We start from the raw sequence: 55,968 nt of genomic DNA, 5'->3' as shown, positions 1-55,968 counted from the left end.
GCCGATGAGGTGCTGGGCGTTGGCGAAGACCGGCTGGCCGCCCTGCACCAGGCCGCCGATGTGGTCGCCGTGGCCGTGGGTGATGAAGACGAGGTTGATGTCGGTGGGGCGGAGGCCGGCATTGGCCAGGTTCGAAAGAAGCCGCCCAGCCTGGCCCCGCCCGGTGTCCACCAGGATTTTCTGCCGTCCGGTGTCGATGACCATGGGGTTGAAGTTGTTGATGAACTGGGTGGGCTCGAGGAAGTTCTCCCTGAGGGCGGCCTCGAACTCGGCCTGGCGGCCCGGGTTGGCCCCCCAGTTGGGGAAGGCGTTGCCCGGGGGGGTCTGACCGTCGCTCAGCACAATCAGGGTGTACTCCCCCAGCCGGAAGCGGTAAAAGCCCGCGCCGTTGGGCAGGGGGGGGCTGGGCTGGGCCATGGCCCCTAGTGTACCTGCTGTAACACCGGCGGCGCCCAGCACCTTGAGGGCCTCTCGACGGGAAACCTTGCGCATAAAGACCTCCTTGCTTGATGGAATATAGCGCAAGGTAAACCATAGTGCATGCGGCCGGGGCCAATCTGGTCCTGTCTCACATTGCCGCCCGGCGGGCCGCCCCGGCCTCGAGGTGGGCGCGGCGCAGAGGCTCGGGTAGGCGGGTTTTGCAGGGCAAGGAGCGCACGAAGTCCAGGCATGCCTGCAGCCCTACACGGTGCCCGGGGGAGATGAAGAGGGGCTTCACCCCGCTGCGGCTGCGGTAGACCCAGCCCACCTGCTCTTTGGCCATCAACCGCACCGCCGCGCCGGCCATCTGGGGCAGCTCGGCCTCGGGCTGGCCGAAGAGCCGGGTCTTGGCTACCCCCAGGCTGGGCAGCTCCAGGTGCACCCCCAGATGAGCGGCGATGCCCAGGCCTCGGGGATGGGCGATGCCCTGCCCGTCCACCAGCAGGGCCTCAGGGGGCCGGGAGAGCCGGGCCAGGGCGGCCAGGTACAAAGGGGCCTCGCGGAACGAGAGAAAGCCGGGCACGTACGGGAAGAGAAGGGCTTCCTCGAGCTCCGCCGTGGCCACCTCGAGAACCTCCTCCCTGGTCCTGTCCCAGAGCACCGCCACGGCCACCGAGGGGCCCCTGGGCCTGGAGAAGCGGGGGGGGTGGGAGGCGTCCAGCGCGGCCAGGTAGCGCACCCGGCTCAGGTCCCCCTGCAGCACCACCCGTTGGGCCAGGGCTTGCTGCCACGCCCGGGCCTCTTCGAGGCTCGAGGGTAGGGGTAGGGGAGGGGGTTGCATGCGCCGGTGTGCTACAATCGCCTTTTGGTGTGGGCTCGAGCACCCTTAACCCAGGACTTAGCATCCGAGGGTAAAAAGGGCTTGGTGAGGCGCCGCCGCCGCGGGGGCACCAAAAGAAAATGGCGCACCCGACAGGACTCGAACCTGTGGCCTTTCGCTCCGGAGGCGAACGCTCTATCCACTGAGCTACGGGTGCATCAGCACCAAGAAGGGTAGCACCGGAAGAGGAGGCAGTCAAGTGTTTGGACTCAACAAGCGGGTGGTTGCGGTAATCTTTGGCATCCTAGCCCTGGCCTTTGTGGTGGGCTCGATTCTCCTCTTCACGCCCCAGGGCCAGCGCAGCACCCAGGGCAAGACCGTTCTTACTGTCAATGGCCGACCGGTGAGCGAGCTCGAGCTGGCCCGGGCCCGGCAGAACGACCCTATCTTGAGCACCAACCCCGAGGGGCTCCTCAGGAACCTGGCCGAGATCAACTTCGCCGATCGCTTCGTGATAACCACCGCGCTTTTGCAGGACACGGCCCGCATCCGGGTCTCGAGCGGGGAGCTGCGGAAGGAGCTGGACAGCATCCGGGAGCGCTTTGGCTTGCAGAAGAGAGAAGACTACGACCGCTTCCTGACGCAGGTGGGCTACACCGATGCCCAGCTGCGGAGCGAGCTGCGCGACCAGATCCGCATCAACAAGCGGGTGGAGGAGATCCAGAACCGGGCCGAGCCCACCGAGGCGGAGATGCGGCTTTACTTTGAGCTCAACCGCGAGCGCTACAGGAACGAAGAGCGCGTGCTGGCCCGCCAGATTGTGGTGGACGATAGGGCCACCGCCGAGCGGGTTTACGCCCAGGCCACCGCGCCCGGGGCCGACTTTGCCGCCATTGCCAAGGCCAACTCCAAGCTGAACGCTGAGCAAGGCGGGGCCCTGGGGGCCCAAGCGGGCAAGAGCGAGCCGGGCCCGGTGACCCGGGTGGTCTTTCCCAACGCGGTGGCCGACGCGGTGTTCAGGCTGCGCGACGGTCAGATTACCCGGCCGATTGAGGCGGGGGGGCGTTTTTACATCGTGAAGGTGGAGAAGTACCTGCCCGCCAGCGATGCGCCCTTTGAGGAGGTCAAGGACCGGGTGCGGGAGGACGCCAAGCAGGTCAAGGGACAGGGGGCGCTGGAGGCCTACCTCGAGCAGCTCCGGGCCAGGGCCAACGTGAAGGTGGCCGAAGGGGCCGAGTTCCGCCATGAAAACCCGGTGGTGGCCAAGGTGGGGGAGACCGAGATTCGCCTGGCCGAGGTAACCCAGATCCTCTTCGCCAACCCCCAGGTGCCCCAGCTTTTCCAGCAGGGCCTGGGCGAGCTGGCGGTGCAGTTCTTCCTGCCCCAGACCCTAGAGCAGCTTATCAGCCGGGAGGCCGTGGTGCAGGCTGCGCAGAAGCTGGACCAACCCTTCTTTGGCACCAAGAGCGACATCGCCACCCAGGCCCAGCAGTGGCAGACCCGCAACGTCGCTGTAACCGAAGCGGAGGTGCGCCGGTACTACGATGCCAACCTGGCCAACTTCACCATTCCCGCTTCGGCCAAGGTGCAGGCGGTGAATTTCAAAAAGGAGGACCGGGCCAAGGCTGAGGCCTTCCGGGCCGCGGCCCTAAAAGGCGGCAAGCTCGAGGACCTGGCCAAGGCCAACGGCGGCACCGTGCAGGACTTTGGGGTGGTCAACCCTGGCATCCTGCCCCCGGTGCCCAACCGGCTGGTCTTCCTGACCCGCGGCACCTTCCCCAAAGGACCTTTGGGCGAGGTGAGCGAGGTGGTGAAGCTGGAGGACGGCAGCTTCCAGGTGCTCATCGTGAACGACCGCAAGGCCGAGGTGTTGCGCCCCTTCGAGGAGGTCAAGGAGCAGGCCCGCCAGCAGGTGCTGGCCGCCCGCCGGGCCGAGGCCGCGCAGCGGTGGGTAGAGGAGGTGCGCAAGGCGGCCAAGGTGGAGAACCACCTGCAGAAGGTGCTCACCGCGCTCACCCCCAAGAAGGAGGAAAGCGGCCAGAAGGAGGAGACCAAGCCCGGCGAAGGGCAAAGCCCCTCCAACCAGACACCGGCCAACCGGTAACTCCGGGTGCCCTGATAGACTCTACTGCGGTATGGAACGTACCTTTATCATGGTCAAGCCCGACGGCGTGCGCCGGGGGCTTACCGGCGAGATTATCCAGCGCATCGAGCGCAAGGGCTTCCAGATTGTGGCCATGAAGAAGATGCGCATCCCCCGCGAGCTGGCCGAGCTGCACTACGCCGAGCACCGGGAGAAGCCCTTTTTCGAGGGCCTGGTGGCCTTTATCACCAGTGGACCGGTGGTGGCGATGGTGGTGGAAGGTCCTGGGGCTATCGCCGAGATGCGCCGCTTGATGGGGGCCACCCGGCCCTGGGAGGCCGCCCCCGGCACCATCCGGGCGGACTTTGCCACCACCGTGGACGAGAACGTGATTCACGGCTCGGACGGGCCCGAGAGCGCTGCGCGCGAGATTGGGATCTTCTTCCGGCCGGAGGAAATCCTCTAGTTCCTGCCCCTCGGGGCGGGGTTTTGCAGATTAGTTTACAATCTTTGTAATTATTTTCCCCATTATGGGGAGCTATGGACGGGCTTTCCCAACCCTGGCCTTGGTACGTGGCGGGCCCCCTCATCGGCCTCTTCGTGCCCCTTCTCCTTATCCTCGGTCGTCGGCGTTTTGGCATTTCTTCTTCCCTCAGGCACCTTTGCGCGGCCCTCGGCAGCCGGGCTCCCTTCTTCCGCTATGACTGGCGGGCCGAGCGCTGGAACCTGGCCTTTGTGCTGGGAATTTTTCTGGGTGGGTTTGGGGCTGGGGTGCTTCTGCCCAACTCAGCCCCCCTCGAGCTGAACCCCTCAGTCGTTGCTTCCCTGCAGCGGCTGGGCCTCTTTCCCGATGGGGGGCTTTGGCCGCGGGAGCTTTTTGCCCTGGAGGCTCTAAAAAATCCCAAGGTCTTTCTCTTCCTGCTTCTGGGAGGGATGCTAATCGGTTTTGGAGCCCGCTGGGCAGCGGGCTGCACCTCGGGGCACTCCATCACCGGGCTTTCGGCCCTGCAGTGGCCCTCCCTGCTGGCCACCCTGGGCTTTTTCGGCGGCGGCCTTCTGTCGGCCCACCTGCTTTTGCCCTGGTTTTTGTCGGGCTTGAGGTAAGGTATGGCGCTCCCTGTGTCTGACGAATTCCCGCTCCAGCAAAACCCTGTTGAGCAGAACCGGGCCGCGCTCTGGCCCTACCTTCTGGCGGGGGTGGCCTTTGGGTTTGTGGCCGTTCGCTCGGAGATTGTATCGTGGTACCGCATCTACGAGATGTTCCACTTCGCCTCGTTCCATATGTATGGGGTGATTGGCAGTGCGGTGCTCACCGGGGCGCTTTCGCTTTGGGTTTTGCGCCGCTGGGGTTACAGCCTGCGTCCACCTGAGCCTGGCCGCTACCGGTATGCCCTGGGGGGATTGGCGTTCGGCCTGGGCTGGGGGCTGGTGGGGGCTTGCCCGGGGCCCATCTACGCTCTTCTGGGCAGCGGGGTGGCGGGGGCTTTGGTGGTTTTCCTGGGGGCTTTGCTCGGTACCTACCTCTACGGCCTGCTGCAACGTTGGCTGCCGCACTAGGGCGTGCTCGCCTCCAGCCAGGCCAGGGCTGCTTCTACCCGGGCCTGTTCCCGCTGTACGCGTTCCACGCGGGGCAACCTGCGCAGGCGCTCTAGTTGAGCGGCCAGCTCGGCCCGGAGCAGGGGGTGTTTCTGCCTGAGGAGCAGGGGCCCGAAGGCCAGGGCCAGCTCGAGGGGCAGGCCCTCGTAGGCTGTGCAGTGCCCTTTTTCCAGGGTGAGCACGTTGTAGCGCCAGAAGCCCTCGACCATCTGCTCCCGCACCAGGGCAAACCCCGCCTGCAGGGCCCAGCGCCGCAGCGGCTCGGCGCTGTCGTTGGGCTGCAAAACCAGCCGTGGGGGAAGCCGGGTGGGGTGGCCCTGGAGGATGCGCAGGATGAGCCGGGCCCCCATCCCGCTCAGGCTGAGGGAGTGGACCTCCCCGGGGCGCAGGGCCGAAAGCCCATCCCCCAGCCGTACCTCTGCCGGCAGCCCCGCCAGGGCCCGCTGGGCGTTGGCATAGGGGCCGGGGTGTTTCTCCACCACGATAACTCGCTTTACCTGCCCCTTTTCCAGAAGATAGCGGGGCAGGCGGGCGTGATCAGCGCCGATATCGGCGTGGACGGGGCCGGTGACCTCCTGGGCCACGGCCAGCAGGCGGGGCTCGAGCCTAGTAGAGCCAGGCATAGGCGATGAGCAGGGTGAGGAGGGTGAGGGGCAGGCCGAAACGGAGGTGCTCGAGGAAGCTGAGCCGGTACCCCTCGCGCCGGGCGGCCTCGGCCACGATCAGGTTGGCCACCGAGCCCAGAAGGGTCAGGTTGCCGGCCAGGGTCGAGGCCGCGGCCAGCAGGAGCCAGGCCTGGGTGTCCCCGGGGGGAATCAGGGGGTAAAGCAGCAGCACCGCGGGCACGTTGGAGATAAGGTTGGAGAGGCCCACCGTCACTGCCATGAAGCTGAGGGGGGAGCTGGCCAGGGCGGTTACTCCTTCCAGCAGCCCCAGGGTCTTGACCGCCGCGGTGACGATGAAAAGCCCGGCGAACATCACCAAAAGCTCCCAGTCCACCCGCAGGAAGAACCGCTCAGAACGGATTCGGCGGCTCCACAGCAGGAGCCCGGCAGCGATTAGGGCCGCCTGGGCCAGAGGGTAGCCCAGCAGGAAGGCCGCCAGCAGGCCCAGGGTAACCCCCAGGCCTTTGAAAAGCAGGGCCCGGCTTCGGCGGAAGCGCAGGGAGGGTAGAGGGGGAAGTGGCTTGGTGGAGCGCACGGCGGGGTAGAGGGCGTAGAGCAGCCCCACCTGTACCAGAAGCCCCAGGAGGGCTACCGGGCTCAGGGCGGCAGCGAAGTCCAGGTAGCTGATCTTCGAGAGGCTGCCCACCACGATGTTCTGGGGGTTGCCGGTCAGGGTGGCCACGCTGCCCACGTTGGTGGCTCCGGCCAGGGCCAGCAGGTAGGGCACCGGCGGCAGGCCCAGGCTTCGGGTGAGCCCCAGCACCAAAGGGGTGAAGAGGATGGCGATGGTGTCGTTGAGGAAGAGGGCCGAGAGTACCCCGGTGCCCAAAGTGAGCCAGAAGAGCAGCCCCAAGGGGCTTCGGGATAGACGGACCAGCCGCTCCAAGAACAGCGGGAAAAACCCCGCGTAGCCCAGGTGGGCGTTGAGCACCATTACCCCGAACAAAAAGCCCAGGGTATGGGGCTCCAGGGCCTGCCAGGCGGCCTCGAAGTCGAGCACCCCCAGCGCGATGAGCAAGGCCGCCCCGGTCAGGGCGATGGCGGCCCGGTTCATGCGGTAGCCCGGCCAGTAGCCCAGCCCTAGGCCCAGGTAGGTCAGGAACAGCACCCCGTAGGCCAGGTACTCCACCCCCCCATCCTAGCCCGGTGCCCAAAGTCAGGGGAGGGCATTTTGTTTTTCCCGCCAGGATGCATACTGGGGCTAGGAGGGAGATTTGCCGAAGGCCGAGCTCATACTGCTGGTTGTTGGGGTGCTGCTGCTTTTGAGCGTGCTGGCCGCCAAGCTGGGGGGTCGGCTGGGGGTGCCGGGTCTCCTTCTTTTTCTGGCGATTGGAATGCTGGCCGGCAGCGACGGGCCAGGGGGCATCTGGTTCGATAACTACGCCCTGGCCCAGTTTGTGGGCACGGTGGCGCTGGTCTTCATACTCTACTCAGGGGGGCTTTTTACCCGCTGGTCGGCGGTGCGGCCCATTTTGGGTGCCGGGCTTTCGCTGGCCACGCTAGGGGTGTTGTTCACGATGCTGCTGACTGGGGCCTTTGCCCGCTACGTTTTGGAGCTGGGCTGGCTCGAGGCCCTGCTTTTGGGGGCCATTGTCTCCAGCACCGATGCCAGCGCGGTCTTCAGCGTTTTGCGCGAGCGGGCCGTGCGCTTGCGCAGGCATCTGAAGCCCCTGCTCGAGTTCGAGTCGGGTACCAACGACCCCATGGCCATCTTCCTTACCGTGGGCCTGACCACCCTCCTAACCCAGCCCGCTGCTTCGGGTGGGCAGGTGCTGCTTTTGTTTGTGCAGCAGATGACGCTGGGTCTGCTTTTGGGTTACCTGCTGGGCTGGGGGGCGGTGTGGCTTTTGCGCCGCTTGCGCTTGGGTTTCGACGGGCTTTACGCAGTCTTATCCATCACCCTGATGCTTTTGGTCTTCTCCATCACCGCGGTGCTGGGGGGAAGTGGTTTCCTGGCGGCGTATGTGGCTGGGGTGGTGGTGGGCAACCAGGACTTCCCCCGCAAAACCGCCCTGCTTAGCTTCCACGAGGGCATGAGCTGGCTCATGGAGATCGGCCTCTTCCTCACCCTGGGCCTTCTGGTCTTTCCCTCCCAGCTCCCTGGGGTTGCCCTGCCGGCCCTCTTGCTCTCGGTCTTTCTCATGGGGGTGGCCCGGCCGGTGGCGGTCTTCCTGAGCCTGCCCACGGCCCGCTTTGGCTGGAACGAGAAGGCCTTCATCGCCTGGGTGGGCCTGCGGGGGGCCATTCCCATCGTGCTGGCCACCTTCCCCCTTTTGGCGGGGGTAGAAGCCGCCCAGAAAATCTTCAACGTGACCTTTTTCGTGGTGCTGTTCTCGGTGCTGGTCCAGGGCACCACCCTGCCCTGGGTGGCCCGGCTCCTCAGGGTGCGGGCCGAGGACGAGGTGCCCCTGTCGCTGGCCAAGGAGGCCTAGCCTGTTTCCTCCGGTGCTTCAGCGTCTACGAAGAGGGTCTTGCTCTGGGTGTAGAGGACCTGGCCAGGTGCGGCCTTGCGCGGCCGCCAGACGTGTTTTTTGAGGGTATAGTCCACCGGCACGTTCTTTTCTCCCCGGGCCCTGGAGTGGTAGGCAGCAAGCCGGGCGGCGAAGAGCAGGTCGGGCAGGCTGGCTGGGCGCCCCTGGGTGCGCAGGATCACGTGCGAGCCCGGGATGCCCTGGGCGTGGAACCAAAGGTCTTCGCTGTGGGCCATGCGGGTTAGGAGCTCGTTCTCCTGGCTGCTGCGCCCCACCCAGACCTCAAAGCCGCCCGGGCTTTGGAGGCGCAGCCCGGCCTTGGGGCCCTTTTCCCGCATGAGGCGGTTCCCAGCCCTTAGTTCGTCGTAGCTGAGTAGTTGAATGCGCCTTAGCTCCTCCTCCAGGCGGGCAATCTCGGCTTCGGTGGGGGCGATGCGTTCCAGGGCCTTTTCCGCGTTTTTTTCCAGCCGCCGGGCCCGCTGGTAGAAGCGCTCGGCGTTTTGGATGGGGGAGAGGCCTTGCTCGAGGGGGATTTCCACCTCCTGACCCGAGAAGTCCCGCAACCGCGCCGAGGGACCGGGCTGGATTTGATGGGCGTAGGCCAAGAGCAAATCGCCCCAGCTTCGCAGCCGGCTGGCCTCCCCTAGCCGCTCCAGGGCTTTTTGGTAGTCTTCCAAACGGGCTTTTAGGGTCGTTATCTGGCGCCTTAGCGCCTCGCGCAGCGGTTTGCGCAGGGCCTCGGCCTCCTCCTGGGCCCAGCTTTCTCGCAGCTCCGCGGGGGTTTTTGGGCCGGGTTGTTCCACCAGGCTTTGGATGGCTCTGTGGAGCCCTGGTAAGTGGGCCGGCGTGAGCACCGTGTCCAGGGAGAGCCCGGCCCTGCGAGCCAGCTCGGTGCCCAGCTCCTTGCCCACCCCGTCCAGATGCCTGACCAGCTCTTCCAGGGGCCGGCCCACGAAGGGGGCCAGCTCCTCCGGCCCCAGGTGGCGGGGATCCAGCTTCTGGTACGGGGGAGGAGGGGTGTAGGGCAGGCCTGGACGCAGCTCCCGGTAGCGGTTGATCTGCCGGGTCACGGGCCGGTCTAGCCCTAGGATGCGCCCCTCCGGTGTGCATAGGAGTAGGTTGGCGTTGCGCCCGGTGAGCTCGAAGATGAGCTGGGTGGGGGGGGTTTCCACAAAGCCGCTTTCCCCTTCGAAGTGCAAAACGACCACCCGGTCCAGTTTGGGCTGCTCTAAAGCCACCAGCCGCCCCTTGCAGCGGGTCTTCAGCATGCGCTGGAAGGGGGTCCGGGCCTCACCCTCCAGGTGGCCTGGCTCTACCGTGAGCAAGGGGCTGGGGGGACGGTAGCGCAGCACCAGGTTGCCTACGCCTTCGAGCAGCACCGCCGCGCTGCTCTCGTCGGGAAAAGCCCAGCCCAGGCTGCGACAGGGCAGCTTATCCGAGAGCTCCCGGACAAGGGCATGAATGAGCAGGCCTTCCATCCTCAGGAGTCTACCAGGGGGCAAAAGCGCGTTGACTTGGCCGAACTTGGGCCAGGAGGTAGACTCTTCCTTGTGCGCCGCGGCCAGCTTATCGGGCTTTTCTACCTCAACCTGGCGACTTTGTTTTGGGGCAGCACCTTCGTGCTGGTCAAGGATAGCCTGGAAAGTCTGGTACCTGGGCAGATCAACTTCGCCCGCTTCGCCCTGGCCAGCCTCTTCTTCCTGCCCTTTTTGTGGCGCCAGGAAAGAGCCCTTTGGCGCTCAGGGGTGGAGCTCGGTGCCCTGCTCTTTTTGGCTTACTTGACCCAGACGGTGGGCCTGCAGTACACCACCGCCAGCCGCAGCGCCTTCATCACCACCCTTTACGTGGTGATGCTGCCGCTTTTTTTGGGCCTTCTAGGTCACCGCCTGCGCTGGACCGTTTGGATGGCCGCGGGGCTGGCGGTTTTGGGGGTGGGGCTGCTTTCCTACGACGGCTCGCCGCCCAACCTGGGGGACCTTTGGACGCTGGGGACGGCGCTGTGTTTCACCTTCTACATCTGGCGCATGGAACGGCATGCCCGGCGCTTCGCGGCCTTGCCCCTAACCGGGGTGCAGATGCTCACGGTGGCAGGGGGGTCTGGGCTCTGGATGCTCTTCGAGACGCCCCGGTGGGAGGCGGACGGTTTCCCCTACCTGGCCATTCTGTACCTGGGGGTGGTGGCCTCGGCGCTGTGTATCTGGTTGCAGGTCATGGGCCAGCGCAGCGTGCCTGCTCCCCAGGCAGCCATCGTCTTTACTTTGGAGCCTGTGTACGCGGCGGCCTTCGCCTACTTCATGCTGGGCGAACGCCTGGGGGCACAGGGCCTGGTTGGGGCAGCCCTGGTCGTCGCGGCCACCCTGGTCAGCCAGCTCCAGGGTGGGAAACCGCGGCCCGAGCAGATTACACCGGGGGTTTCCTGATTGCGCTGGATTTGTGCGGGTGGTGGGCGACGAGGGACTCGAACCCCCGACTTCATCCTTGTAAGGGATGCACTCTACCGGCTGAGTTAGTCGCCCATTTGGTGACCCCAAGGGGATTCGAACCCCTGTTACCGCCGTGAGAGGGCGGCGTCCTAGTCCGCTAGACGATGGGGCCGTAGCGCTCGGCAGGGCGAGGCCCTGCGAGACCGCCCACCAGAATAGCACAAACGGGCCTATTCGTAAACTAGTCTTCTAGGTAGGTGTACCCCACCAGCTCGCGCGCGTAGAGTTCCATGAAGGCTCCTTTTTCGGCCGGGGTGAGCTTCCTGGAGGAACGCACCAGCTTCTCCACCGCCTCTGCCAGCTCGCCCTCCTCGTAGCCCATCTTCTCGATTACCCGCCGGGCCTTCTCGCCCAGGATAAAACGCTCGATCCTGTACCCCTCCTCGTCCACCACCACGTGCGCCTCCCCGATGCGGCCAAAGAGGTTGTGGCTCATGCCCAGCACGTCCTGGTAGGCCCCGGTCAGGAAAACCCCCAGGTAGTAGGGCTCGCCGGGCCGGATCTCGTGCACCGGCAGGGTGTGGCGCACGTCATGGGTGTCGATGAAGCGGTCTATTCTGCCGTCAGAGTCGCAGGTGATGTCCACCAGCGTGGCTTCGCGCGTGGGCCGCTCGTTGAGGCGCGAAAGCGGCACGATGGGGAACATCTGCTTGATGGCCCAGGTATCGGGGAGGCTTTGAAAGAGGCTGAAGTTGCAGACCAGCTTGTCGGCCAGCATCTTCTGCAGGTCTTCCAGCTCGTCGGCGGGGTAGTCGAACTCCAGGGCGAAGCGCAGGGTTTTGCGGGCGATCTGGTAGAAAAGGGCCTCGGCCGTGGCCCGGTCGCGCAGGGAGATGAGCCCCAGGTCGTAGAGGCTCTGCACGGTGTCCTTGTTGCTGTAGGCATCGTGGTAGATCTCGCGGTAGTTCTTGGCCGAGATTTGACCGGCCAGCTCGAACATCTCCTGCACCACCGGGTGCGCTCCCTCGGACACCTCGATTTTTTCCTCGCCGGGGGGACGGATGGTGTCCACCACCTCCAGCACCAGCACGCTGTGGTAGGCCGTAACCGCCCGGCCCGACTCGGTGACCAGGATGGGGTGGGCCTCTCCGTGTCCGTCGCAGATTTCCTTGGTAACGTAGACCAGGTCCTCGGCGTACTCCTCCAGGGTGTAGTTGGCCGAAGCGTAGAAAGCGGTTTTAGAGCCGTCGTAGTCCACCGCCAGTCCACCCCCCAGGTTCAGGTAGCGCACCGGGGCCCCCAGCTTACGAAGCTGTACGTAGGTCTGGGCTATTTCCCGCACGGCCTGCTTGATGCGGCGGATATCGGTCACCTGGCTGCCGATGTGGGCGTGGAGCATGGCGATGGTGCCCAGCATTCCGGCCTCGGCCAGGAGGTCCACCGCCCGCACAATCTCTGGGGTGGTGAAGCCGAACTTGGCCGACTCTCCCCCCGACTCCTCCCACTGCCCCGACCCCTTGGCCTTGAGTTTGTAGCGGATGCCGAGCTGTGGTTCGACCCCAATCTCCTTAGCGATGCGGATCACCCGGCCCAGCTCGGCGAACTTCTCCAGGGTGATGACCACGTTCTTGCCCAGCTTTTTCCCCATCAGGGCCAGGCGAATGAAGTCGTCGTCCTTGAAGCCGTTGCAGGCGATGAGGGCCTCGGGGTGCAGGTCCTGAGCCAGAATCAGGGCCAGTTCGGCCTTGGAGCCGGCCTCGAGGCCGTGGGCGTAGGGTTTGCCGGCCTGGGCCACGGTCTCCACCACCATCCGGCGCTGGTTGACCTTGACCGGGAACAGCCCCTGGTAGCCCCCTTGGTACTCGTACTTCCGGATGGCCCGGCGAAAGGCCTCATTCAGGGCCACCACCCGGGCTTTCAGAATCTGGGGGAAGCGCAGCATCACCGGTAGGGGGCGGCCCTCGTCGCGCAGGTCCTGCACGATTTCGAAAAGAGAGGCGCTGGGGCCTTTGGGGCCTTCAGGGGCGACCTCGAGCTCCCCGTCCTCGCCTACGCGGAAAAACCCCGCCCCCCAGTGGGGGACGAGGTAGGTTTCTTCAGCGTCCTTGGCCGTATAGCGCTTGAGTTTCTCCAACTTGCACTCTTCCTCAGCACAGGCTACGGTGGGGATGTCGGGGGCATCTACCGTGCGCTGTCCAGAAGAGAGTGTAGGGCAAAACCCGGATGGACGCTATAGCCCCTCACTTGACAAAGAGCATCTCGCGGTAGCTGGGCAGGGGCCAGTACTTATCGCCCATGATCCGCTCCAGCGCGTCGGCCGCCTTGCGCACCTCGGCCATGGCCGGCAGCACGTTGTCCCGCATGTGGTGGGCCTTTTCGTGTATCTCATCCCCACCCAGCTCGGCGTTTTGCGCCTTGAGCTTTTCCAGCGCGTCCGAAAGGGCGTCGGTGGCCGCCACGAGCTGCTCAATGGTGCGCTTGACCGCCCGGGACTCCACCTCGATCTCCGAGAGCTCGGCCAGGTAGCTCAAAGCCCCGGGCAGTATCTGGGTCTGGGCAATCCACTCGGTGGTCTCGCCTTCGATGTTGACCTGCTTGAAGTAGATATCGTACATGATCTCCTGGCGGGCGTGGATCTCGCGCTCGTTGAGCACCCCCAGGCGGCTGAAGAGTTGAATGTTCTTTTCGTCGGTGAAGCGCTCGATGGCATCCACCGCGGTGCGCAGGTTCAGCAGGCCCCGCTTCTCGGCCTCCTTGTGCCAGGCTGCAGAGTAGTTGTCGCCGTTGAAGACGATGCGCTTGTGCTGGGCGTAGGTCTCCTTGACCACCTCCAGCACGGCCTGCTCGAGGGAGGCCTTCTTCTTCATCTTGGCCTCCACCGCCTCCACCATCTGCTCGATGGCGTCGGCCACGATGGTGTTGATGACCGTGATGGGGAAGGAGATGCTCTGGCTGCTGCCTACGGCGCGGAACTCAAACTTGTTGCCGGTGAAGGCAAAGGGCGAGGTGCGGTTGCGGTCGCCGGCGTGCTTGGGCAGGCGGGGCAGCACCGGCACCCCCAGCTCCAGCACCCCGGCGCGGCGGCTCGAGCTGGGCTGACCGTTGCCCATCCCCTCGAATATCTCGGTGAGCTGGTCGCCCAAAAAGATGGAGATGATGGCCGGCGGGGCCTCGTTGGCGCCCAGGCGGTGGTCGTTGGAGGCCGAGGCCACGCTCAGGCGCAGGAGGTCCTGGTGCATGTCCACAGCCTTGATTACGGCGGTGCAGAAGAAGAGGAACTGCAGGTTTTCGTGGGGGGTTTCCCCGGGCTCGAGCAGGTTCAGCCCGGTGTCGGTGCCCATGCTCCAGTTGCAGTGCTTACCCGAGCCGTTGACCCCAGCGAAGGGCTTTTCGTGCAGCAAGGCTACCAGGCCGTAGCGCCGGGCCGTGTTCTTGAGCACCTGCATGATGAGCTGCTGGTGGTCGGCAGCGATGTTGGAGGGCTCAAAAACCGGGGCAATCTCGTACTGGCTGGGGGCCACCTCGTTGTGGCGGGTTTTGACCGGGATGCCCAAGGCGTAGAGCTGGTTTTCCACGTCGGTCATGAAGGAGAGCACCCGGTCGGGGATGGAGCCGAAGTAGTGGTCCTCCAGCTCCTGGCCGCGCGGGGGTTTGGCCCCAAAGAGCGTGCGCCCGGTCATGACCAGGTCGGGGCGGCGGTAGTAGAACTCCTCGTCGATGAGGAAGTACTCCTGCTCCGGCCCCACGGTGGAGAAGACCTTGTTGACCTCTACCCCAAAAAGCTGCAGAGCCCGCTTGGCGCTTTTGTTCAGGGCCTCGATGGAGCGCAGCAGAGGGGTCTTGAGGTCCAAAGCCTCGCCTGTCCAGCTAGCAAAGGCGGTGGGAATGCAGAGCGTGGCCCCATTGGAGTGGCGCATGATGAAGGCCGGGGAGGTGGGGTCCCAGGCGGTGTAGCCCCGGGCCTCGAAGGTGGCCCGCAGCCCTCCTGAGGGGAACGAGGAAGCGTCGGGCTCGGCCTGAATCAGCTCCTTGCCGCTAAATGAGGCGATGACCTTGCCGCTGGAGATGGGCACGAAAAAGCTGTCGTGCTTCTCGGCGGTGTATCCGGTGAGGGGGTGGAACCAGTGGGTGTAGTGGGTGGCTCCCTTGGCCAGGGCCCACTTTTTCATGGCCAGGGCGATGGTATCGGCGATGCTGGGGTCGAGCGGGACACCCTTCTCGATGGTGGCCTGCAGGGACTGCCAGACCGGCTTGGAAACCAGCTCGCGCAGCTCGTCCAGGTCGAGCACGTCGCTGGCGAAGACCTCGCCCGCAATATCGCTCGATACCTTGCGCACCTCCTTGAACCGCCAGTTCTTGGCCGCCGAGATTACGTCAAAATCGTGGCTCACTTTGCCTCCTTCCGTGCGGGGTTGGGGCAGGTCCACTTATGTGCGCAAAGGCAATAAGTTGCCTGAGACTGGTCCCAACATCCGCGCTTACACATTACCACAAACCGGCAAAATTTAAGCAACTCGTTCCATAAACGGAATCCATATGTAGGCTTTTATGAGCACATTTTGCCGCCAAGCACGGCGTTCAGACCTGGCTTGACTTATTTTTTTTGTGCATATATGCTTATCGCGAATAAGGGGGTCCCCGCTGTGCGTCCCTCCTCGAAGGAACAGCCCCTACCTCCGGAAGGCTCCGGCGACCAGCCCTGGGTCACGGTGGAGGTGGTGATCCTGACCCTCAGGGCGGGCCACCTAGAGGTTTTGCTGGTGAAGCGCAAGGAGCATCCCTTCCTCAACTACTGGAGCCTGCCCGGTGGCTTGGTGCAGCGGCGGGAGTCGCTCGAGGAAGCCGCCGCCCGGGTCCTCAAGGAAAGGGCAGGGTTGGAGGCCCGGGTGCTCCCGCAGATGGGCAGAGCCCCGGGGCGGCACCCCATCTACCTCGAGCAGCTCTACACCTTCGGCGCCCCCGGCCGCGACCCCCGGGCCCGGGTGGTGAGCGTGGCCTACTACGCCCTGGTGGAGCAGAGCCACGTCCGGGAGATTCCCGAGGAAAGTGCTCTTTTTCGCCTTCAGCTCAAGGACGAGGCCAGCGCAGCCGAGATATACGATGCAAAGGGAAAAAAATACTCCCTGGCCTTCGATCACGCCGAGATCCTGGCGGTGGCGCTGCGGCGCATCCGGGGTAAGCTCTCCTACACCCCTATCGGTTTCGAGCTTTTACCCGAGCAATTCACCCTGCGCGAGCTGCAGGCGGTGCACGAGATTATTCTGCAAAAGAAGCTCAACAAAGCTTCCTTCCGCCGCAAGATGCTGGCCTCGGGCTTGCTCCAGCCCACCGGGGAGTTCGAGAAGGGCACCGGCTTCCGGCCGGCTGAGCTTTACCGCTTTCGGAGGGAAGCTTGAGCACAGCGGTCTTCATCGGGCGCTTTCAGCCCCCTCACCTGGCCCACCTGGAGACGATTCGGCGCGCTCTGGCCCGCCACGACCGGCTGGTGGTGGTCCTGGGCAGCGCCTACAGCTACCCCACCCCCAAAAACCCTTTTGACGTTGAGGCGCGCACCGCCATGCTGCGGGCCAGCCTAGAACCGGCTCTTGAGCCCCGGGTCCGTTTCGTGGCAGTCCCCGACGACTACTACGACGACCCCCGCTGGTTCCGGGCGGTGCGAAAAGCGGTGGAGGGGGTGGTCGGGAAGGAGGAAAAGGTTTGCATCGTTGGCTACCACAAGGACGAAAGCAGCTACTACCTCCACGGTTTTGGCGACTGGCCTTTCGAGCCGAGCGGGGTCAGGCGGGAGCTCAACGCCACCCTGGTGCGCGAGCGCTACTTCGGCGGCGACGAGGGCTGGAAGGCGATGGTGCCGGAGGGGGTGCGGGCCTACCTAGAGCGTTTTGCCCAGACCCCCGAGTTCGCCCGCCTCCAGGCCGAGTGGAGGGCTTTGAAGCACCGCCGTGCCCTCGAGCGGGCCTACCCCTACCCCATCCTTCACCTGACCGTCAGCGCCTTGGTGCGGGCCCGGGACCAAGTCCTGCTCGTCGAGCGCCAAAGTGGGCTGGGGCAGGGGGCCTGGGCCTTGCCGGAGGTCCATCTGGGGCCGAAGGAGACCCTCCTGACCGCGGCCCTGCGGGCCCTGAGGGAGAAGGCCGGGCTGGGGCTCTCCGCTGAGCGGCCCACGGCCTGGTGGGCCTTCGACTATCCAGAGCGGAGCCTGCGGGGCCGGGTGGTCTGCTACGGCTGCTACTTCGACCTGGGCTTTTCTGCGCCGCCTGGCTTGGGTGCGCCGCAGGCCTTCTGGCTGCCCTTGGCCGAGCTGGACCGCAGCCAGGCGCGCTTTTTTGAGGACCACTACCAGCAGATTTGCTGGTTTTTGGGACGGCCTCCCCAAAGGCCAACACCTGAAGAGGAGAGCGCATGAGACCCCTAAACCCCCACAACCTGATTCTCAACACCGACAGCTACAAGGCCTCCCACTTCGCCCAGTTCCCCAAGGGCATGACCCATGCCAGCTGGTACATCGAGAGCCGAGGCGGCGACTACAACTTCGTGCGCTTCTTCGGCTTGCAGGCTTTCCTGATCGAGTACCTGAGCAAGGGCGTCACCCAGGCCGATGTGGAGGAGGCCCGGGAAGTATTTACCGCTCATGGCCTCCCCTTTCCCTATGAGGGCTGGCGCTACATCGCGGAGGAGCTGGGCGGGCGTCTGCCGGTGCGCATCCGCGCGGTGCCGGAGGGGATGGTGGTGCCGGTGCACAACCCGCTGGTCATCATCGAGAGCACCGACCCCAAGGTGCCCTGGCTGCCGGGCTGGCTCGAGACCGCCCTCTTGCGCGCGGTCTGGTACCCCACCACGGTCTGCACCATCTCCTGGGCCATCCGCAATACCATCCGGGAGTACCTGGAAAAGACCGCCGACGACCCCGAGGCCGAGCTGCCCTTCAAGCTGCACGACTTTGGCGCGCGGGGGGTGAGCAGCCTGGAGAGCGCTGGGCTCGGGGGCATGGCCCACCTGGTCAACTTCCAGGGCACCGACACTGTGACCGCCCTCGTCTACGCCCGCAACTACTACGGGGCCGAGATGGCCGGCTACTCCATCCCGGCTATGGAGCACTCCACCGTGACCAGCTTTGGCCGGGAGGGGGAGGCCCAGGCCTACCGCCAGATGATCGAGACCTACGGCAAGCCAGGTGCGCTTTTCGCCATGGTCATCGACTCCTACAACCGCGAGCACGCGGTGGGCCAGATCATCGGGGAAGAGCTGCGCGAGCTGATACAGAAGTCCGGGGCCACCGCGGTGATTCGCCCCGACTCGGGCGACCCGCCCTTTGTGGTTTTGCGCACGGTGCAGACCCTCGAGGCCAAGTTCGGCGCCACCGTCAACACCAAGGGCTACAAGGTGCTGAACGGGGTGCGGGTAATCCAGGGCGACGGGGTGAACGCCGACACCATTCGCAAGGTGTTGTTCTTGCTCGAGCAGTGGGGCTACAGCGCCTCCAACGTGGCCTTCGGCATGGGCGGGGCCCTCTTGCAGCACCCCCACCGCGACACCCAGAAGTTCGCCCAGAAGCTGCACCTGGTCACGGTGAACGGCCAGACCTACGGGGTGGGCAAAAGCCCGGTGGACGACCCGGTCAAGCTCTCCAAGCGGGGCCGCCTGGACGTTATCCGCGACGAGCGCGGCATCCGCACGGTGGAGCTGCCGCTGGAGGAGACCCAGCCCCACCCCCAGAGCATCCTGCACACGGTATTCGAAAACGGCGCGATTCTAAAGCGCTACACCTTCGAGGAGGTGCGGAAAAACGCCTAGATGAAGCTCTGGCCGGGCCCCGTCCAGCCAAGGCCAAAGGCTTTGGCCAGGCTGGCCGCCAGGTCGGCGAAGGTGGGGCGGGTGCCCAGGTTCACCCCGGCCAGGCCGGGCCCCACCCCCAAAAGCATCCCGTACTCGCGGGTGTGGTCGGTGCCGCGGTAGGTGGGGTCGTTGCCGTGGTCGGAGACGATGAAGAGGTAGTCCTCAGGGCCCAGGGCCGCCAGGAACTCGGGCAGCCGGGCGTCGAAGGCGGCCAGGGCCTCGGCGTAGCCCGCGGGGTTGCGGCGGTGGCCGTACTTGGCGTCGAAATCCACCAGGTTGGTAAAGATGAGGCCGGTAAAGTCCTGCCGCATCAGTTCCAGGGTGCGCTCCATGCCCTCCTCGTTGCTGCCGGCCCTGACCTCGCGGCTAAAGCCCCGGTGGGCGTAGATGTCGGGGATTTTGCCCACCCCCACCACCTCCAACCCCCCGGCACGAATTACGTCCAGCACGTTGGGGGGGGGCTCTAAGGCAAAGTCCTTGCGCAGGTCTTCGCGCCGGTAAAACTTCCCCGGCTCGCCCTCGAAGGGGCGGGCAATCACCCGGGCGCAGGCCAGCGGCCCCACCAGCATCTCGCGGGCGGTCATGCACCAGCCGTAGAGGGTCTCCAGAGGCACCTTGCCGATGTGGGCGGCTACCTGGAAGACCGAATCCGCCGAGGTATAGACGATGGGAAAGCCGGTGCGCAGGTGTTCCTCGCCGTAGTCGCGGATGGCCTCGGTGCCCGAGTAGGGCCGGTTGAGGAGGTAGCCCCCTACCCCGATGCGCCGGCAGTACTCGGCCAGGAAGTCCTGGGGGAAGCCTTCGGGAAAGACCTGGAAGGGGTGTTGTAGGTGGATGCCCACAAACTCCCAGTGGCCGGTGGAGGTGTCCTTACCGGGGTTCACCTCCACCATGCGGCCAAAGGCACCCAGGGGCTCGGCGGCTTGGGGCAGGGTGTGCACGCCCGGCACGTGGCCCAGGCCCAGCGAGGCCAGGTGGGGCAGCTCGAGGCCGGTTTTGAGCACGGTGTGGTCGAGGGTGTCGGCCCCTTCATCGCCGAACTGCGCGGCGTCGGGCAGGTAGCCCAGCCCCACCGAGTCCAGCACAACGACGGTGACCTTCATACCCCAGAGCATACCCAAGCCCATCCCCTGCGGCTAAGGCCAGGGCAAGGGGATGAAGGTCCTGCACATCCCGACTACAGACTTCTGGCTAAGATGGGTAGGGTTGAGGTGCGGCATGGCGGTGACATCCCCCCCTATTCCCAGGCCCTCTTTGCGAAGGCAGCTTGTACACCTGGCTGAGGCTTTGCTCAGGCCCCTGTATTGGTGGTACGAGAGGCGCATCAAAGCCGAGGTTTGCCGAGGGCAGGTGCCGCGCCACCTAGGGCTGATATTGGACGGCAACCGCCGTTTTGCCCGGGAGCTGGGGCTGCCCGGGCATATGGGCCACGAATTCGGGGTGCAGAAAGCCTATGAGGTGCTGGAGTGGTGCTTGGAGCTGGGCATCCCCACCGTGACCATCTGGGTGTTTTCTACCGATAACTTCAGCCGCAGCCCCGCCGAAGTAGAGACCCTGATGGGGCTTTTTGTGCGGGAAGCAGAGCGCATGGCCCAGGACCCTCGCATCCACGCCCATCGGGTGCGGGTGCGGGTGATTGGCCGTCACGACCGCTTTCCGCCCAAGGTGCTGGAGGCGCTGGAGCGGCTCGAGCGCTCCACCGCCCACCACAGCGGCATGCTTTTGCAGATTGCCATGGGCTACGGCGGCCGGGAGGAGATTGTGGATGCGGTCAAGCGGCTTTTGAAGGAGGCTGCGGAGACCGGAAAGTCCCCCGAGGAGCTGGCCGCCGAGCTGGACATAGGGCACATCTCCGAACGGCTTTACACCGCTGGGGTGCCCGACCCAGACTTCATCATCCGCACCTCGGGGGAAATCAGGCTCTCGGGCTTTCTGCTCTGGCAGTCGGCCTACAGCGAGTACTACTTCTTCGATGCTTTCTGGCCCGCTTTCCGCAAGGTGGACTTTTTGCGCGCGGTGCGGGATTACCAGAAGCGCGAACGGCGCTTTGGCCGGTAGCTAGAGCTCCAGCCAGACCTGGCCGTCCTCGAGCCTGGCTCGGTAGACCTTGGCCGGGCGGGGGGCCGGCAGGGTGGCCTTGCCGGTGCGCAGGCTGAAGCGGGCCCCGTGGCGGCTGCACTGGATGCTCTCGGCCCCTGGGGTGAGGTCCAGGGGCCCGTCCGAAAGGGGGTTTTTGTCGTGGGTGCAGACGTCGGCAATGGCGAAGACCTCGCTGCCGGTGTAAAGCAGGAGCACAGGGGCCTTCTCACCTTCCAGCCGTACCACCAGCCGGCCGTTTTGGAAGTCCTCGAGCTTGGCGACAGGCTTCCACATAACCTTAGGCTTCTACACCCTGACCTTTTCCTCGATGATGCTCTCGATGTAGGCCCGCAGGGGCTCGATGGGGATGCGGGTCAGCACATCGGCCATGTGGCCCTTGACCAGAATTTGCTGGGCCATGGGGCGGGGCAGGCCGCGGCTCATCAGGTAGAAGAGCTCCTCTGGGGCCACCGGGGCGGTGGAGGAGCCGTGCGAGCACTTCACATCGTTGGCCCCGATCTCAAGCTGCGGCACGCTGTCGCTGCGGGCGTCCTCGGAAAGCAGTAGGTTGCGGTTGGTTTGGTAGGCGTCGGTCTTCTGGGCCCCCTGCTCCACCTTGATGAGCCCTGCGTACACGGTGTGGCTTTGGTCCTTGGCCGCGCCTTTGTAGAGCACATCGGAGTAGGCGTGATCGGCCACGTGGTGCTGCAGGGTGTAGTGGTCCACGTGCTGGCGCCCGGTGGTGAAGTAAAGCCCCAGCATTTCCGAGCTGGAGCCTGGCCCTAGCATCTCTGACTGCACCTCAGCCCGGCTCAGGGAGGCCCCCATGTTCACCACCAGGTCGTTCAGCGCCCCATCCCGCTCCAAAAGGGCCCGCTGGCGGTGGAAGTGGTAGAAGCCCTGGCCCAGAAGCTGGATGTGGGCGTGGCGCACCTTGGCCCCTGGGCTCACCACGATCTCGGTGGCCGAGGTGTTGACCGATGGGGCGACCTGGGTGGGGGAGAGGTACTCCTCTATGTAAACCGCCTGGCTGTTCACATCCCCCACGATCAGGGTGCGCGAACCCGAGAGTTGGCCGCCTTCCAGGTACTTAAAGACCCCAATCGGCTTGCTGAACTCCACGTTTTTGGGGATGTACAAAAAGACCCCGTGGGTGAAGAGGGCCGCGTTCAGAGCGGGAATCTTGGAGTTCTCGGGGCGCTTGGCCTGGGGGCCCACCAGGTCCTTCCAGTTCACGGTTCTGAAGAGGTACTTCTCCACCAGCTCGGGGTGCTGCTGCAGGGCCTGGTGCAGGCTGGTAAAGACCACCCCTTGGGCCCGGTAGGCTTCGGGAAGTTCCACGTGCACCAGGTCGGCCCCTACGAAGACCGCGTACCCGGCCAGCTCGGCCTGGGCGATGCGGGCCTGTACCGCCTCGGGGATGGGGCGGGCCTGCTGGGTGGGTAGCTCCAGCGGCAGGCTCTCGAAGGGCACCCCGCCGATGTCGGTGTACTTCCACTCCTCGGTGCGGGTGGTGGGGTAGGGCAGCTTGGCAAAGGTGGCCCAGGCCTCCAGGCGCTTGGCCAACAACCACTCGGGCTCTCCCAAGGCCTTGGAGACCTGCAGCACCAAATCGCGGGATAGGGTGGAGGTCAGCTCCATCTTAGCCCACCGACCCTTCCATCTCGAGCTCAATCAGCTTGTTAAGCTCCACCGCGTACTCCAGGGGCAGCTCCTTGGCCACCGGCTCGATAAAGCCCCGCACGATCAGGGCCGCCGCCTCGTCCTCGGGCAGGCCCCGGCTTTGCAGGTAGAAGATTTGCTCGTCGTTGAGGCGGCTCACGGTGGCCTCATGGCCCACGGTGGCGGTGTCGTCCTCGATTTCCATGTAGGGGTAGGTGTCGGTGCGCGACTCTTCGTTAATCAGAAGCGCATCGCACTCCACGTTCACCTTGACGTGCTTGGCCCCTTCGTACACCTTGATGAGCCCCCGGTAGCTGCTGCGGCCCGAGCCTTTGGAGATGGACTTGGAGACGATGGAGCCGCCGGTGTGGGAGGCGGCAAAGATGAGCTTGCCCCCGGCGTCCTGGTGCTGGCCGGTGTTGGCAAAGGCGATGGAGAGGATGTCCGAGCGGGCCCCCTCCTCCACCAGGTAGCTGGAGGGGTACTTCATGGTCACCTTAGAGCCCAGGTTGCCGTCCAGCCACATGTGGTAGGCGTCCTTCTTCACGATGGCCCGCTGGGTGACCAGGTTGTACATGTTGTGGGGCCAGTTCTGGATGGTGGTGTAGCGGCTCTTGGCCCCCTCTTTCACGATGATCTCGATTACCCCAGAGTGGAAGGAGTCGGTGGTGTAGACGGGGGCGGTGCAGCCCTCGATGTAGTGCACCTCGGCCCCCTCGTCCACGATGATGAGGGTGCGCTCGAACTGGCCCAGCTCGGCGGTGTTCACCCGGAAGTAGGCCTGAAGAGGGAGCTCCACCTTGACCCCCTTGGGCACATACACAAAGCTCCCCCCCGACCAGACTGCCGAGTTGAGGGCGGCGTACTTGTTGTCCTCCGGGGGGACCACGGTGGCGAAGTACTCGCGGAAGAGGTCCTCGTAGCGCTTCAGGCCTTCCTCGATGGAGACAAAGATGACCCCCAGGCGCTTCAGCTCTTCCCGCACCTGGTGGTAGACCATCTCCGAGTCGTACTGCGCGCCCACCCCGGCCAGCACCTTGCGCTCGGCTTCGGGAATGCCAAGCCGCTCGTAGGTGCGGCGGATTTCCTCGGGCACCTCATCCCAGCTCTGGGCGTCGCGCTTCTCGGTGGGCTTGGCATAGAAGTAGATTTCGTCCATGTTGAGCCCCGAGAGGTCGGCCCCCCAGGTGGGCACCGGTTTAGCCTGGTAGATTTCCAGCGCCCTGAGGCGGAAGTCGAGCATCCAGGCGGGCTCCTCCTTGTGGTAGCTGATGGCCTCCACCACCCGCCGCGAGAGGCCCTTCTCAGCCTTCCAGACCGGCTTCACCTCGTCCACGAAGCCGTACTTGTATTCGTTGCCGATGTCTTCAACCGCGATGTTCTCGGGCATACTTCCCTCCATGCCTAACCGGTTATGGCCAGCTCTTTGACCCAGTCGTAGCCCTCGGCCTCGAGCTTCATTGCCAGCTCAGGCCCGCCCGAGGTTACGATGCGGCCGTCCAGCATCACATGCACTGCGTCGGGCACGATGTAGTTGAGGATGCGCTGGTAGTGGGTGATGAGCAGCGCGCCGAAGTTAGGGCCCCGCATGGCGTTGACCCCCTTGGCCACCAGCTTCAAAGCGTCGATGTCCAGCCCCGAGTCGGTCTCGTCCAGGATGGCGTAGGTGGGCTCCAGCACCATCATGTGCATGATCTCGTTGCGCTTCTTCTCGCCCCCCGAGAAGCCGTCGTTGAGGTAGCGGGTGAGGATGCTCTCGTCCCACTCCAGGGTTTCCAGGGCCTTTTGCAGCTTGGCGTAGAACTCCGAGACGCTCACCTCCTCGCCCCGCTTGGCCTGCAGCGCCAGCCGCAGGAAGTTGGCGTTGGAGACCCCGGGCACCTCCACCGGGTACTGGAAGGCCAGGAAGAGCCCCTTGCGGGCGCGCTCGTCGGGGCCAAGCTCCAGGATGCTCTCGCCGTCTACCAGGATATCGCCCTGGGTCACCTCGTAGCCCGGGTCGCCGGCGATCACCTTGCCCAGGGTGCTCTTTCCGGCCCCGTTGGGGCCCATAACGGCGTGAATCTGGCCCTTGGGCACCACCAGGTTGACCCCTTTTAGAATGGCTTCACCGTCTACGATGCGGGCGTGCAGATTGCGGATTTCGAGTTGGTTGGCCATGTTTCCCCTCTGGATAGCGAGCGGTATTTACTGCGAATCACTCGCAATAAGAGCATAGGGCCTGGGCCCCGTAAAGTAAAGTGTTTTAGTCGGGATTCTGGAGTTTGGTAGCTAGCCAATGCGCCGTTCCAGACCGGCAGTCTGCACGATGTTGGCGGCAATCTCCTCGATGGAAGCGCTGGTGGTGTCGAAGTAGCGGATGCCGAGGTGCCTGAAAAGCAGCTCGGCCCGCCGCACCTCGTACTCGCACTGCTCCAGCGAGGCGTAGCGGCTACCAGGTTTGCGCTGGGTGCGCACCTGGTGCAGCCGCTGGGGATGGATGGTGAGACCGTAGACCTTGTCCTGGTAGGGCTGGATGGCCTTGGGCAGCGCCTCCCGCTCAAAATCCTCCTCTGCCAGGGGGTAGTTGGAGGCCCGGATGCCGTACTGCATCCCCAAAAACAAGCAGGTGGGGGTCTTACCGGCCCGGCTCACCCCGACCAGGATGACGTCGGCCATCTGGTAGTAGCGCTCGCCCAGGCCGTCGTCGGTGGAGAGGGCGAAGTCCACCGCCTCGATGCGGGTGAAGTAGTTGCGGTCGCTGATGCTGTGGAGCCGCCCCACCCTGCCGGTGGGGGGCCGGCCCAGCTCGCGCTCCAGCTCGCCCAAGTAGGTGCGAAAGAGATCGAAGTGCAGCGCTGGGGCGGTCTTGAGCTGGTCGTTGAGGGTGGGGTTGGCCAGGGTGGAGAAGACGATGGGCCGTACCCCTTCTCGCTGGTGGGTGGCGTTGATCTCGTAAAGGAGCTCGTAGACCTCTTCTTCGCTGTTGGTGAAGGGGCGCATAACGTAGCGGAACGAGACCCCCTCGAACTGGGCCAGAAGGCTCCGGGCCACCGACTCGGCTGTGAGGCCGGTGTGGTCGGAGACGATGAAGACGGTGCGCTGCATGGCAAACAGTGTAGTTTATGGGTGTAACTTGCTCTACACCAAAGTGGGGGTTATATATACATCAGCCGCGCCCCCTCCAACCCTTGGGTACATTCCCCTACCATCGGGAGTACCGAGGTGGACCATGCCCTATATTCGCTGGTTTGAGACGCTCAGTATGAAAGACCTAGAGGTGGTGGGGGGCAAGAACGCCTCCCTAGGCGAGATGATGGCCCACCTTTCCCGGGCCGGGGTGCGGGTGCCGGGGGGGTTTGCCACCACGGCCGAGGCCTTCCGCGACTTCCTCAGGCACAACCAGCTCGAGGAGCGCATTAACCAGGCCCTGCGAAAGCTGAATGTGGACGATGTGGCCGAGCTGGCCCGCGTAGGGGCCGAGATTCGCGGCTGGGTGGAAAACGCCGAGCTACCCAAAGCCCTAGAGGTAGCCATCGTAGACGCCTACATCCGCCTCGAGTCCGCCGCAAAAGGCGGGCTTTCTGTTGCGGTGCGCTCCAGCGCCACTGCCGAGGACCTGCCCGAGGCCAGCTTTGCCGGTCAGCAGGAGACCTTCCTGAATGTAAAGGGCATCGAGAACGTGCTTTTGCACATCAAAAAGGTCTTCGCCTCACTCTACAACGACCGGGCGATTGCCTACCGCGTCCACCACGGGTTTGCCCACGAGGAGGTGGCGCTTTCGGCTGGGGTGCAGCGCATGGTGCGCAGCGATTTGGGGGCCAGCGGGGTGGCCTTTACCCTGGATACCGAGTCGGGCTTCCGCGACGCCATCTTCATCACCGCCACCTACGGCCTGGGGGAGCTTCTGGTGCAGGGAGCGGTGAACCCGGACGAGTTCTACGTCTACAAGCCGGGCCTTCTGGAGGGGCGCAACACCATTTTGCAGCGCACACTGGGGAGCAAGATGCAGAAGATGGTCTACGCCGAGGGCCAGGGGGTAGAGGCGGTGCCCACCACGCCGGAGGAGCGGGGCCGCTTCGCGCTGAGCGATGCGGAGGTGCTCGAGCTGGCCCGCCAGGCCCTCCTGATTGAGCAGCACTATGGCCGGCCCATGGACATCGAGTGGGCCAAGGACGGGCTGGACGGCCAGATCTACATCCTGCAGGCCCGCCCCGAGACGGTGCAAAGCCGCAGCAGCCGGGTCATCGAGCGCTTTGAGATGAAGGAGCGGGGCGAGGTGCTGGTCACGGGCCGGGCGGTGGGGCAGCGGATTGGGGCCGGGCGGGTGCGGGTGATTCAGCACCCCCGCGAGATGCACCGGGTGGAGCCGGGCGACGTGCTGGTGGCCGATATGACCGACCCCGACTGGGAGCCGGTGATGAAGCGGGCCGCGGCCATCGTGACCAACCGGGGAGGCCGCACCTGCCACGCGGCCATCGTGGCCCGGGAGCTGGGCATTCCCGCGGTGGTGGGGGCAGCCGGGGCCACCGAGGTTTTGGAGGACGGCCAGGTGGTCACGGTCTCCTGCGCCGAGGGGGATGTGGGCCGGGTGTACGCCGGCACGCCGCGCTTCGAGGTGCGGCGCATTGAGCTCGACAAGATGCCCCCTATTCCCACCAAGATCATGATGAACGTGGCCTCGCCGGAGCGGGCCTTCAGCTTCGCCAACCTGCCCCACGCCGGGGTGGGGCTGGCCAGGCTCGAGTTCATCATCAACAACACCATCGGCATTCACCCCCAGGCCCTTTTGGACTTCGAGCAGCTTCCCGAAGACCTCAAAGCCGAGATTGCCCGGCGCACCGCGGGCTACAAAAGCCCGGTGGACTTCTACCGCGAGAAGCTGGCCGAGGGCATCTCCATGATTGCTGCGGCCTTCGCCCCCCATCCGGTGATTGTGCGCTTCTCGGACTTCAAGTCCAACGAGTACGCCCACCTCCTGGGGGGTAGCCGCTACGAGCCCAGGGAGGAAAACCCCATGATCGGCTTCCGCGGGGCCTCGCGCTACCGCTCGGCGGCCTTCGCCCAGGCCTTTGCCCTGGAGTGCCAGGCCATCCGCCAGGTGCGGGAGGAGAAGGGCCTCAGGAACGTCTGGGTGATGGTGCCCTTCGTGCGCACGGTGGGCGAGGCCAAGGCGGTGCTGGAGATTCTGAAGGCCAACGGCCTCGAGCGGGGCCAGGACGACCTCAGGATTGTGATGATGTGCGAGGTGCCCTCCAACGCCATTCTGGCCGAGCAGTTTCTGGAGCTTTTCGACGGCTTCTCCATCGGCTCCAACGACCTGACCCAGCTCACCTTGGCCCTAGACCGCGACTCGGGGCTGGTGGCCGAGCTCTTCAACGAGCAGGACGAGGCGGTGAAGTTCCTGCTCGAGCGGGCCATCAGCACAGCCAAAAGGATGGGCAAGTACATCGGCATCTGCGGCCAAGGGCCCTCCGACCACCCCGAGCTTGCCCTTTGGTTGGTGGAGCAGGGCATCGAGAGCATCTCGCTCAACCCGGATAGCGTGCTGGAGACCTGGCTCTTTTTGGCCGAACGGAGCCCGGCCAGGATGGGCAACTAGCCCACCCTGGCCGCCCCGCGCACCCCCTCTGGCTCCACCAGCCGGTAGGCGTGGCCCAGGCGCTCGAGCTCGGCGATGAACTCCCGGGGCGCCCCGGTGTCGGTGATAAGCAGGCCCACCTCGCCCAGGGTGGCAAAGCTGGCCAGGGTGGCCCGGCCTAGCTTGGTGCTGTCCACCAGGGCAAAAGCGGCGTCGGCGGCCTTGAGCATGGCCTGCTTGGTGGCGGCCTCGTAGGGGTTGGGGGTGGTGTAACCCCGACTTAGCGAGACCCCGGTGGCGCACATGAAGGCTTTGTCAGCGTGGTAGGTCTCGAGGGTGCGCACCGCGGCCGGTCCGATCAGGGCCATGCTGTGGTGGCGCACCTGCCCGCCGGTGAGGAGAAGCTCCCATCGGGTCTCTGTCAACTCGCTGGCAATAGGCACCGAGTTGGTGATGATGTAGAGCGAGCGGAAGCGGCTTTTCATGAGCCGCACCAGGGTCAGGGTGGTGCTGCCAGCGTCTAGGATTAGGGTATCCCCCTCCTCGATGTATTCCAGCGCGGCCTTGGCGATGGCCTGCTTCTCGGCCTGCTGGAGGTGGATTTTCTCCCGAAAGGAGGGGTTAAAGAGGCTCTTGTGGGCGTAGGTGGCCCCCCCATGGGTGCGGTGTAGCAAACCCCGGGCCTCGAGCTCGCTCAAGTCCTTTCGGATGGTGACCTGGCTCACGCCAAAGGTGGCCGCCAGGTCCTCCACCAGCACCGATCCCTTCTGCTCCAACAGCTCTATGATCCTGCTCCTTCGCTCCTCGCCCCGCAAGGTTTCCACCCCTTTATCTTTGCACAGGCTTCCCAACGGGAAGCTTTATGGGCCTACCCGCCCAGTCCTGGCGCATCCAGGCCCAGCGGGGGTCGTCTACCGGCGGGGTGGCGCGGGCTTCCAGGCGGGCTTCGCCGGCCATGTAGTTGAGGTAGTAGACGTTGGAGCCAGGGGGAGCGGCCACGGGGTGGTAGCCCTTGGGCACCAGCACCAGGTCGCCGTCCTGAACCAGCAAAAGTTCGTCCAGGCCGTCCTCGGGGCTGTAGTTGCGGTGGATGGCGAAGCCGTGGGCCGGCTGGATTCTGTAGTAGTAGGTTTCTTCCAGATACAAAGAGCCCAGCCGACCGTCGTGGCGGTGGGGCGGCCAGCCCGACCAGAAGCCCGAGGGGGTGTAGACCTCGTACAGAATAAGCCGCTCAGCGGGCAGCTCAGGGCCCAGGATGTGGTTCACCTGCCGCAGGGCATTCCCCCCGCCCCGCATCTCTACCCGCATCTCCTGGGGTTGGAAGAGGCGCAGGGGGAAGAGGCCTTCGGCCGGCGCCCCTCCCAGGGCCAGTTCGGCGTGGCTTTGGGCCTGAAGGCGGTAGGCCGTGCCGGGCGGCAGGTAAAGCACCTGGGGCAGTTCGCGGAAGACATCGCTGCGGCAAAGCTCGAATACCTGGCCTTCGGCCTCCACCTCTACCCGGCCCGCCAGGGGCACCAGAGCCATCTCCTCTCCTTCGGTCTGGCCCTGCTCCACCTCGCCCGGTTCCAGGGCCAGAACCCGAAAGCGCAGATACCGCCACCCCCCTTGGGGCTCCATCGCCACCCGCACCCGTCCCGGCTGGGGTTTGAACAGGTTCATGCCACCTCCTCCAGCCGCACCACCCGGTTCTCTCTCAGGCTTTGGGTGGCGGCCAGGGCAATGCGCAGCGACTCGAGGGCGTCCTTTGGCCCCGGGCTGGGGGGACGGCCTTCCAAGAGGGCCTGGAAAAAGGCCTGGAGCTCCAGCCGGTAGGCCTCCTTGAAGCGGTCCATGAAGAAGTGGTAGTGGTCGGCCTGCACCCCCTGGCCGTAGCGCCATAGGGGGGTTTTGGGGGTGGCGTCCATTACCAGCTTGCCCCTAGCCCCAAACACCTCGGTGCGCACGTCGTAGCCATAGACCGCCCGGCGGGAGTTCTGGATGACCCCCAGCGCACCATTGGCAAAGCGCAGGGAAAGGTTGGTGGTGTCCACATCGCCAATCTCGCCGATCCTGGGGTCTACCCGCACCTCGCCCCAGGCGTGCACAGCCACCACCTCGCCCACCAGGTAGCGGGCGCAGTCGATGTCGTGGATGGCCTGGTCCACGAAGAGGCCCCCCGAGGCCTTGAGATAGTCCAAAGGCGGGGGGGCAGGGTCGCGCATGACCGCGATGAACTGCTCCACCGGGCCGATTTCCCCGGCCTCGATCCGGCGCTTGGCCTCGAGGTAGGCCGGGTCGTAGCGGCGTTGGAAGCCAATCTGAAAGGGCACGCCTTTTTCCTCTACCAGCCCCATCACCCGCCGGGTCTCGGCCAGGTCCAGGGCCACCGGCTTCTCGCAAAAGATGGCCTTGCCGGCCTGCGCTGCGGCCTCGATGTAGCGGGCGTGGGTATTGGTAGGGGTGGCGATCACCACCGCTTCTACGCCGGGGTGCTGAATGGCTTCCAGCGGCTCTAGGTAGGCTTTTTCTGCTCGTGTCAGGCTGCGAGCGGCCTCGGCGGCCTCCCAGTTGGGGTCGGCCACTGCCAGTACGCGGGCCTCGGGCAGGGCGAGCAGGGTGCGGGCGTGCTCCAGGCCCATGCGGCCTGCACCCAAGAGGGCAACGCCAAACGATTTCATGTTTCCTCCCAGATCAGATAGGATAGGCCCGGCTGTGGGCCAGCTTGTTTTCTAGATAAGCGGAGTGTAGTTCCCAGGCTTTACAAAGAGGATCAAAGGCCCCCGGTAATCCACCTGGCGCAAAGCCCCCAGCAAGGCAGCAAAATCGGTGTGCCCGTGGCCCAAGCCCAGCCGGTTGGAGTCGGCCAGGTGGAAGAGCCCCAGGTGGGGGCCCACTTCGAGGATGGCCGCAGCCGGACTGGGCTCCTCAATGTTCATATGGGGGGCCACCCGGCCCATGGCCCCGTGGCAGGACACCTTGGGCCCTCCTAGCTCGGCGGCAAAGTCCAGCAGGCGCCGGTAGTAGTCCAGCGCTACCCCTCGCACCGCAGGCTCGGGGTGGGCCAGATCCACGTTGGCCGGGGTGAGCGAGTAGACGGCCAGGTCTTCCTGAATCAAAAGGTTTCGCACTGCGGTTGTGGTCAGGTTTTCTAAATCGCCTAGCAGCTCTACCCCACTAAACCCCAGCCGCCGAACCCGCGCCAAAATTTCGGGCAGGGGCAAAGGGCCCAGAGTCCAGGTACACACGCCCAGAGCATGCATCAAAAACCTCCTCGAGCCTCTACAAAGGCCAGTACCTCGTCCAGGTACGGGGTGAAGTCGGCGCAACCGATGCGCCCCACCACAATGGCCCCGCAGGCGTTGCCTAAGCGGGCACATTGGTACCAGTCCCAACCCTGCAGGTAGCCGTAGATGAAGCCAGCAGCAAAAGCGTCCCCTGCGCCCAGGATGCTCACCACCTCCACCGGAAAGCCGGAGGCGACCACCACTTCCCCGCTGGGTAGATAGACCGCCGAGCCTTGGGCCCCCCGCTTCACCACCAGGGCCTTCAACCCCCGGGCCAGCAGGGCCTCTATGTTGGCCGCAAGGTTGCCCCGGATTTCCGGCGCGGTAATTTGGGAGTGGCGGATGACCACGTCCTCGGGGCGGCGCAGCATGGCTGCGTTGACCTCTTCCTCGGTGCCGATAGCGATGTCCACCAATGGCAGCAGGGCTCGCAGGGCCAGGCCGTAGGCGCGGGGGTCGGGCCAGGCGTCGGCGCGGAAGTCGAGGTCGAGGAAGACCGTGAGGCCCAGGGCCCTGGCCTCTTCGGCGGCGTAGAAGATGGCGCTGCGGCTCGGCTCCTTGGCCAGGGCAGCCCCCGAAAGCTGCACGGCCCGGGTCTGGGCCAGGGGCAAGGCCGCCACATCGTCGATGGAAAGCTGAATATCCGCAGCGTTCTCGCGGTAAAAGGTGATAGGAAAGCGGTCCGGGGGCTCGATGCCCAGCAGCACCGCCGGGGTGCGGGTGCCGGGCTTGACCGGAATAAAGCGGGTCTCCACCCCCTCCCGCCTGAGCCGCTCCAGGACGAACTCGCCCACCGGGTCGGGGCCTACGGCGGTGAGCAGGGCGGTGCGCAGGCCTAGCCGCCTTGCCCCCACCGCGATGTTCAGCGGGCTTCCGCCCAGGTAGGCCCCAAAGGTGCGAATCTGGGGAAAGGCTGCCCCCAGGTCTTGGGAGTAGAGGTCGATGGAGCAGCGGCCAATGGTGATGAGGTCGTAGGTGGGGTTCATGGGGTTCTAGTAGCCGGTCACCCTGCGCAGGTAGGCCCGGTTGCGCTCGGCGCTCGCCTTGGGGGCCCCCATGCCGGGCAGCACATCTTGTTCCACGGTAATCCAGCCGTCGTAGCCCAGGGCCAGGAGCTTCCGGGTTACCGTGCCAAAGTCGATCTGGCCTGCTCCCAGTTCGCAGAACACTCCTCTGCCCACTGCTTCCTTGTAGTTCCAGCCCTTTGTGCGGGCTTCCTGGGCCACGCCGGGGTGGCAGTCCTTGTAGTGCACGTACCAGATGCGCTTTTGAAAGCGCTCCAGGGCCTCCAGTACTGCTTCGGGGCGGTTTTCCCCGCTACCGTAAAGGAAGTGCCCGGTGTCGAAGACCAGGCCCAAAAGGCTGGGGTCGGTGTGCTCGAGCAGGGCCTCAATCTCCCAGGGCGCTTCCACATAGCCCGCGCAGTGGTGGTGGAAGACCGTGCGCAGGCCGGTCTCGTCCCGCACCGCCTTGGCGATACGCTCGGCCCCCAAAGCAAAGGTCTTCCACTCCGAAGCCGAGAGACCCATCTCGGGCCTGACCCGGCCTGCGTGTTGGAAGCGCAACGGGTCGCGGCTGTGCTCGTCGGCCAGCACCAACAGGGGTTGCCACCCGTCGCCCACCTCGGCCACGCTTTTGAGCAGGCGGGCGGTGCGCAGAACCCGGGCCTCCCCCGGGCCGTGCTCGGCGGGGTCTTTGAGATAAACCCCCTCGTAGGCCCCCAGGAGGGTGAGGCCGCGCTGCTGCAGCTCCTGCCGTAGCTCTGTTGGGTTGGTGGGCATGTAGCCCCAGTCGCCCAGCTCGGTGCCGCGGTAGCCGGCCTCGACCAGCTCGTCGAGCATCTGGCGGTAGCCGATGCCCTGCCCAAACCCTTCGATGGTGCCCCAGCTACAGGGGGCGTTGCCAAAACGGATTGCCATGGTGCGCCTACCTCAGAAATACCGTCGTTGCTTCGCTAGGTGGGCCTCATACTCCCGGCGTGCCTGCTTTACTGCTGGCTGGTTCGAGATCTCCGCCACCGGCACATCCCACCAGCCCTCGAAGCTGGGAACCCGGTCGTCTACGCTCACCGGCACCACCACCACCCGCACCCCCTGGGCCCTTCGGGCCTCTTTCAGGGCTTTCTCCAGCTCGGCGTAGTTCTGCGGCTGCCAGACCAAAGCCCCCATCGCCTCGGCGTGCTTGGCGAAGTCCACCTGCACAGGGGGGCCGTCGGTGCGGCCCGTTTTGGGGTTTCGCCGGCGCAGCTCGTTGTTGAAGGAGGGCGAGCCCAACGACATTTGCAGGCCGCGGATGGAGCCAAAGGCCCGGTTATCCACCAGCACAACCGTGAAGGAAAGCCCTTCGGCCACCGCGGTCACAATCTCCGAGTTCATCATCAGATAGCTCCCGTCCCCTACGAAGACCACCACCTCGCGCCCGGGTTCGGCCAGGGCTACCCCCACCCCTGCCGCAATCTCGTAGCCCATGCAGGAGAAGCCGTACTCGAGGTGGTAGCCCTTGGGGTCTTCGGGCCGCCAAAGCTTGAGCAAATCGCCCGGCAAGCTACCTGCCGCACAGATAACCGTGGCCTTGCCGCCGTACACCTCGTTCACCAGGCCTATCACCTCGGCCTGGGCCATCGGGTTCTTTCCCGGCTTGGGGGTGCGGTAGGCGGTCACGGTCTCGTCCCACTCGCGCTTGAGCCGGGCCACCTCGGCGCGGTAGGCAGCTGGGCTGCCCTGGTGCCTTTTGAGCGCTTCCAGCAGGGCTTCCAGCCCCCGGCGGGCATCGGCCACCAGCATCACCCCGTTGGCCTTGGCCGCGTCGAAGGGGGCCACGTTGAGGCCAATAAAGCGCACCCCGGGGTGCTGGAAGGCGGTCTTGGAGGCGGTGGTGAAGTCGGCGAGCCGGGTGCCCACCGCCAGCACCACGTCGGCCTCGCGGGCCAGCCGGTTGGCCGCCGTGCCCCCGTTGGCCCCGATGGGCCCCACGCACCAAGGGTGGTTCCAGGGCAAAGCGCCTTTGCCCCCCTGGGTCTCGCAGACCGGGAGGCCCAGGGTCTCGGCCAAAGCGGCCAGGGCTTCGGATGCCTCGGCGTAGAGGGTGCCCCCACCGCTCACGATCAGGGGCCTTCTGGCCTGCTTGAGGAGCGCTACCGCCTCGGCTAGGGCCTCGGGTTCGGGTACCGGGCGGCGCACCCGCCAAACCCGCTGGGCGAAGAAGGCTTCGGGCCAGTCGTAGGCTTCGGTCTGCACGTCTTCGGGCAGGGCGATGGTGACGGCCCCGGTTTCGGCGGGGTCGGTAAGGACGCGCATGGCCTCGGGCAGGGCCGAGAGAAGCTGGGAGGGCCGGGTGATGCGGGTGAAGAAGCGCGAGAGGGGCCTAAAGGCGTCGTTAACACTGACGTCGTGTTCGGTGGGGTGCTCGAGCTGCTGCAGAACCGGGTCGGGCAGCCGGTTGGCGAAGTAGTCGGAGGGCAAAAGCAGCACCGGCAGCCGGTTGACCGTAGCGGTGGCCGCGGCGGTGAGCATGTTGGTGGAACCCGGCCCCACCGAGGCGGTGCAGGCGAAGGTAGAAAGCCGGTTCTTGTGCTTGGCGTAGGCGATGGCCGCATGAACCATGGCCTGCTCGTTCTGGGGCCGGTAGGTGGGTAGGCCCACCTCGTCGCCGTACTCCTCCAAAGCCTGCCCCAGCCCGGCCACGTTGCCGTGTCCGAAGATGGCCCAGACCCCGGCAATAAGCCGCTCCTTCCGGCCATCGCGCTCGGTGTACTGGGCGGCCAGGAACCTCACCAGGGCCTGGGCTACGGTTAGTCGTTGCGTGCGCAAGTCACACCTCCTTGGTCACAATTCGCCGTACTCGCTCACCCTTACCACCTGGCCGGTCTCCAGGGCGTGCTGCGCCGCCTTGGCCAGCCGCAGCGAGTACCAGGCGTCGCGTACGCTCGGGTAAAGGGGCCGGCCCGCGTGCAGGTTGCGGGCGAAGGCCACCATTTGGGCGGCGTAGGCCTCGGCGAAGCGCTCCTCGAAGTTGCGCGGGCGCTCGAAGTGGCCGCCCTGTAGGTCGTAGCGCCAAAGGTTGGGGCGCAGATCCTGCTCGATGTGGAGGCGGCCCTTCTCGCCCAGCACCTCGCAGCGGATGTCGTAGCCGTAGGCGGTGCGCAGGGCCACCTCGAGCGTCCCCACCGCCCCATTCTCGAAGCGCAAAGTGGCCACCGCGGTGTCGAAGAGGCCGTGCTGGGCCAGGTGGGGCTCGGCCAGGGCCCCTCCGATGGCGTAGACCTCGCTCACCTCGCCCAAAAGAAAGCGGGCCGAGTCCAGGTCGTGGATGCCCATGTCCACCAAAAGGCCGCCGCTGGTTTTGAGAAACTCGAGCCCGGGCGGGTGGGGGTCGCGCCCCACCAGCCGGATGCCCTCGAGCCTTCCCAGCGCGCCCGCCTCGATTAGCTCCTTAGCCCGCACATAGGCCGGGTCGTAGCGGCGCTGGAAGCCCACCTGGCAGGGCACCCCGCTTTTTTCCACCGCCTCTACCGCCCGCCGCCCGGCCTCCAGGCTCAGGGCGATGGGCTTCTCCACAAAGATGGCCTTGCCCGCCTGTGCGGCGGCCTCCACCATCTCGGCGTGGGTGGGGGTAGGGGTGGTGATGATGACCGCGTCGATGTCGGGCTTGAAGGCATCCTCGAGGGCGGTGCTGGCCTCGGCCCCCACCTCGGCGGCCACCCGAAGGGCGTTCTGGGCCACGGTATCCACCACCCGCACCACCCGGCACTCAAAGCGCCCGGCCAGGATGCGGGCGTGGGCCAGGCCCATGCGGCCTGCGCCAATCATGGCCATGCGGAGGGGCTTCATGGGGTTCTCTTGAGCAGCATTTCCCCGTTGCTCGTAGGGCAAGTCCCTCCACCATGCGCACTGCTTGCACAAAAGTAGCCGGGGTCTGGATCAGGCCCAAAGCTAAGTTCGTTCCTGGAGACTTGGCTCATGGCCTGGGTTCTTGGGGTTGGCGTTCGCTTTTGGGTCGTTGTCATAGGGCTGCGTTAGTTGGGTTTGTGTAGCTCTTCGGCCACCAGGTGTTCCATTTGGGCCGCTGCGGTGGGGTCTTTTTTGGCGATGAGCTCGAGTTCCACCGAAAGGGCCTCCAGCTCTTCCCCTCCGGCCATCATCTGCAGGAGCTGCTCCCGGGTGGTCTCGGCCTTCTTGAAGGTGCCGTAGCTTCTGCCCCGGTTGAGCACGGTAAAGGTATCCCCCACCGCCCAGGCGTGGTGCACGTTGTGGGTGATGAAAATCACCCCTAGGCCCCTCAGCTTGGCCTGCACGATGTACTTCAAAACCACCGCCGACTCCTTCACCCCCAAAGCCGAGGTGGGCTCGTCCAGGATGAGCACCTTGGCCCCAAAATAGACCGCCCTGGCAATCGCCACCGACTGCCGCTCACCCCCAGAAAGGGTGCCCACCGGCTGTTCGGGGTCGCGGATCTCGATGCCGATCTTGCGCAGCTCCTCCCGTGCCACCCGTGCGGCCAAGGCCGCATCGTAGAGGGTCAGGGGGCCCAGCTTTTTCTTGGGCTCCCGGCCCAGGAAGAAGTTCCGGCTGATGCTCATCAGGGGCAGCATGGCCAGGTCCTGGTAGACGGTGGCAATACCCCGCTCGAGGGCATCGCGCGGCGAACGAAAGACCACCGGCTCCCCTTCCAGCAGAATCTGCCCTTCGGAGGGGGGGTGCACCCCGGAGAGGGTCTTGATCAGGGTGCTCTTGCCGGCGCCGTTGTCCCCCAGCAAGCAGTGCACCTCTCCGGCGTAGACCTTCATGTCGATGTCCTTGAGCGCCACCACCGGCCCGAAGTATTTGCTCACCCTGCGCAGTTCGATTAGGGGGGTCATGCTCACCTCCGCACCTGCAAAGAGAGCCGGCGCAGGTAGTTGTTCAGGATGACGGCGCCCAGGATCATGCCCCCCACCATCACCTTGAACCAGTCCAGGTCTATGTTGGTGTACACGATGCCCTGCTGCACGATGGCCAGAATCAAAGCCCCAATGCCCGCCCCAATTACCGAGCCATAGCCTCCGGTGAGCAGGCAGCCCCCAATCACCGCTGCGGCGATGGCCTCGAGCTCCTTGCCCTGCCCCTGGAGCACGTTGGCCGAGCCCAGCCCCATGACCTGGATAGTGGCCAGCAGGGTGGCTGCAGCGGCGGTGAGCATGAAGAGGGTAATCTTGACCCGCCGCACCGGCACCCCCACGTTCCGGGCTGCGTTGGCATCGCCTCCGGCTCCAAAAATCCAGTTGCCAAAAGGGGTGCGCAGCAGCACGAAGCTGAGCACCGCCGTCGTTCCCAGCCACCACCAGACCGCTGCCGGCAACCCCAGAAGCGAGCCGGTGAAGAGCTGGGCGAAGGGGTCGGCGGCGATTTTCTCGTTGAGCCCGGAGACGATGGTCAGTTTGGTGATGAGCTTGGTAAAGCCGATGTTGGCCCCCGCCAGGATGAACATCATGGCCAGGGTCACGATGAAGCTGGGCAGGCCCGTGCGCATAACCAGGTAGCCGTTCAGGTAGCCGACGAGAAGGGCGAAACCCAGGGTTACAAGAAAAGCCAAGGAAAGGGGCAGATTGCCATAGCTAGGGTGGGCCAGGAGGGCTAGGCTGATAGCAGCCACCCCGATCATAGAGCCCACCGAGAGGTCGAACTCCCCAGCAATCATCAGCAGCGCCACCGCCGAGGCCAGGATGCCGAGCTGGGCGGCGACCTCGAGGTAGTTGCGTGTGCCGTCCCAAGAGAGAAAGCCGCTGCCTCCTGCCGCCAGGGCAAAAAACGCGAACACCACCACCAGCCCAGCGATAGAGCCTAGCTCTGGGCGGAGCAAAAGCCGCTGCCAACGGCTCAGAGATCGTTCGTGCTGTACCTTAACCGCCATCGTTTGCCTCGAGGAGGGACTCCCGGACTTACCCCGGGAGTCCCGCGGGTTGGAGGTCTAGGAGGTTTTAGCGGATGCCTCGTTTGGAGAGCTCTATCACCTGGGCAGCGTTCTCGGGGGTCACAAAGCCCGGTCCGGTCATAATCACCTTATTGGCCGGTAGTAACCCATACTTAACGTAGTTGTTCAGAATAATGATGGGCAGATAGCCCTGCAGCCACTGCTGCTGGTCGATGGCGAAGGCCATCTTCCTCTGCGAAAGCGCGGTCAGAACCGCCGGGGAGAGGTCGAAGGTACCAAAGGTAACCTTCTTGCCTTCCAGGGCCTGGAGCACCGGTTCGGCCGTAGTGGGGCCCAGGGTTAGCACCCCGTCGATGGTAGGGTCTCTTTGCAAGGCAGCCGCCACCGCATTGCGAATGCCAGTGGGGTCGCCGATTTTGACCGGAATCACGTTGGGCCTAATCCCCAGCCCATCGAAGAAGCCCTTGCAGCGCAGGTCAAGGGCCACGTTGCCCACCTCATGGTTCACGCAGATGGCGTTCTTGACACCGGCAGCCTTCATGCGCTGGCCCGCCCCCAGCCCGGCCTCGTATTCGGTCTGGCCCACGTGCACCAGCACCCCCAGGCTTTCGGCCACGTCCGAGCCGGAGTTCATGGAGACCACCGGGATACCGGCCCGCACAGCGGCGCGGATAGAACGCTCCAACGCTTTTCCGTCGGGAATCGAGACCACAATACCGCTGGGCCTCGAGGCCACCGCGGCATCAATGAGCTGGGCCATCCGCACCATGTCAAAGGTCTCGGGAGCACGGTATTCCACCCGGGCCCCGGTCTCCCTGGCCGCAGCCTCCACCCCGTTCTTTACCACAGACCAGAAGGGATCAGCGGCCTGTCCGTGGGAAACCACTACGATCCGCACTTGCTGGGCTAGGGCCAGACCCATACCCAGCGCCAACAGCATCGCCAGCCAGAGCTTTCTCATTGCGAAACCTCCCCTGCCGAGGGCTTGCCCCACTCCCGCGAAGGGGTGACCGGTGCTTCCTCGGCCTTGACCCTGGTTATCAGGTCACGGTCATTCTATGCGCGAGAAGTTTCGTTTGTCAAGTTTTTGTTTTCTAAACTCGGGGAAAAACGAAATTTATGCTTTCGTTTTGCTCAAGACTCCGGCTTGGCCTCCCGCCCCATCAGGCGGGAGAGCTCCTCTAGGGGGTTGGCCCCCAGATAGATGACCCGGTAGACCGCCTCGGTGATGGGCAGGTCGGCCCCGGTGGCCTGGTCCCAGGCGTGTAGAGCCTTCACGGTGTAGATGCCCTCCACCACCGACCTTTGCGCCTCGAGCTGGGCCAGGGTCTCCCCCCTGGCGATGCGCTCCCCAGCCCTGCGGTTGCGCGAGAGGGGGCTGTGGGCGGTGGCAATCAGGTCCCCCAGGCCCGAAAGACCCATGAAGGTGGCCTCCTGTGCACCCCATGCCACCCCAAAACGGACGATTTCCCGCAACCCCCGGGTAATTAGGGCGGCCTTGGCGTTGTCGCCCAGCCCCAGCCCATCCACCATCCCGGCGGCCAGGGCAATCACGTTCTTAAGGGCCCCCCCCAGCTCCACCCCGATCAGGTCCGAGGAGGTGTAGACGCGGAAGCTGGGGCCGCTGAAGACCTGCTGCACCGCCTGGGCCAGCGAGGGGTCGTGCGAGGCCACCACCGCCGCGGCGGGAAGGAAGCGGGCCACCTCCTCGGCCAGGTTAGGGCCCGAGAGCGCCGCCAGTCGCTTTACCCCTGTGGCCGCCTCGATGACCTGGGTCATCCGCAGCAGGTGATGCTCGCCGTAGTGGAGCCCCTTCACCACCGATAAATAGGCCGGGGCTGGGGGCAGGGCTTCCAGGGTAGCGCGCAAGGCCCTGGAGGGCACCGCCACCACCGCAAACTGGGCCTGGGCCAGGGCCTCCTCGGCCTCGGCGGTGGGGTAGAGGGTTTTGGGGAAGGGAACCCCGGGCAGGTACTCGCGGTTTTGCCGCTCCTCCTGCATGGCGCGGGCGTGCTCCTTTCGGCGGGTCCATAGGTAGACAGGGGTTCCCTTCGAGGCAGCCAGCAGGGCCAGCGCGGTGCCCCAGGCGCCGGCCCCTAGCACCGCGATGGGACTGGCGTCGGGGTGGGCCTGGGGGTGGGGTTGGGGAAGGGGGGTGGGGTAGGGCATGCGACCGCCTCAACTTACCCAATCCCAGGCCCAGCCGGCTAGGGGCGCATCAGCACCAGGATGGAGAAGGCCTCGTACCAAGCCCCCAAAAGCAGGAAGAAAGCCCCCAGGTAGACCGTGAGGGCCAAAGCCCGCAGGCCGGCCCGGTAGCCCTCACCCCGCAGGGTTTTGAGCATCAGCACCATACCGCCAAAGGTGGCCAGGATGTAGGCCTGAAGCTCTATCACGATGGTGGGCAGGTGGAGCAGGTAGTTGACGAGAGGCAGGGCCACCGGGCTCAGGGCGAAGCCCAGCACGAAGTAGCGCGCCGCGTTGATGAGGAGGGCGGGGATGCCCAGTAGCAGCCCGGGGACCGCGGTGGTGAGCAGGAGGCCATTGGTGAGGTTCCAGTAGAAGATTACGGCGGCCAGGCCCAGCACCCCGCTGCCCAGGGCCTTTCCAAGGCCGATCTGCTCCAGGGCGCCCCCCACCAGCTCCTGGGTTAGCCGGACCAGCTGGGGATTGGCGTAGGCCACCAGCCCCCCCAAAGCAAAGAGGCCGTAGAGGCCCAGGTTGGTGCCCACATAAAGGCCCCAGTGCCGCCGCACCACCGCCCAGCCCTCGGCCCACCAGCGGGCCAGGCTGTTGTTGCCCCGCAGCGCCAGGAGCCAGCCCAGCGATAAAGCGGCCAGGAGGGCCCCCGCCAGGGGGCTTCGCAGCCAGCCGGGAAGAAGACCCCCTTCGGGGCTGAAGCCAATCCGGGTTACCTCGCCGTTGCGGAGGACAACCCGCACCTCGCCCCCACGCCCGCCCGCGGTGGCGGGGAAGCGGACCAGGCTGCCTTGCGGGGTGGTTTCCTCCAGGGGTTCGTCCAGGTTCACCGCCAGGTCCCCAGGGGGCTCGGGGAAGGCCAGACTGCGCTCCAGGAACTGGATGAGCTCCTCGGGCGACTGGGCAGAGGGGTTCACCCGGTATTTTCCTGCCCGCCAGTCTTCCACCGCTTGGCGGGCAAGCTCCACGTTGGGCTGGGCTAGGGCCAGCCCCAGGAGGCTTACCGCCAGGGCGCACCACCGGATGACTCGAGCCAGGCTTCGCATCCCTTCTAGCCTACCTAAACTTCTTCTAGCGGAATACCCCTTTGGCAAAGCGGGCAGGAGGCGGGGGCGTAGGTGGGGAAGTCGAGCTCGAGAAGAGCCCGGAAGGGCACCCCGAACTCCGCCCGGCCCCCGCTGCGGTCCACAATGGCCCCCACCGCCACGCAGCGGGCCCCCTTGGCCTCGGCTGCCCGGATGGCCTGCTGCACCGAAGCGCCGGTGGTGACCACGTCCTCCACGGCCAGGAAGCGCTCGCCGGGGTGGATGGTGAGCCCCTCGCGCACCCGCATGCCCCCCATCCCGTCCTTCTCGGCAAACAACGCCCGCGCCCCCAGGGCCTTGGCGGTCACGAAGGCGAGCACCACCCCGCCCATGGCCGGGCCCACCACGAAGTCCACCGACAGTTCCTCGAAAAGACCGGCCAGGGCCTGGCCCACCGCCTCGGCGTAGAGGGGGTGTTGCAGCAGGGTGGTGCTTTGCAGGAACCTGGGCGAGTGCCGCCCTGAGCGCAGCAGGAAGTGACCCTCCAGTAAGGCCCCGGTCTTGCGGTAAAGCTCGAGCACGTCCACGGCCCTCATCCTAAAGCCGATGGATGCTTTTCACATGGGCCCCGTTGTGGAGCAAGGCGGTGAACAGCTCCCACAGATGGCCTGCCAGCTCGGGCTCGGTGGTGAGCTGTTCGAAGCGGAGGCAGGCTGCGTCGCCCGAGCCCAGCACGAAGGTGGGGGTTTCGCGCACCCCTAGTTCCCGCGCGCTTTCCAGATCGAAGGCGAGCTCCTGGCGCCGGACCTCTTCCTCCTCCAGGTCGGCCATGAACCGCTCCAGCTCCAGCCCTGCCCGAATGGCTGCCTCCACCAGGGTTTCCCCGTCGAGGGGGGCTTTTTCCTGGTGGTAGAGGCGAAAGAGGACCAGGGCGAAGCGTAGGTGGGCAGCCTTCCCCTGCTGACGGGCGGCATGGGAGGCCAGAAAGGCCTGCAGGGCCCCCGAGGCTTCCATCGAGTGGCGGAAGTGGCGCAGGGTCAGTTCCAGGCCAAGCCACCTTGCGGCATAGGCCAGCTCGAGCCCCCGCCACGCGTAGGGGCAGAGGTAGTCCAGGTAGATCTCGACCTGTTCCACCCTAGGCCCCGTGGTACTCGTAGCTGTAGGGACCCTCCAGCCCCAGCATCAGGTCCAGGTTCTGTACCGCAGCCCCCGAGGCCCCCTTGCCCAGGTTGTCGAAGCGGGCCACCAGCAGGGCCTGCTCCTGGGCAGGGTTCTCGAAGACGAAGAGCTCGAGCAGGTTGGTGCCGTTGAGGGCCTGGGGGTCGAGCACGGGGTGGTGCTGGCCGCAGGTCTCCAGGGGCATCACCCGGATGAAGCGCTGGTTCTTGTAGCGCTCTGCTAAAGCCTCGTGCAGCTCTGCCCCGCGCACCTTCTTAGGCAGGGCCCAAAGGTGCAGCGGGATAAAGTCCAGCATGCCCTGGCGGAAGCGGGCCACGCTGGGGGTGAAGATGGGGGGGCGCTTTAGGCCAGAGTACAGGGTCATCTCAGGGAGGTGCTTGTGGGCAAGCTCCAGGCCGTAGGCCCGGTAGTCGCCGGCCAGACGGTGTTCCCCCCGGCCCTCCATGGCCTCGATGAGCTGCCGGCCACCGCCCGAGTAGCCCGAGATGGCGTGGACCGAGATGGGGTGGTCGCGCGGCAGCAGGCCTGCATCCAACAGGGGACGCAGCAGGGCGATGACCCCGGTAGGGTAACAGCCGGGGTTGGCCACGAAGCGGGCCTGGCGGATGCGCCCGGGCTGGTCTGGGGCCAGCTCGGGAAATCCGTAGACCCAGCCCTCCGCCACCCGGTGGGCCGAGCTGGCGTCCAGGATGCGGGTCTCGGGGTTTTCCACCATCCGCACTGCAGCCCTGGCCTCCTCGTCGGGTAAGCAAAGGATGGCCACGTCGGCCTGGTTCAGAAGGCGCCTGCGCTCGGCGGGGTCCTTGCGCAGGGCTGGGGCTATGGAGATGAGTTCCAGGTCGGTGCGCCCCTCCAGCCGCCCGCGAATTTGCAGCCCGGTGGTGCCGGCTTCCCCATCGATGAAAACCTTGGGCTTCGGCATGGCTCCCCCTAGCCCAGCAGATGGTAGAGCAGGGCCTTCTGGGCGTGCAGGCGGTTTTCCGCCTGGTCAAAAACCCGCGACTTCCGGTGCAAAGTGGCCTCCTCCACCACCTCTTCCCCGTAGTGGGCCGGCAGGCAGTGGAGGAAGATGCCATCGGGGTCGATTCGCTCGAGCATGGCCGGGGTGACCTGGAAGCCGGCGAAGTCCTTGACCTTGCGCCTTTGGCTGGCCTCGGCCTCCTGCCCCATGGAGACCCAGACGTCGGTGTAGAGCACCTGCGCGCCCTCCACTGCGGCCTGGGGGTCGTGGGTTAGGGTTACGTCGGCCCCGAGCTTGAGGGCCTCCATGTAGATCACCGCGTTGGGTTCGTAGCCGCGCGGGGTGGCGATGGTGAGCTTGACCCCCGAGAGCACCGCGCACTGGATGTGGGCGTTGGCCATGTTGTTGCCGTCGCCGATGTAGGTCACCCGCAGGCCTTTGGTGCTGCCGAAGTGCTCCTCTATAGTCTGGTAGTCGGCCAAGAGCTGCACCGGGTGCAAAAGGTCCGACAGCCCGTTGATGACCGGTTTAGAGGAGTAGCGGGCCAGCTCCTCCAGGGTGGAGTGGAGGTAGACCCGGGCCATGATGGCGTCCACCCAGCGCTCGAGGTTGAGCGCGATGTCCCGCACGGGCTCGCGGGTGCCCAGGCCAATCTCGGCGTTGGTCAGGTTGATGGCGTGTCCCCCGAGCTGGTTCATGGCCACCTCAAAGGTGGTGCGGGTGCGCAAGGAGGGCTTCTCGAAGATCATGGCCAGGGTTTTTCCCTCCAGCGGGCGCAGGCCCCGGAAGGCCCCCCGCTTCATGGCGTGGGCGGTGTCCAGCACGGCCCGGTACTCAGCAGGAGAAAGGTCAAGGTTGGAAAGAAAGTCGCGGCCCTTGGCCACAGGTTCTGGGATTTTTACCACGGGTCGCCTCCCTGCGGTGCATAAACAAGCACCGGTAGGGCTTGATTATACGCGAGTCTTCTTCGTGCAAAAAGCTAAAGAAATGCTAAACTTTGGGGGCTGGGGCTTGTACTAGCATTGGGCCAGGGCAGTCGGGTCCCATGCCGCTGTCTTTTCTGGCCGCGCCTAAAGTGCCCTTTACCGGAGTCCCATGCGCCCGTTCGATTAGCCCTGCATAGTGGTGGGACGATGCGGAGTCTGGTATTGGCCTTTGTGTTGGCGCTGGCACCCCTGCCCAATCTGCCTAGCATTCCCTCGGGAAGTGAGATTCGGGTGGTATCCCCTGACCTTCTGACGGTATATGTGGTCTGGCAGGTGGAGCAGCGCAACCTGGTTCTGCAGAGCAAGGTGGCTGCGCCGGCCAACCGCGAGGTCCGGGTGCTCTTCCGGGTGGATGGGGGTTATCGCCCTCCGTACAATGGGATTACGACCCCCAACGGGGATGTGGTCCTCCTGCTCCAAGGAGAGCGCGTCAGCCTGAGCGAGCTTCTGACCCGCATCTATCGTTTGAACCTGCCTGAGGGGCGGGTTTTGCCGGAGGTCCGATGAAACGCATTCTGCTCATAGAGGACGACCCTGAGATCGCCCACCTGCTGCAGCTCGAGCTGGGCGAGGCCGGCTTTGCGGTGGACTGGGCCCCAGGGGGGATGCCGGGTCTGGTCCGCCTGCGCGAGGCGGTGCCCGACCTGGTAATCCTCGACCTGGGCCTGCCCGACCTGGACGGGGGCGAGGTGGCCCGGCGCATCCGGGCGGGCTATGAGGTGCCCATCATCGTGCTCACCGCAGCCGACGCGGTGGAGCGCAAGGTGAGCCTGCTTTCAGACGGAGCCGATGACTACATCGTCAAGCCCTTCCACCCGGCCGAGCTTCTGGCCCGCATCCAGGTGCAGCTCCGCCACCGCGAAGGGGGGGAGCAGGTGAGCGTCGGGGGGTTGGAGGTCCACATCTCCAAGCGCCAGGTTTTCTTCGAGGGGCAGGAGATCCGGCTTTCGCCCAAGGAGTTCGAGCTGCTCTCGCTGCTGGCCAGCCGGGCGGGCAAGGTCTTCAGCCGCCAGGAGATCGAGGAGCATCTGTGGGGGCGGCAGCTCGAGCGCGACTCCAACGTGGTAGACGTGCACATCGCCAACCTCAGGGCCAAGCTGCGCGAGGCCGGTGCTTACGGCTACCTGCGTACCGTGCGAGGGGTGGGCTACGCCCTGCGCCAGCGGGACGCGGAATGAGCCTGGGCCCCACAGGTAGCGCATGTCCTTCCGTGCTCGCCTCATCCTGGCCTATGCAGTCCTTTGGGTGCTGATTCTGGCCCTTACCCTGGGCATCGCGGTATACAGCGTAAACTTTGGGCTATACGGCCAGGTCGAGCGCACGCTTCTGCGCTACGTGAGCGAGGTGGCCGAGCTTTACGCCTCGGGCCGGGCGGGGGAGATCAGCCTGCCCCGCTCGGGGCCGGTGGTGGTTAGCTTTTACACCCTGGAAGGGGAGCTCCTTGTGGCCCCCTCCCCCGAGTTCGACCAGCGGGTGCCCAAGCCCTACATCCGCGCCGCCAGCACCACCCCCAAGCCCTACTACGCCCCTTACTTCATGGCCGCCTACCAGGCCATCCCCGGGGCGGTGGTGGTGGTAAGCCAGGATACCCGCTACATCGAGGCCATCTCGGCCACGGTGCGCACGGCGTTGGTCCAGGGCATGGCCTTTTTGCTGCCGGTGGGGGCCCTCTTGATTGTGCTGGCGGCACAGCTCTCGCTCATCCCTCTGCACCGCGCGGCCTCGGAGGTGGAGCGCCGGGGACCCAGGAACCTCGAGCCCATCTACTACGCCGGTCCCAAGGACGACCTGGGGGTGATGGTAGAGAAGGTCAACGACCTCCTGCGCGAGCTGAAGGAGGCCCAGGAGAGGGAGCGGGCCTTCTTGGCCGAGGTCTCCCACGAGCTGCGCACGCCCCTGACCTCGCTGAATGGCTACCTCGAGCGGCTTTCGCGCAACCCCCAGGACAGCGAGATGCTCGAGCGGGCCCGCAAGATTGCGGCCCATACCGCGCGCATGGTGCAGGACCTGCTGGCTTTGGCCCGCGGCGAGGCCGAACGCACCGTCAATCCCCACATCATCCACCTGGGCGAGCTGCTGCGCCAGGCGGTGGGGGAGTACCCTGGGGTGCGGCTCAGGATGCCCCCCCGCTTTCCTGAGGTGCTGGGTGACCCCGACCGGTTGCTGCAGCTCGCGCGCAACCTGATCGCCAACGCGGTGCGGGCCGCGGGCAGCCCGGAGAAGGTGGAGGTGCGGGTTTGGACGGTGAAGGAGCCCACCGACAACCCCCCTGACCCCTACGAGTCGGCCGATGAGGCCCGCACCACCTCCACCCCCGAGACCCGCCTGCCCAAGCAGCCTTGGGCGGCCTTTGCGGTCATCGACCAGGGGCCGGGGATTCCTCCTGAGCTGATGCCCCGCCTCTTCACCCGCTTTGCCCGGGGGCCCGAGGGGGGCACGGGGCTGGGGCTGGCCATCGCCAAACAGATTGCCGAGGCCCACGGGGGCGAGATCCGCGTGGCCAGCCGCCCCGGTGAGACCCGCTTCACGGTGTTCCTGCCGCTTTTGCCGGAGGAGGAGTGAGGCCATTTGTTTTTTGGCGAAGGCTTTCGTATGCTTGCGCTATGCCCTCCCTCGAGGCCACCCTGCGCCACCAGGAGATCCTCAAGGCCCTGCGGCAGGAGGGCCGGGTGGTGGTGGGGCATCTGGCCCAGCGCTTTGGCGTCTCAGCGGTTACGGTACGCACCGATTTGGAGTACCTAGAGCGCCAGGGGCTGCTGCGCCGCACCCGAGGGGGGGCGGTGCCGGCCGAGGCCAAGCGCTTTGAGCTGCCGCTGGAGGAGACCCGGCAGGTGCACGCGCGGGAGAAGGAGAGCATAGGCCGCTACGCTGCCGGCCTGGTGCGCGACGGCGAGACCATAATCCTGGACGTGGGCAGCACCACCACCGAGCTGGCCCGGGCCCTCTCGCCGGGGCTCAGGAATGTGGTGGTTATCACCAGCGCTCTCAATATCGCCCTTCTGCTCGAGGCCCACCCTGGCCTTACGGTGATTGTCACGGGGGGCACCCTGAGGCCGCTGCAGCACTCGCTGGTGAACCCCTACGGCACCCTTCTGCTCAAGGAGATCAACGCCGACAAAGCCTTCATCGGTTGCAACGGGGTGCACCCCGAGAAGGGCTTCACCAACACCAACCTGCAGGAGGCCGAGATCAAGCGGGCCATGATAGAGGCAGCCCGCGAGACCATTGTGCTGGCCGACCACAGCAAGCTGATGCAGGTGGCCGCGGCCCGCATCGCCCCTTTGGGGGCGGCCTCGATGCTGGTCACCGACCGCAGGGCCAAGGACGAGGACCTGGTGCGCCTGCGCGAGGCGGGGCTCGAGGTGGCGGTGGCCCCCAGGGAAAGCGAAAGTAAAAGAAAAAAATAGCAACTATTGACAAGTCAAAAGAAACCCCCTTAGACTGCCTTTGAACCTTTGACCGGGAAACCAAAGCCGGTACGTTGGCCGCGCGCCACCCCGGAACGAGGTTTTTTAGGGAGGAAGGCATGAGGCGAATACTGGTTTTAGGTACGGCCCTGGCCTTTTCGCTGGCCGCGGCCCAGCCGCTGCAGGGGAACCCCAACCTGCGGGGGGAGATTACGGTCTGGAGCTGGGATATTGCAGCCAAGGCCCTGGAGGCCAACATCCCCGGTTTTAACCGGCTTTTCCCCAACGTCAAGGTTACGGTGCTGGACCTGGGCAACCAGGCGGTGTACGACCGGGGCCTGGCCGGTTGCGCGGCGGGTGGGGGTGATTTGCCCGATGTGTACTCGGTGGAGAACAACGAGGCCGAGGTCTTCTGGGCCCGCTTCCCCAACTGCTTCACCGACCTCAACACCCTGCAGCCCGCGGCTTCCACCCTGCGCAGCCTTTTCCCGGCCTTCAAATGGACCGAACTCACCGTGGGCAACCGGATCTACGCCATCCCCTGGGACTCGGGCCCGGTGGTGATGTTCTACCGTCGGGACATCTACAGCCAGGCCGGGGTGAACCCCAACACCATCCGCACCTGGGACGACTTTATCGCCGCTGGGCGGAGGATTGGGGCTGCCACCAACAACCGGGTCAAGGTGGGGGTGATTGCCAACGGCCAGGACGACGAGTGGTTCCGCATGCTGGCCAACCAGAACGGCTGCTTCTACTTCAACAATGAGGGCACCGCGGTTACGGTAAACCAGCCGGGCTGCGTGACCGCGTTGGAGACGGTCAAGCGGCTCATTGACGCCGGAATCGTGCTGCAGGGAGGCTGGAACGAGCAGATTCAGGCCATCAAGGCTGGCACCGTGGCCACCAGCATGTTCGGGGCCTGGTATGAGGGCACCATCCGCTCCAACGCCCCCGAGCAGAGCGGCAGGTGGGGGGTCTACCCCATGCCGGCCTCCCGCCCCGGAGGGGTGCGGGCCGCCAACCTGGGCGGTTCGGCCCTGGCCATCCCGGCCTCGTCGCGCAACAAGGAGGCGGCCTGGGCCTTTGTGCGCTACGCCCTGGCCACCACCGAGGGGCAGATCACCATGCTGAGGCAGTACGGCCTGGTGCCCTCGCTGCTCGCAGCCACCCGCGACCCCTACGTGCAGCAGCCCCAGCCCTACTGGGGGAACCAGCGCATCTGGCAGGTAGTCCTGGGCACCTTGGGCAGCGTGCCCGCGGCCCGCGGTACGCAGTTCTTCCAGGAGGCCCGCGCCATCATGGTTAAGGTCCAGGCCGACTACGTGGCCGGGCGCTTCCCCAATGCCAAGGCCGCCCTTGACGCGGCGGCCCAGCAGATCTCGCAGGCCACGGGTCTGCCCATCGCCCGATAGCCCCACGCCGCTGGGGGTGAGGACCGCCTCACCCCCTTTTTTGGAGCCCGCGTGAAGCCCGGAGCCACCCCCTACCTGTTCTTGCTGCCCTACCTGGTCATCTTCGCCCTGTTCTGGGCCTGGCCCATTCTGGACTCGCTGTTGCTTTCCTTCCAGAACACCCGGGTCTATCCCCCAGTGTGGGACCCAGGTGTTAACTGGGGCCGCATCCTGCGGGACGCGGCCTTCTGGGATGCCCTGCGCAACACGCTGCTCATCCTGGTTATCCAGGTGCCGCTGATGCTGGCCCTGGCTACCATGCTGGCGCTGGCGCTCAATTCGCAGCTTCTCAGGGCTCGAGGCTTCTTTCGCTTCGCCTTCTTTGCCCCGGTGGTGGTGGGGGCAGTGGCCTACTCGGCGGTCTTTCGTCTTCTCTTCAACCCAAACGGGGCGGTGAACGCGGCGCTGGGGCTCGAGTTCAACTGGCTTTTTGACCCGGTGGGGGCGATGGTGGTCATCATCGTGGCCCTGACCTGGCGCTGGACCGGCTACAACGCCATCATCATCCTGGCCGGGTTGCAGAACATCCCCAAAGAGCTCTACGAGGCCGCCGAGATAGACGGGGCCAGCCCCTGGCAGCAGTTTTGGCGGATTACCCTGCCCAGCCTGCGGCCGGTGCTCCTGTTTTGCCTGGTGCTCTCCATCATCGGCACGCTACAGCTTTTTACCGAGCCCTGGCTCATCACCAACGGCGGCCCCGGTACGGCCACCACCACCCTGGGAGTTTATCTTTACCGCCAGGGCTTTCAGAACATCAACTTCGGCTACGCTTCAGCCATCGCCTATGTTATCACCCTGCTGGCGCTGGTCTTCTCCCTTATTCAGCTCAGGATGTTCGGGAGGGAGCCATGAAGCGGCGCTTTTGGCAGGGCCTGGCCTTGCACCTCTTCCTCACTCCGCTGGCCCTTTTGTGGTTGGCCCCTTTGTGGCTGATGCTGGTCTTTTCCACCCACCCCGAGACCGCCATCTTCAGTACCCCCACCCCCTTGCTCCCGGGCGACCGTTTCTGGGCCAACCTGCAGAACCTGCAGGCCGACACCAATTTTTTGCGCGCCCTTTTCAACAGCGTGGCGGTCTCGAGCCTCTACACCCTGCTCTCGCTGGTGCTCACCAGCCTGGCGGGCTACGCCTTTGCCCGCTTTCAGTTCTTCGGGAAGGGCCTGCTTTTCTCGCTGGTCATCGCCACCCTCACCATCCCCTACTTCGCGGTGGTGATCCCGCAGTTCATCCTGGTCGCCCGCGAGGCCAAGACCCTGCTGGCGCTTTTCATAGGCATGGGGGTGTTTGGGGGGGTGGCCGTGCTGTTGGCCTGGCTGCGCTTTTCCCCTGGGCTTAGCCGCTGGCTTTGGCTGGGCTATCTTACAGCGGCTTTAGCCTATTTGTTCTGGGGAGTGCCGGCGCTGCGTGAGGCCCTGAGCTTCGACTTCCGTCTGACCAATACCTACTGGGCGGTCATCCTGCCCGCTTTGGCCAACAGCCTGGGGGTTTTTTTCATGCGGCAGAACTTCTTAAGCCTACCCCAAAGCCTCCTGGAGGCAGCCCGGATTGACGGGGCCAGCGAGCTGCGCATCTTTTTCCGCATTGCCCTGCCGCTGGTGCTCCCGGCCATGGCCGCTCTGGCCATCATCCTCTTCCTTTCTGCCTGGAACGACTATCTCTGGCCTTTGCTGGTGCTCTCGGACAAAAACATGCAGACCGCCCCGGTGGCCCTGGGCTCGCTCATCGGCCTGACCCGGGTTTCCTGGGGCGGCATCATGGTGGGCGCGGTGCTGACCACTCTTCCCTTCCTCATCCTCTTTCTCTTCCTGCAGCGCTACTTCATCGCGGGCATCACCGCGGGCGGGGTGAAGGACTGAGCCTGCCTGGAGTCTTGTATGCTGGGCGTTTGCTACTATCCCGAACACTGGCCCCGAGAGCGCTGGGCCGAGGACGCCGCGCGGATGCGGGAGCTGGGTCTTCGCTATGTTCGCATCGGCGAGTTCGCCTGGAGCCGCATAGAGCCCGAGCCCGAACGGCTCGAGTGGGCCTGGCTGGACGAGGCCATCGAGACCCTGGGCCAGGCCGGCCTCAAAGTGGTGCTGGGCACCCCTACCGCCACCCCGCCTAAATGGCTGGTGGACCGGTACCCCGAGGTCCTGGGCTACGATATCTATGGCCGCCCCCGCAGGTTTGGCTCGCGCCGCCACTACACCTTCAGCAGCCGTGCCTACCGCGAGCAGGCCCGCCGCATCGTGACCCTCTTGGCCCAGCGCTACGGCCAGAACCCCTACGTAGCCGGCTGGCAGACCGACAACGAGTACGGCTGCCACGACACCACCCGCAGCTATGGTCCTGAGGACCTGCGCGCTTTCCGCCTCTGGCTAGAGGAGCGCTACGGCCAGATCGAGGTCCTGAACGAGGCCTGGGGCAACGTCTTCTGGAGCATGGTCTACCGCTCTTTCGACGAGGTTGAGCTGCCCAACCAGACCGTGACCGAGGCCAACCCCGCCCACTGGCTGGACTTTTACCGCTTCAGCTCCGACCAGGTGGTGGCCTTCAACCGGATGCAGGTGGAAATTCTGCGGGCTCATGCCCCCGGGCGCTTTATCCTGCACAACTTCATGGGCTACACCCCGGACTTCGACCACTTCAAGCTGGCCAAGGACCTCGACATTGCGGGCTGGGATAGCTATCCGCTGGGCTTTACCGACATGGACGTGCTGCCTTGCAGCGAGGAGGAGAAGCGCCGCTACGCCCGCACCGGCCATCCCGACATGGCCGCCTTCCACCACGACCTCTACCGTGGGGTGAAGCCCCGTTGGTGGGTGGTGGAACAGCAGCCGGGTCCGGTGAACTGGGCCCACCACAACCCCTCCCCGGCCCCCGGCATGGTGCGGCTTTGGACGTGGGAGGCCTTTGCCCACGGGGCTGAGGTGGTGAGCTACTTCCGCTGGCGCCAGTTCCCCAAGGCCCAGGAGCAGTTCCATGCCGGGCTAAACCGGCCCGACTTTCTGCCGGATGTGGGCTTTTTCGAGGTGCAGAGGCTGGCCCGGGAGCTGGCCGCCCTACCCCCCCTACCCCCCTCCGACCCGGCCCCGGTGGCCCTGGTTTTCGATTACGAGGCCGACTGGGTCTACCGCATCCAGCCCCAGGGCCAGGGCTTTGTGTACCGCGATCTGGTCTGGCGCTTCTACCAGGCTTTGCGCCGCTTGGGGCTGGACGTGGACTTTGTGCCGCCCGGGGCCAGCCTCAGGGCCTACAAGCTGGTGGTGGTGCCCAGCCTGCCCATTTTGCGCGAGGAGGCCCTGGCTGCCTTCCAGGAGGCCCCGGGCGTCCTGGTCTTTGGCCCCCGCACCGGCTCCAAGACCGAGTCCTTGGGTATATCCCCGGGTCTGCCCCCTGGACCCCTCCAGGCCCTGCTGCCCATCCGGGTCACCCGGGTGGAGAGCCTGCGGCCCGGGCTTTGGGAGCGGGTGGAGTGGGCTGGAAGGGACTGGCAGGCGGGGGTTTGGCGGGAATGGATAGAAAGCCCTCTTTTGCCGGAGGCCCGCTTTGCCGACGGGCGGGGGGCCCTCTATCACCACCAGCGCTACGGCTACCTGGCCTTCTGGCCGGAGCTGGATTTCCTCCAAAGCTACCTGGGCCAGCTGGCCGGACAGCTAGGGCTGCCGGTCCACCCCCTGCCCGAGGGGCTCCGCCTGCGGCGGCGGGGTGGGGTGGTCTTCGCCTTCAACTATAGCGACCGGCCCCAGCCCGTCCCGGCTCCCCGGGGGGCTCGCTTCCTCCTGGGCGGGCCGGTGGTGGCCCCCTATGATATAAGCGTTTTCGAGGGGTGAGGCCATGGAGCTGGGGGGGCTCGAGTTTTCGGTGCAGGCCGAGCGGGTGGAGGAAACCCTGGGGGGCTACCTGCTGCACGGGCGGAGCGTGCAGGTAGGGCACCCTTTTGGCCGTTCGATGTTTTTCAAGCACGGCTGGCAGAGCTGGAGCGAGGCGGCCTGGGTGAGCCTGCGGGAGAGTCCCAAGCCCATCCTGCCGCCTGAGCGCCGTCCCCAGTGCGACGATCCAGCCTATGCCCTTTCCCCGGTCCATGGGGGGAGCGGCCTGGGGGGGGTGGAGGGCTACGAGGGGCAGATGCTCTTTTTGGGAGCCCTGCGCCCAGGGGCCCGGGTGGAGGCCGACCGGCTTTTCCTGAAGGGCCAGGCCGAACACGATACCCCCTGGTTCCTGGCCTATGGAGCCCCGCAGGAGGTGCTGGGCCGCTACGCCGAGCTTTTGGCCACCACCCTGGGGGTGCGGCCGCAGGGTGCTGCCCCCAGGGTCTGGTGTAGCTGGTATGGCCACTACAGGGATATCTCCGAGGAGCGGCTTTTGCAGGTCCTGGCGGGGTTGCAGGGGCTGCCCTTCGAGGTTTTTCAGATAGACGACGGCTGGCAGCAAAACATCGGCGACTGGGAGCCCAACGCCAATTTCCCCTCCGGGATGAGCTTTCTGGCTCTCAGGGCCCAGGCCCAGGGCCTCATCCCTGGGCTTTGGCTGGCCCCCTTTATTGCCCGGCCCAGCTCCAGGCTCTTCCAGGCGCACCCCGACTGGTTTTTGCGCGACGAGCAGGGCGAGCTGGTGCTGGCGGGGAACAACTGGGGGGGCTACTATGCCCTGGATGTGACCCTGCCTGCTGTGCAGGACTGGCTTTATAGGCTAATCCAGACGGTGCGGGGCTGGGGGTTCCGATACCTCAAGCTCGACTTCCTGTTTGCCGCAGCCCTGCCGGGGAAGCGGCACCTCGAGCTTTCCCGGGAGGAGGCTTATCGAGAGGCTTTGCGCCTTATCCGCGAGGCGGCGGGCGAGGAGGTCTATCTGCTGGCCTGCGGTGCGCCCATCCTGGCCTCAATCGGGCTGGTGGATGGGCTGCGCATAGGGCCGGATGTAGCCCCTTACTGGGACAACGAGGACCGCAGGGTTTTCCTGCACGACCCCACCGGCCCCAGCGCCTACAACGCGCTGCGCACCAGCCTGCACCGGCTTTGGCTCAGGCCCCTGGTGCATACCGACCCCGATGTGGTCTTTTTCCGCAGCCGCTACAACCTGCTCACCCCGGCCCAGCGGGCTGTGCTGCAGGACCTGGCCTTGGTGGCTGGGTTCAAGGCCACCTCGGACCCGCCCGAGTGGCTGGATGGCGAGGAGCGGGAGGCGCTGCGGGCCTGGCTTCTGTATAGCCCGGCGGTCGAGCAAACCGGGCCTTACACCTTTAGCATCGACGGGCGCGAGGTGGACTTTTCGCGCTGGCTATAGCGGATGGGAGTATGACCCAGGTGAGTCTGCACAAGCGCGTCTACCGCAAAAAAGATGGTCGGATGCTCTACCTATACGGCCTAAAGCCCCACACCCTGCCTGCTTTGGAGGAGGGCGAGCTGGCCCAGGAGGCCCGCTCGCACGCCCGCTGGCATCCCTTGCGGCAGGAGTGGGTGGTTTTCGCCGCCAGCCGGCAGGGGCGCACCTTTTTGCCGCCCAAGGAGTTCGACCCCCTGGCTCCGAGCCGGCCCGGGGGCTTTCCCACCGAGATTCCCTTTGAGGACTTCGAGATTGCGGTGTTCCAGAACCGCTGGCCGGCCCTTTCCCCCAAGGCTGGGGAGCCCCCCCAGGACCTGCCCGTTCCCGTCCGCGATGCCAGGGGGGAGTGTGAGGTGGTGGTCTACACCCCTGAGGACACCGGCAGCCTGGCTACCCTGAGCTCTGAGCGGCGGGTGCTTCTGGTGGAGGTCTGGGCCGACCGCTATCGGGAGCTTTACGCCCGGGAGGCCATCCAGTTCGTCATGCCCTTTGAGAACCGGGGGGAGGCGGTGGGGGTGACGCTGCACCATCCCCACGGCCAGATCTACGCCTACCCCTGGATACCCCCCATCCTGCAACGGGAGCTCGAGGCCTTCCGGCAGGCCCCGGTTCTGCTCGAGCTCCTGCCCCACCTGGGGCCCTACACGGTCTGCGAGGACGAGCACACCCTGGCCTGCGTGCCGCCCTTTGCTCGCTACCCCTACGAGGTCTGGGTTTTTCCAAAGGCCTTCCGCCCGGGCCCCTGGGCCTTTACCCCAGCCGAGGTGCGGAGCCTGGCTTGGGCCCTGGGCCAGGTGGTGGGTAAGCTGGATGGGCTCTTCCAGCGGCCCATGCCCTACGTGATGGCCCTGCACGCAGCCCCCAAAGCGGCCGAGGGTTTCTTTCACTTCCACGTGGAGTTCTACCCCGCCTTGCGCACCGCTGATAAGCTCAAGTACCTGGCCGGCACCGAGGTGGCCGCCGGCACCTTCGCCATGGACGCCCTGCCCGAGGAGACCGCCCAGGCGCTAAGGGCGGTTCCCGTTGGCTGAGCGTGCGTTCCAGAGCTTGCGGGTGGTGATGATCTGGCCCGCGTGGTGCAGGGCGTGGGCGCCGATGTGGTCGAGTACGTAGATGGCCCGTACGCTGTGGGGGCCCACCTGTACCCGCCGCTCTAGGTCTTCGCTGCCGAGCCGCCGCAGGCCGATCCTGACCTGCTCCATCTGCTCGGCAAAGACCTGCAGCACCTCAGCAGGGGGCTCGCCGGTGGGGGCCAGCTCCTCGGGAGGGCGCTTTCGCAGGGCCGGGGGGATTTCCTGGCCTGTGCCCCGCAGGAAAAGCCGGTAGGAGGAGCCCCCAATATGCCGTATGAGGCCCCCAATGGGGTTGGCCTCTGGGGCCGGCACCCACCAGAAGCCCTCTGCGGGGAGGTCGCTGGCCCACTTCTGTACGATCTCCTCGACCTCCTCCAGGTTTCTCATCCAAACCGAGACCAGGCCGTGCACGCCCTCGATGTCGCCGCGCAGAAAAGGGGGGACTTCCACCATGCTTCTGATTGTAGCCTAGAGGCTGGTAAGAACCTATTCGAAACGAAGAAGGACAGTTATGTTTATAACATGAAGCGTAGACCGTACCCCTCGGATGTGAGCGATGAGGAGTGGGCCTTCGTGATGCCCTACCTGACCCT

52 protein-coding genes and 3 tRNA genes (1 of these 55 only partly in view) are annotated in these 55,968 nt (G+C 65.6%); 21 read left to right on the top strand and 34 right to left on the bottom strand.

Annotation, left to right across the window (positions count from 1 at the left end):
• The 3 genes from DV704_RS07160 to DV704_RS07150 all read right to left on the bottom strand — a co-directional run.
• On the bottom strand, positions 1-492 hold the 5' portion of the coding sequence (locus DV704_RS07160; RefSeq protein ID WP_114798894.1) for an MBL fold metallo-hydrolase. Its footprint begins 417 nt before the window's first position; only the first 492 of its 909 coding nucleotides appear in the window; it begins with the start codon at positions 490-492; its stop codon lies off the left edge, out of view.
• Between the two features lie 76 nt (positions 493-568).
• On the bottom strand, positions 569-1,261 hold the full coding sequence (locus tag DV704_RS07155) for an endonuclease V (RefSeq protein ID WP_114798893.1): 693 nt from the start codon (positions 1,259-1,261) through the stop codon (positions 569-571).
• A 120-nt stretch (positions 1,262-1,381) separates the two neighbouring features.
• A tRNA-Arg gene (locus DV704_RS07150) sits at positions 1,382-1,457 on the bottom strand.
• A gap of 42 nt (positions 1,458-1,499) precedes the next feature.
• Here DV704_RS07150 and DV704_RS07145 point away from each other — a divergent pair.
• The 4 genes from DV704_RS07145 to DV704_RS07130 all read left to right on the top strand — a co-directional run bounded on the left by DV704_RS07145 (position 1,500) and on the right by DV704_RS07130 (position 4,880).
• Entirely contained in the window at positions 1,500-3,344 is a 1,845-nt protein-coding gene (locus tag DV704_RS07145; protein ID WP_114798892.1) for a peptidylprolyl isomerase, read from the top strand.
• A 31-nt stretch (positions 3,345-3,375) separates the two neighbouring features.
• On the top strand, positions 3,376-3,789 hold the full coding sequence (gene ndk / locus DV704_RS07140) for a nucleoside-diphosphate kinase (RefSeq protein WP_114798891.1): 414 nt from the start codon (positions 3,376-3,378) through the stop codon (positions 3,787-3,789).
• 74 nt (positions 3,790-3,863) lie between these two features.
• The gene (locus DV704_RS07135; RefSeq protein ID WP_114798890.1) at positions 3,864-4,427 is read left to right on the top strand and encodes a YeeE/YedE family protein; all 564 of its coding nucleotides are present in this window, start codon (positions 3,864-3,866) and stop codon (positions 4,425-4,427) included.
• A 15-nt stretch (positions 4,428-4,442) separates the two neighbouring features.
• Positions 4,443-4,880, top strand: a complete 438-nt coding sequence (locus DV704_RS07130) for a DUF6691 family protein (protein ID WP_233498283.1) — start codon at positions 4,443-4,445, stop codon at positions 4,878-4,880.
• Here DV704_RS07130 and DV704_RS07125 read toward each other — a convergent pair.
• Complete coding sequence (locus DV704_RS07125; RefSeq protein WP_114798888.1) at positions 4,877-5,542, bottom strand: tRNA (adenine(22)-N(1))-methyltransferase TrmK; 666 nt, start codon at positions 5,540-5,542, stop codon at positions 4,877-4,879. The genes DV704_RS07130 and DV704_RS07125 overlap by 4 nt on opposite strands.
• Positions 5,526-6,713 carry an anion transporter gene (locus tag DV704_RS07120; RefSeq protein ID WP_114798887.1) on the bottom strand — a complete coding sequence of 396 codons (1,188 nt, stop codon included), beginning with the start codon at positions 6,711-6,713 and terminating at the stop codon, positions 5,526-5,528. The genes DV704_RS07125 and DV704_RS07120 overlap by 17 nt, the downstream gene beginning before the upstream one ends.
• 85 nt (positions 6,714-6,798) lie before the next feature.
• On the opposite strand from DV704_RS07120, the gene DV704_RS07115 reads away from it, so the two are divergent.
• Positions 6,799-8,016, top strand: coding sequence for a potassium/proton antiporter (locus DV704_RS07115; RefSeq protein ID WP_114798886.1), 1,218 nt, complete (start codon positions 6,799-6,801; stop codon positions 8,014-8,016).
• On the opposite strand, the gene DV704_RS07110 is transcribed toward DV704_RS07115, so the two are convergent.
• The gene (locus DV704_RS07110; RefSeq protein ID WP_114798885.1) at positions 8,013-9,533 is read right to left on the bottom strand and encodes an NFACT family protein; all 1,521 of its coding nucleotides are present in this window, start codon (positions 9,531-9,533) and stop codon (positions 8,013-8,015) included. The two genes, DV704_RS07115 and DV704_RS07110, sit on opposite strands and share 4 nt — an antisense overlap.
• Positions 9,534-9,605: 72 nt before the next feature.
• On the opposite strand from DV704_RS07110, the gene DV704_RS07105 reads away from it, so the two are divergent.
• Positions 9,606-10,475: a DMT family transporter gene (locus DV704_RS07105; protein ID WP_114798884.1), complete on the top strand. Its 870-nt coding sequence runs from the start codon at positions 9,606-9,608 to the stop codon at positions 10,473-10,475.
• A 20-nt stretch (positions 10,476-10,495) separates the two neighbouring features.
• Here the strand turns inward: DV704_RS07105 and DV704_RS07100 are convergent.
• The 4 genes from DV704_RS07100 to DV704_RS07085 form a co-directional block, all read right to left on the bottom strand.
• Positions 10,496-10,571, bottom strand: a tRNA-Val gene (locus DV704_RS07100).
• A gap of 3 nt (positions 10,572-10,574) precedes the next feature.
• Positions 10,575-10,650, bottom strand: a tRNA-Glu gene (locus tag DV704_RS07095).
• Positions 10,651-10,719: 69 nt separating this feature from the next.
• Positions 10,720-12,612: a biosynthetic arginine decarboxylase gene (gene speA, locus DV704_RS07090; protein ID WP_114798883.1), complete on the bottom strand. Its 1,893-nt coding sequence runs from the start codon at positions 12,610-12,612 to the stop codon at positions 10,720-10,722.
• A 106-nt stretch (positions 12,613-12,718) separates the two neighbouring features.
• Complete coding sequence (locus DV704_RS07085) at positions 12,719-14,869, bottom strand: glutamine synthetase III (protein WP_114798975.1); 2,151 nt, start codon at positions 14,867-14,869, stop codon at positions 12,719-12,721.
• A 252-nt stretch (positions 14,870-15,121) separates the two neighbouring features.
• On the opposite strand from DV704_RS07085, the gene DV704_RS07080 reads away from it, so the two are divergent.
• Genes DV704_RS07080 through DV704_RS07070 form a run of 3 tightly spaced genes read left to right on the top strand, consistent with a single transcriptional unit; the run spans position 15,122 to position 18,272 of the window.
• Entirely contained in the window at positions 15,122-15,874 is a 753-nt protein-coding gene (locus DV704_RS07080; RefSeq protein ID WP_233498282.1) for an NUDIX domain-containing protein, read from the top strand.
• Positions 15,871-16,884 carry an adenylyltransferase/cytidyltransferase family protein gene (locus DV704_RS07075; protein WP_114798881.1) on the top strand — a complete coding sequence of 338 codons (1,014 nt, stop codon included), beginning with the start codon at positions 15,871-15,873 and terminating at the stop codon, positions 16,882-16,884. The genes DV704_RS07080 and DV704_RS07075 overlap by 4 nt, the downstream gene beginning before the upstream one ends.
• Positions 16,881-18,272 (top strand): nicotinate phosphoribosyltransferase, encoded by a 1,392-nt coding sequence (locus DV704_RS07070; RefSeq protein WP_114798880.1) that lies wholly within the window; start codon positions 16,881-16,883, stop codon positions 18,270-18,272. The genes DV704_RS07075 and DV704_RS07070 overlap by 4 nt, the downstream gene beginning before the upstream one ends.
• Here the strand turns inward: DV704_RS07070 and DV704_RS07065 are convergent.
• On the bottom strand, positions 18,269-19,417 hold the full coding sequence (locus tag DV704_RS07065) for a phosphopentomutase (protein WP_114798879.1): 1,149 nt from the start codon (positions 19,415-19,417) through the stop codon (positions 18,269-18,271). The two genes, DV704_RS07070 and DV704_RS07065, sit on opposite strands and share 4 nt — an antisense overlap.
• Before the next feature lie 115 nt (positions 19,418-19,532).
• Here DV704_RS07065 and DV704_RS07060 point away from each other — a divergent pair, with 115 nt between their 5' ends.
• Positions 19,533-20,372: an isoprenyl transferase gene (locus tag DV704_RS07060; protein WP_114798878.1), complete on the top strand. Its 840-nt coding sequence runs from the start codon at positions 19,533-19,535 to the stop codon at positions 20,370-20,372.
• On the opposite strand, the gene DV704_RS07055 is transcribed toward DV704_RS07060, so the two are convergent.
• The 5 genes from DV704_RS07055 to DV704_RS07035 all read right to left on the bottom strand — a co-directional run bounded on the left by DV704_RS07055 (position 20,373) and on the right by DV704_RS07035 (position 25,142).
• Positions 20,373-20,687, bottom strand: a complete 315-nt coding sequence (locus tag DV704_RS07055) for a Rieske (2Fe-2S) protein (RefSeq protein WP_114798877.1) — start codon at positions 20,685-20,687, stop codon at positions 20,373-20,375.
• A gap of 12 nt (positions 20,688-20,699) precedes the next feature.
• Positions 20,700-22,034 (bottom strand): Fe-S cluster assembly protein SufD, encoded by a 1,335-nt coding sequence (sufD, locus tag DV704_RS07050; RefSeq protein WP_114798876.1) that lies wholly within the window; start codon positions 22,032-22,034, stop codon positions 20,700-20,702.
• 1 nt (position 22,035) lies between these two features.
• Positions 22,036-23,445 (bottom strand): Fe-S cluster assembly protein SufB, encoded by a 1,410-nt coding sequence (gene sufB, locus DV704_RS07045; RefSeq protein WP_114798974.1) that lies wholly within the window; start codon positions 23,443-23,445, stop codon positions 22,036-22,038.
• A gap of 14 nt (positions 23,446-23,459) precedes the next feature.
• Entirely contained in the window at positions 23,460-24,215 is a 756-nt protein-coding gene (gene sufC, locus DV704_RS07040; RefSeq protein WP_114798875.1) for a Fe-S cluster assembly ATPase SufC, read from the bottom strand.
• Between the two features lie 111 nt (positions 24,216-24,326).
• Positions 24,327-25,142 (bottom strand): pyruvate, water dikinase regulatory protein, encoded by an 816-nt coding sequence (locus DV704_RS07035; RefSeq protein WP_114798874.1) that lies wholly within the window; start codon positions 25,140-25,142, stop codon positions 24,327-24,329.
• A gap of 124 nt (positions 25,143-25,266) precedes the next feature.
• Here DV704_RS07035 and ppsA point away from each other — a divergent pair, with 124 nt between their 5' ends.
• Complete coding sequence (gene ppsA, locus DV704_RS07030) at positions 25,267-27,636, top strand: phosphoenolpyruvate synthase (protein WP_114798873.1); 2,370 nt, start codon at positions 25,267-25,269, stop codon at positions 27,634-27,636.
• On the opposite strand, the gene DV704_RS07025 is transcribed toward ppsA, so the two are convergent.
• The 17 genes from DV704_RS07025 to argF all read right to left on the bottom strand — a co-directional run bounded on the left by DV704_RS07025 (position 27,633) and on the right by argF (position 44,035).
• On the bottom strand, positions 27,633-28,439 hold the full coding sequence (locus DV704_RS07025) for a DeoR/GlpR family DNA-binding transcription regulator (RefSeq protein ID WP_233498281.1): 807 nt from the start codon (positions 28,437-28,439) through the stop codon (positions 27,633-27,635). The two genes, ppsA and DV704_RS07025, sit on opposite strands and share 4 nt — an antisense overlap.
• A 4-nt stretch (positions 28,440-28,443) precedes the next feature.
• A complete protein-coding gene (gene iolB / locus DV704_RS07020; RefSeq protein WP_114798872.1) occupies positions 28,444-29,274 on the bottom strand; it encodes a 5-deoxy-glucuronate isomerase in 831 nt (276 codons plus the stop codon).
• Positions 29,271-30,272 (bottom strand): inositol 2-dehydrogenase, encoded by a 1,002-nt coding sequence (iolG, locus tag DV704_RS07015; protein ID WP_114798871.1) that lies wholly within the window; start codon positions 30,270-30,272, stop codon positions 29,271-29,273. Before iolG (DV704_RS07015) ends, iolB begins: the two co-directional genes overlap by 4 nt.
• 51 nt (positions 30,273-30,323) lie before the next feature.
• Positions 30,324-30,854, bottom strand: coding sequence for a sugar phosphate isomerase/epimerase (locus DV704_RS07010; protein ID WP_158539612.1), 531 nt, complete (start codon positions 30,852-30,854; stop codon positions 30,324-30,326).
• Positions 30,854-31,864, bottom strand: coding sequence for a 5-dehydro-2-deoxygluconokinase (iolC, locus tag DV704_RS07005; RefSeq protein ID WP_114798869.1), 1,011 nt, complete (start codon positions 31,862-31,864; stop codon positions 30,854-30,856). The genes DV704_RS07010 and iolC overlap by 1 nt, the downstream gene beginning before the upstream one ends.
• A gap of 6 nt (positions 31,865-31,870) precedes the next feature.
• A complete protein-coding gene (locus DV704_RS07000) occupies positions 31,871-32,797 on the bottom strand; it encodes a TIM barrel protein (RefSeq protein ID WP_114798868.1) in 927 nt (308 codons plus the stop codon).
• Positions 32,798-32,809: 12 nt separating this feature from the next.
• Positions 32,810-34,687 (bottom strand): 3D-(3,5/4)-trihydroxycyclohexane-1,2-dione acylhydrolase (decyclizing), encoded by a 1,878-nt coding sequence (iolD, locus tag DV704_RS06995; RefSeq protein ID WP_114798867.1) that lies wholly within the window; start codon positions 34,685-34,687, stop codon positions 32,810-32,812.
• A 15-nt stretch (positions 34,688-34,702) separates the two neighbouring features.
• Entirely contained in the window at positions 34,703-35,707 is a 1,005-nt protein-coding gene (gene iolG, locus DV704_RS06990) for an inositol 2-dehydrogenase (protein ID WP_233498280.1), read from the bottom strand.
• Positions 35,708-35,892: 185 nt separating this feature from the next.
• Entirely contained in the window at positions 35,893-36,735 is an 843-nt protein-coding gene (locus DV704_RS06985) for an ATP-binding cassette domain-containing protein (RefSeq protein WP_114798866.1), read from the bottom strand.
• A 2-nt stretch (positions 36,736-36,737) separates the two neighbouring features.
• Positions 36,738-37,766, bottom strand: coding sequence for an ABC transporter permease (locus tag DV704_RS06980; RefSeq protein WP_114798865.1), 1,029 nt, complete (start codon positions 37,764-37,766; stop codon positions 36,738-36,740).
• A gap of 67 nt (positions 37,767-37,833) precedes the next feature.
• Positions 37,834-38,748: a sugar ABC transporter substrate-binding protein gene (locus DV704_RS06975; protein WP_114798864.1), complete on the bottom strand. Its 915-nt coding sequence runs from the start codon at positions 38,746-38,748 to the stop codon at positions 37,834-37,836.
• A 173-nt stretch (positions 38,749-38,921) separates the two neighbouring features.
• Positions 38,922-39,956, bottom strand: coding sequence for an NAD(P)H-dependent glycerol-3-phosphate dehydrogenase (locus tag DV704_RS06970; RefSeq protein WP_114798863.1), 1,035 nt, complete (start codon positions 39,954-39,956; stop codon positions 38,922-38,924).
• Between the two features lie 38 nt (positions 39,957-39,994).
• On the bottom strand, positions 39,995-41,032 hold the full coding sequence (locus tag DV704_RS06965; RefSeq protein WP_114798862.1) for a stage II sporulation protein M: 1,038 nt from the start codon (positions 41,030-41,032) through the stop codon (positions 39,995-39,997).
• Between the two features lie 14 nt (positions 41,033-41,046).
• Positions 41,047-41,598: an orotate phosphoribosyltransferase gene (gene pyrE / locus DV704_RS06960; RefSeq protein ID WP_114798861.1), complete on the bottom strand. Its 552-nt coding sequence runs from the start codon at positions 41,596-41,598 to the stop codon at positions 41,047-41,049.
• Between the two features lie 10 nt (positions 41,599-41,608).
• Positions 41,609-42,145 (bottom strand): DsbA family protein, encoded by a 537-nt coding sequence (locus DV704_RS06955; RefSeq protein ID WP_114798860.1) that lies wholly within the window; start codon positions 42,143-42,145, stop codon positions 41,609-41,611.
• A 1-nt stretch (position 42,146) separates the two neighbouring features.
• Positions 42,147-43,112 (bottom strand): N-acetyl-gamma-glutamyl-phosphate reductase, encoded by a 966-nt coding sequence (gene argC / locus DV704_RS06950; RefSeq protein ID WP_114798859.1) that lies wholly within the window; start codon positions 43,110-43,112, stop codon positions 42,147-42,149.
• Positions 43,113-43,120: 8 nt separating this feature from the next.
• A complete protein-coding gene (argF, locus tag DV704_RS06945; protein WP_233498279.1) occupies positions 43,121-44,035 on the bottom strand; it encodes an ornithine carbamoyltransferase in 915 nt (304 codons plus the stop codon).
• 249 nt (positions 44,036-44,284) lie between these two features.
• Here argF and DV704_RS06940 point away from each other — a divergent pair, with 249 nt between their 5' ends.
• The 10 genes from DV704_RS06940 to galT all read left to right on the top strand — a co-directional run bounded on the left by DV704_RS06940 (position 44,285) and on the right by galT (position 55,333).
• Complete coding sequence (locus DV704_RS06940; protein WP_114798857.1) at positions 44,285-44,644, top strand: hypothetical protein; 360 nt, start codon at positions 44,285-44,287, stop codon at positions 44,642-44,644.
• Entirely contained in the window at positions 44,641-45,315 is a 675-nt protein-coding gene (locus DV704_RS06935; protein WP_114798856.1) for a response regulator transcription factor, read from the top strand. Before DV704_RS06940 ends, DV704_RS06935 begins: the two co-directional genes overlap by 4 nt.
• A gap of 22 nt (positions 45,316-45,337) precedes the next feature.
• Positions 45,338-46,699: a sensor histidine kinase KdpD gene (locus DV704_RS06930; protein WP_114798855.1), complete on the top strand. Its 1,362-nt coding sequence runs from the start codon at positions 45,338-45,340 to the stop codon at positions 46,697-46,699.
• A gap of 41 nt (positions 46,700-46,740) precedes the next feature.
• A complete protein-coding gene (locus tag DV704_RS06925; RefSeq protein WP_114798854.1) occupies positions 46,741-47,544 on the top strand; it encodes a DeoR/GlpR family DNA-binding transcription regulator in 804 nt (267 codons plus the stop codon).
• A gap of 119 nt (positions 47,545-47,663) precedes the next feature.
• Complete coding sequence (locus DV704_RS06920) at positions 47,664-48,956, top strand: ABC transporter substrate-binding protein (RefSeq protein WP_114798853.1); 1,293 nt, start codon at positions 47,664-47,666, stop codon at positions 48,954-48,956.
• Between the two features lie 51 nt (positions 48,957-49,007).
• On the top strand, positions 49,008-49,847 hold the full coding sequence (locus tag DV704_RS06915) for a carbohydrate ABC transporter permease (protein WP_114798852.1): 840 nt from the start codon (positions 49,008-49,010) through the stop codon (positions 49,845-49,847).
• A complete protein-coding gene (locus DV704_RS06910) occupies positions 49,844-50,851 on the top strand; it encodes a carbohydrate ABC transporter permease (protein WP_114798851.1) in 1,008 nt (335 codons plus the stop codon). The genes DV704_RS06915 and DV704_RS06910 overlap by 4 nt, the downstream gene beginning before the upstream one ends.
• Positions 50,852-50,869: 18 nt before the next feature.
• On the top strand, positions 50,870-52,810 hold the full coding sequence (locus DV704_RS06905) for a beta-galactosidase (RefSeq protein ID WP_114798850.1): 1,941 nt from the start codon (positions 50,870-50,872) through the stop codon (positions 52,808-52,810).
• 4 nt (positions 52,811-52,814) lie between these two features.
• The gene (locus DV704_RS12455; RefSeq protein ID WP_114798849.1) at positions 52,815-54,263 is read left to right on the top strand and encodes a glycoside hydrolase family 36 protein; all 1,449 of its coding nucleotides are present in this window, start codon (positions 52,815-52,817) and stop codon (positions 54,261-54,263) included.
• An 11-nt stretch (positions 54,264-54,274) separates the two neighbouring features.
• Positions 54,275-55,333, top strand: coding sequence for a galactose-1-phosphate uridylyltransferase (gene galT / locus DV704_RS06895; protein ID WP_199489953.1), 1,059 nt, complete (start codon positions 54,275-54,277; stop codon positions 55,331-55,333).
• On the opposite strand, the gene DV704_RS06890 is transcribed toward galT, so the two are convergent.
• Positions 55,310-55,828: a DinB family protein gene (locus tag DV704_RS06890; protein ID WP_233498278.1), complete on the bottom strand. Its 519-nt coding sequence runs from the start codon at positions 55,826-55,828 to the stop codon at positions 55,310-55,312. The two genes, galT and DV704_RS06890, sit on opposite strands and share 24 nt — an antisense overlap.
• Between the last annotated feature and the right edge of the window lie 140 nt (positions 55,829-55,968).

The sequence above is a fragment of the Meiothermus sp. QL-1 genome, assembly GCF_003351145.1.
In the GTDB taxonomy this organism is placed as follows: Bacteria; Deinococcota; Deinococci; order Deinococcales; family Thermaceae; genus Meiothermus.
The sequence above is the reverse complement of the archived record's forward strand: the minus strand, read 5'-3'. Positions and strand labels throughout refer to the sequence as shown.

Coding starts and splice junctions, on each gene's coding strand:
- DV704_RS07155 (WP_114798893.1), bottom strand. CDS start 1,261: ATGCAACCCCCTCCCCTACCCCTACCCTCGAGCCTCGAAGAGGCCCGG.
- ndk (WP_114798891.1), top strand. CDS start 3,376: ATGGAACGTACCTTTATCATGGTCAAGCCCGACGGCGTGCGCCGGGGG.
- DV704_RS07135 (WP_114798890.1), top strand. CDS start 3,864: ATGGACGGGCTTTCCCAACCCTGGCCTTGGTACGTGGCGGGCCCCCTC.
- DV704_RS07125 (WP_114798888.1), bottom strand. CDS start 5,542: ATGCCTGGCTCTACTAGGCTCGAGCCCCGCCTGCTGGCCGTGGCCCAG.
- DV704_RS07110 (WP_114798885.1), bottom strand. CDS start 9,533: ATGGAAGGCCTGCTCATTCATGCCCTTGTCCGGGAGCTCTCGGATAAG.
- DV704_RS07070 (WP_114798880.1), top strand. CDS start 16,881: ATGAGACCCCTAAACCCCCACAACCTGATTCTCAACACCGACAGCTAC.
- DV704_RS07065 (WP_114798879.1), bottom strand. CDS start 19,417: ATGAAGGTCACCGTCGTTGTGCTGGACTCGGTGGGGCTGGGCTACCTG.
- DV704_RS07060 (WP_114798878.1), top strand. CDS start 19,533: ATGGCGGTGACATCCCCCCCTATTCCCAGGCCCTCTTTGCGAAGGCAG.
- DV704_RS07055 (WP_114798877.1), bottom strand. CDS start 20,687: ATGTGGAAGCCTGTCGCCAAGCTCGAGGACTTCCAAAACGGCCGGCTG.
- sufD (WP_114798876.1), bottom strand. CDS start 22,034: ATGGAGCTGACCTCCACCCTATCCCGCGATTTGGTGCTGCAGGTCTCC.
- sufB (WP_114798974.1), bottom strand. CDS start 23,445: ATGCCCGAGAACATCGCGGTTGAAGACATCGGCAACGAATACAAGTAC.
- sufC (WP_114798875.1), bottom strand. CDS start 24,215: ATGGCCAACCAACTCGAAATCCGCAATCTGCACGCCCGCATCGTAGAC.
- DV704_RS07035 (WP_114798874.1), bottom strand. CDS start 25,142: ATGCAGCGCACCGTCTTCATCGTCTCCGACCACACCGGCCTCACAGCC.
- ppsA (WP_114798873.1), top strand. CDS start 25,267: ATGCCCTATATTCGCTGGTTTGAGACGCTCAGTATGAAAGACCTAGAG.
- iolB (WP_114798872.1), bottom strand. CDS start 29,274: ATGAACCTGTTCAAACCCCAGCCGGGACGGGTGCGGGTGGCGATGGAG.
- iolG (WP_114798871.1), bottom strand. CDS start 30,272: ATGAAATCGTTTGGCGTTGCCCTCTTGGGTGCAGGCCGCATGGGCCTG.
- DV704_RS07010 (WP_158539612.1), bottom strand. CDS start 30,854: ATGCATGCTCTGGGCGTGTGTACCTGGACTCTGGGCCCTTTGCCCCTG.
- iolC (WP_114798869.1), bottom strand. CDS start 31,864: ATGAACCCCACCTACGACCTCATCACCATTGGCCGCTGCTCCATCGAC.
- DV704_RS07000 (WP_114798868.1), bottom strand. CDS start 32,797: ATGGCAATCCGTTTTGGCAACGCCCCCTGTAGCTGGGGCACCATCGAA.
- iolG (WP_233498280.1), bottom strand. CDS start 35,707: ATGAAGCCCCTCCGCATGGCCATGATTGGCGCAGGCCGCATGGGCCTG.
- DV704_RS06985 (WP_114798866.1), bottom strand. CDS start 36,735: ATGACCCCCCTAATCGAACTGCGCAGGGTGAGCAAATACTTCGGGCCG.
- DV704_RS06980 (WP_114798865.1), bottom strand. CDS start 37,766: ATGGCGGTTAAGGTACAGCACGAACGATCTCTGAGCCGTTGGCAGCGG.
- DV704_RS06975 (WP_114798864.1), bottom strand. CDS start 38,748: ATGAGAAAGCTCTGGCTGGCGATGCTGTTGGCGCTGGGTATGGGTCTG.
- DV704_RS06970 (WP_114798863.1), bottom strand. CDS start 39,956: ATGCCCTACCCCACCCCCCTTCCCCAACCCCACCCCCAGGCCCACCCC.
- DV704_RS06965 (WP_114798862.1), bottom strand. CDS start 41,032: ATGCGAAGCCTGGCTCGAGTCATCCGGTGGTGCGCCCTGGCGGTAAGC.
- argC (WP_114798859.1), bottom strand. CDS start 43,112: ATGCCGAAGCCCAAGGTTTTCATCGATGGGGAAGCCGGCACCACCGGG.
- DV704_RS06940 (WP_114798857.1), top strand. CDS start 44,285: ATGCGGAGTCTGGTATTGGCCTTTGTGTTGGCGCTGGCACCCCTGCCC.
- DV704_RS06935 (WP_114798856.1), top strand. CDS start 44,641: ATGAAACGCATTCTGCTCATAGAGGACGACCCTGAGATCGCCCACCTG.
- DV704_RS06930 (WP_114798855.1), top strand. CDS start 45,338: ATGTCCTTCCGTGCTCGCCTCATCCTGGCCTATGCAGTCCTTTGGGTG.
- DV704_RS06925 (WP_114798854.1), top strand. CDS start 46,741: ATGCCCTCCCTCGAGGCCACCCTGCGCCACCAGGAGATCCTCAAGGCC.
- DV704_RS06920 (WP_114798853.1), top strand. CDS start 47,664: ATGAGGCGAATACTGGTTTTAGGTACGGCCCTGGCCTTTTCGCTGGCC.
- DV704_RS06910 (WP_114798851.1), top strand. CDS start 49,844: ATGAAGCGGCGCTTTTGGCAGGGCCTGGCCTTGCACCTCTTCCTCACT.
- DV704_RS06905 (WP_114798850.1), top strand. CDS start 50,870: ATGCTGGGCGTTTGCTACTATCCCGAACACTGGCCCCGAGAGCGCTGG.
- DV704_RS12455 (WP_114798849.1), top strand. CDS start 52,815: ATGGAGCTGGGGGGGCTCGAGTTTTCGGTGCAGGCCGAGCGGGTGGAG.
- galT (WP_199489953.1), top strand. CDS start 54,275: ATGACCCAGGTGAGTCTGCACAAGCGCGTCTACCGCAAAAAAGATGGT.
- DV704_RS06890 (WP_233498278.1), bottom strand. CDS start 55,828: ATGGTGGAAGTCCCCCCTTTTCTGCGCGGCGACATCGAGGGCGTGCAC.